Origin of the sequence: Parasphingomonas caseinilytica, from assembly GCF_036663755.1 — a bacterium.
Taxonomy (GTDB): Bacteria; Pseudomonadota; Alphaproteobacteria; order Sphingomonadales; family Sphingomonadaceae; genus Sphingomonas.
This window is the reverse complement of sequence record NZ_JAXOJL010000001.1, coordinates 230,687-287,223: the sequence shown is the minus strand read 5'-3', so window position 1 is coordinate 287,223 and position 56,537 is coordinate 230,687. Positions and strand designations below refer to the sequence as shown.

General features: G+C 64.9%; 55 protein-coding genes (2 of these 55 running past the window's edge). 27 read left to right on the top strand and 28 right to left on the bottom strand.

Translation table 11 applies throughout. The annotated features are described in order from the left end of the window. The 4 genes from purM to U1738_RS01230 all read left to right on the top strand — a co-directional run. Positions 1 to 861: the 3' portion of a phosphoribosylformylglycinamidine cyclo-ligase gene (gene purM / locus U1738_RS01245; protein WP_332787221.1), read on the top strand. Its footprint begins 234 nt before the window's first position; only the last 861 of its 1,095 coding nucleotides appear in the window; its start codon lies off the left edge, out of view; the stop codon is at positions 859 to 861. A gap of 156 nt (positions 862 to 1,017) precedes the next feature. Next, positions 1,018 to 1,539 (top strand): phosphoribosylglycinamide formyltransferase, encoded by a 522-nt coding sequence (gene purN / locus U1738_RS01240; RefSeq protein ID WP_332787220.1) that lies wholly within the window; start codon positions 1,018 to 1,020, stop codon positions 1,537 to 1,539. Then, positions 1,536 to 1,913, top strand: a complete 378-nt coding sequence (locus tag U1738_RS01235) for an MmcQ/YjbR family DNA-binding protein (RefSeq protein WP_332787219.1) — start codon at positions 1,536 to 1,538, stop codon at positions 1,911 to 1,913. The genes purN and U1738_RS01235 overlap by 4 nt, the downstream gene beginning before the upstream one ends. After that, on the top strand, positions 1,910 to 2,599 hold the full coding sequence (locus U1738_RS01230) for a hypothetical protein (RefSeq protein ID WP_332787218.1): 690 nt from the start codon (positions 1,910 to 1,912) through the stop codon (positions 2,597 to 2,599). The genes U1738_RS01235 and U1738_RS01230 overlap by 4 nt, the downstream gene beginning before the upstream one ends. Positions 2,600 to 2,606: 7 nt before the next feature. Here the strand turns inward: U1738_RS01230 and U1738_RS01225 are convergent, their stop codons facing one another. The 4 genes from U1738_RS01225 to U1738_RS01210 form a co-directional block, all read right to left on the bottom strand. Further along, positions 2,607 to 3,125, bottom strand: a complete 519-nt coding sequence (locus U1738_RS01225; RefSeq protein ID WP_332787217.1) for a GNAT family N-acetyltransferase — start codon at positions 3,123 to 3,125, stop codon at positions 2,607 to 2,609. Then, positions 3,125 to 3,547 (bottom strand): nucleoside-diphosphate kinase, encoded by a 423-nt coding sequence (gene ndk, locus U1738_RS01220; RefSeq protein ID WP_332787216.1) that lies wholly within the window; start codon positions 3,545 to 3,547, stop codon positions 3,125 to 3,127. The genes U1738_RS01225 and ndk overlap by 1 nt, the downstream gene beginning before the upstream one ends. Positions 3,548 to 3,636: 89 nt before the next feature. Next, entirely contained in the window at positions 3,637 to 4,077 is a 441-nt protein-coding gene (locus U1738_RS01215; RefSeq protein ID WP_332787215.1) for a DNA polymerase III subunit chi, read from the bottom strand. Beyond that, positions 4,077 to 5,549, bottom strand: coding sequence for a leucyl aminopeptidase (locus U1738_RS01210; RefSeq protein ID WP_332787214.1), 1,473 nt, complete (start codon positions 5,547 to 5,549; stop codon positions 4,077 to 4,079). The genes U1738_RS01215 and U1738_RS01210 overlap by 1 nt, the downstream gene beginning before the upstream one ends. 196 nt (positions 5,550 to 5,745) lie before the next feature. On the opposite strand from U1738_RS01210, the gene U1738_RS01205 reads away from it, so the two are divergent. The 4 genes from U1738_RS01205 (at position 5,746) to rsmA (ending at position 11,390) form a co-directional block, all read left to right on the top strand. Further along, positions 5,746 to 7,995 carry an LPS-assembly protein LptD gene (locus tag U1738_RS01205; RefSeq protein WP_332787213.1) on the top strand — a complete coding sequence of 750 codons (2,250 nt, stop codon included), beginning with the start codon at positions 5,746 to 5,748 and terminating at the stop codon, positions 7,993 to 7,995. Between the two features lie 92 nt (positions 7,996 to 8,087). Then, the gene (locus tag U1738_RS01200; RefSeq protein WP_332787212.1) at positions 8,088 to 9,566 is read left to right on the top strand and encodes a peptidylprolyl isomerase; all 1,479 of its coding nucleotides are present in this window, start codon (positions 8,088 to 8,090) and stop codon (positions 9,564 to 9,566) included. Positions 9,567 to 9,579: 13 nt separating this feature from the next. Then, on the top strand, positions 9,580 to 10,575 hold the full coding sequence (pdxA, locus tag U1738_RS01195) for a 4-hydroxythreonine-4-phosphate dehydrogenase PdxA (protein WP_332787211.1): 996 nt from the start codon (positions 9,580 to 9,582) through the stop codon (positions 10,573 to 10,575). Next, positions 10,572 to 11,390, top strand: a complete 819-nt coding sequence (rsmA, locus tag U1738_RS01190) for a 16S rRNA (adenine(1518)-N(6)/adenine(1519)-N(6))-dimethyltransferase RsmA (RefSeq protein ID WP_332787210.1) — start codon at positions 10,572 to 10,574, stop codon at positions 11,388 to 11,390. Before pdxA ends, rsmA begins: the two co-directional genes overlap by 4 nt. Before the next feature lie 43 nt (positions 11,391 to 11,433). Here the strand turns inward: rsmA and U1738_RS01185 are convergent, their stop codons facing one another. The 4 genes from U1738_RS01185 to guaB all read right to left on the bottom strand — a co-directional run bounded on the left by U1738_RS01185 (position 11,434) and on the right by guaB (position 15,396). Continuing rightward, positions 11,434 to 11,997, bottom strand: coding sequence for a hypothetical protein (locus tag U1738_RS01185; protein ID WP_332787209.1), 564 nt, complete (start codon positions 11,995 to 11,997; stop codon positions 11,434 to 11,436). Positions 11,998 to 12,114: 117 nt separating this feature from the next. Continuing rightward, positions 12,115 to 12,627, bottom strand: coding sequence for a hypothetical protein (locus tag U1738_RS01180; RefSeq protein ID WP_332787208.1), 513 nt, complete (start codon positions 12,625 to 12,627; stop codon positions 12,115 to 12,117). A 33-nt stretch (positions 12,628 to 12,660) separates the two neighbouring features. Then, positions 12,661 to 13,836: an RsmB/NOP family class I SAM-dependent RNA methyltransferase gene (locus U1738_RS01175; RefSeq protein WP_332787207.1), complete on the bottom strand. Its 1,176-nt coding sequence runs from the start codon at positions 13,834 to 13,836 to the stop codon at positions 12,661 to 12,663. A gap of 102 nt (positions 13,837 to 13,938) precedes the next feature. Continuing rightward, entirely contained in the window at positions 13,939 to 15,396 is a 1,458-nt protein-coding gene (guaB, locus tag U1738_RS01170) for an IMP dehydrogenase (RefSeq protein WP_332787206.1), read from the bottom strand. Between the two features lie 379 nt (positions 15,397 to 15,775). Between guaB and U1738_RS01165 the strand changes: the two genes are divergently transcribed. Beyond that, the gene (locus U1738_RS01165; RefSeq protein ID WP_332787205.1) at positions 15,776 to 16,756 is read left to right on the top strand and encodes an SPFH domain-containing protein; all 981 of its coding nucleotides are present in this window, start codon (positions 15,776 to 15,778) and stop codon (positions 16,754 to 16,756) included. Next, entirely contained in the window at positions 16,753 to 17,214 is a 462-nt protein-coding gene (locus U1738_RS01160) for an NfeD family protein (protein WP_332787204.1), read from the top strand. Before U1738_RS01165 ends, U1738_RS01160 begins: the two co-directional genes overlap by 4 nt. A gap of 10 nt (positions 17,215 to 17,224) precedes the next feature. On the opposite strand, the gene U1738_RS01155 is transcribed toward U1738_RS01160, so the two are convergent. The 4 genes from U1738_RS01155 to U1738_RS01140 all read right to left on the bottom strand — a co-directional run bounded on the left by U1738_RS01155 (position 17,225) and on the right by U1738_RS01140 (position 20,402). Next, positions 17,225 to 17,593 (bottom strand): hypothetical protein, encoded by a 369-nt coding sequence (locus U1738_RS01155; protein WP_332787203.1) that lies wholly within the window; start codon positions 17,591 to 17,593, stop codon positions 17,225 to 17,227. A gap of 79 nt (positions 17,594 to 17,672) precedes the next feature. After that, a complete protein-coding gene (locus U1738_RS01150; RefSeq protein ID WP_332787202.1) occupies positions 17,673 to 18,311 on the bottom strand; it encodes a hypothetical protein in 639 nt (212 codons plus the stop codon). Between the two features lie 10 nt (positions 18,312 to 18,321). Beyond that, a complete protein-coding gene (locus U1738_RS01145; protein ID WP_332787201.1) occupies positions 18,322 to 18,756 on the bottom strand; it encodes a hypothetical protein in 435 nt (144 codons plus the stop codon). A 38-nt stretch (positions 18,757 to 18,794) separates the two neighbouring features. Continuing rightward, positions 18,795 to 20,402 (bottom strand): phosphoenolpyruvate carboxykinase, encoded by a 1,608-nt coding sequence (locus U1738_RS01140; RefSeq protein ID WP_332787200.1) that lies wholly within the window; start codon positions 20,400 to 20,402, stop codon positions 18,795 to 18,797. 176 nt (positions 20,403 to 20,578) lie between these two features. On the opposite strand from U1738_RS01140, the gene U1738_RS01135 reads away from it, so the two are divergent. The 8 genes from U1738_RS01135 to U1738_RS01100 all read left to right on the top strand — a co-directional run bounded on the left by U1738_RS01135 (position 20,579) and on the right by U1738_RS01100 (position 26,550). Continuing rightward, the gene (locus tag U1738_RS01135) at positions 20,579 to 21,286 is read left to right on the top strand and encodes a response regulator (protein WP_332787199.1); all 708 of its coding nucleotides are present in this window, start codon (positions 20,579 to 20,581) and stop codon (positions 21,284 to 21,286) included. After that, the gene (locus tag U1738_RS01130; protein WP_332787198.1) at positions 21,283 to 22,842 is read left to right on the top strand and encodes a sensor histidine kinase; all 1,560 of its coding nucleotides are present in this window, start codon (positions 21,283 to 21,285) and stop codon (positions 22,840 to 22,842) included. The genes U1738_RS01135 and U1738_RS01130 overlap by 4 nt, the downstream gene beginning before the upstream one ends. After that, entirely contained in the window at positions 22,839 to 23,273 is a 435-nt protein-coding gene (locus tag U1738_RS01125; RefSeq protein ID WP_332787197.1) for an HPr kinase/phosphorylase, read from the top strand. The genes U1738_RS01130 and U1738_RS01125 overlap by 4 nt, the downstream gene beginning before the upstream one ends. Further along, positions 23,273 to 24,211 (top strand): RNase adapter RapZ, encoded by a 939-nt coding sequence (gene rapZ / locus U1738_RS01120; protein WP_332787196.1) that lies wholly within the window; start codon positions 23,273 to 23,275, stop codon positions 24,209 to 24,211. Before U1738_RS01125 ends, rapZ begins: the two co-directional genes overlap by 1 nt. After that, a complete protein-coding gene (locus U1738_RS01115) occupies positions 24,208 to 24,615 on the top strand; it encodes a PTS sugar transporter subunit IIA (protein WP_055779476.1) in 408 nt (135 codons plus the stop codon). Before rapZ ends, U1738_RS01115 begins: the two co-directional genes overlap by 4 nt. Further along, positions 24,615 to 24,887, top strand: a complete 273-nt coding sequence (locus U1738_RS01110) for an HPr family phosphocarrier protein (RefSeq protein WP_332787195.1) — start codon at positions 24,615 to 24,617, stop codon at positions 24,885 to 24,887. Before U1738_RS01115 ends, U1738_RS01110 begins: the two co-directional genes overlap by 1 nt. Before the next feature lie 109 nt (positions 24,888 to 24,996). Next, entirely contained in the window at positions 24,997 to 25,800 is an 804-nt protein-coding gene (locus U1738_RS01105) for a TrmH family RNA methyltransferase (RefSeq protein WP_332787194.1), read from the top strand. A gap of 222 nt (positions 25,801 to 26,022) precedes the next feature. Continuing rightward, positions 26,023 to 26,550 (top strand): hypothetical protein, encoded by a 528-nt coding sequence (locus tag U1738_RS01100; RefSeq protein WP_332787193.1) that lies wholly within the window; start codon positions 26,023 to 26,025, stop codon positions 26,548 to 26,550. Between the two features lie 51 nt (positions 26,551 to 26,601). Here U1738_RS01100 and U1738_RS01095 read toward each other — a convergent pair whose 3' ends face one another. Beyond that, positions 26,602 to 28,023 (bottom strand): DNA recombination protein RmuC, encoded by a 1,422-nt coding sequence (locus tag U1738_RS01095; protein WP_332787192.1) that lies wholly within the window; start codon positions 28,021 to 28,023, stop codon positions 26,602 to 26,604. A 235-nt stretch (positions 28,024 to 28,258) separates the two neighbouring features. On the opposite strand from U1738_RS01095, the gene U1738_RS01090 reads away from it, so the two are divergent. Next, positions 28,259 to 29,923 (top strand): formate--tetrahydrofolate ligase, encoded by a 1,665-nt coding sequence (locus U1738_RS01090; protein WP_332787191.1) that lies wholly within the window; start codon positions 28,259 to 28,261, stop codon positions 29,921 to 29,923. Continuing rightward, on the top strand, positions 29,923 to 30,351 hold the full coding sequence (locus U1738_RS01085; RefSeq protein ID WP_332787190.1) for an SEL1-like repeat protein: 429 nt from the start codon (positions 29,923 to 29,925) through the stop codon (positions 30,349 to 30,351). Before U1738_RS01090 ends, U1738_RS01085 begins: the two co-directional genes overlap by 1 nt. 69 nt (positions 30,352 to 30,420) lie before the next feature. Here the strand turns inward: U1738_RS01085 and def are convergent, their stop codons facing one another. Both def and recR read right to left on the bottom strand, forming a co-directional pair. Next, on the bottom strand, positions 30,421 to 30,951 hold the full coding sequence (gene def / locus U1738_RS01080) for a peptide deformylase (RefSeq protein WP_332787189.1): 531 nt from the start codon (positions 30,949 to 30,951) through the stop codon (positions 30,421 to 30,423). A gap of 45 nt (positions 30,952 to 30,996) precedes the next feature. Next, entirely contained in the window at positions 30,997 to 31,593 is a 597-nt protein-coding gene (recR, locus tag U1738_RS01075) for a recombination mediator RecR (protein WP_332787188.1), read from the bottom strand. A gap of 54 nt (positions 31,594 to 31,647) precedes the next feature. On the opposite strand from recR, the gene fmt reads away from it, so the two are divergent. Both fmt and truA read left to right on the top strand, forming a co-directional pair. Then, positions 31,648 to 32,622 carry a methionyl-tRNA formyltransferase gene (fmt, locus tag U1738_RS01070; protein ID WP_332787187.1) on the top strand — a complete coding sequence of 325 codons (975 nt, stop codon included), beginning with the start codon at positions 31,648 to 31,650 and terminating at the stop codon, positions 32,620 to 32,622. Continuing rightward, positions 32,619 to 33,365, top strand: coding sequence for a tRNA pseudouridine(38-40) synthase TruA (truA, locus tag U1738_RS01065; protein ID WP_332787186.1), 747 nt, complete (start codon positions 32,619 to 32,621; stop codon positions 33,363 to 33,365). Before fmt ends, truA begins: the two co-directional genes overlap by 4 nt. Positions 33,366 to 33,442: 77 nt before the next feature. Here the strand turns inward: truA and U1738_RS01060 are convergent, their stop codons facing one another. The 6 genes from U1738_RS01060 to U1738_RS01035 form a co-directional block, all read right to left on the bottom strand. Beyond that, positions 33,443 to 34,636, bottom strand: coding sequence for a class I SAM-dependent RNA methyltransferase (locus U1738_RS01060; protein WP_332787185.1), 1,194 nt, complete (start codon positions 34,634 to 34,636; stop codon positions 33,443 to 33,445). Further along, positions 34,633 to 36,009 (bottom strand): NAD(P)H-hydrate dehydratase, encoded by a 1,377-nt coding sequence (locus U1738_RS01055; RefSeq protein ID WP_332787184.1) that lies wholly within the window; start codon positions 36,007 to 36,009, stop codon positions 34,633 to 34,635. The genes U1738_RS01060 and U1738_RS01055 overlap by 4 nt, the downstream gene beginning before the upstream one ends. After that, positions 36,006 to 36,368 (bottom strand): hypothetical protein, encoded by a 363-nt coding sequence (locus U1738_RS01050; protein ID WP_332787183.1) that lies wholly within the window; start codon positions 36,366 to 36,368, stop codon positions 36,006 to 36,008. The genes U1738_RS01055 and U1738_RS01050 overlap by 4 nt, the downstream gene beginning before the upstream one ends. Before the next feature lie 165 nt (positions 36,369 to 36,533). Then, positions 36,534 to 38,255, bottom strand: a complete 1,722-nt coding sequence (ilvD, locus tag U1738_RS01045; protein WP_332787182.1) for a dihydroxy-acid dehydratase — start codon at positions 38,253 to 38,255, stop codon at positions 36,534 to 36,536. A 257-nt stretch (positions 38,256 to 38,512) separates the two neighbouring features. Beyond that, positions 38,513 to 39,337 carry a 4-(cytidine 5'-diphospho)-2-C-methyl-D-erythritol kinase gene (locus U1738_RS01040; protein WP_332787181.1) on the bottom strand — a complete coding sequence of 275 codons (825 nt, stop codon included), beginning with the start codon at positions 39,335 to 39,337 and terminating at the stop codon, positions 38,513 to 38,515. Positions 39,338 to 39,477: 140 nt separating this feature from the next. Continuing rightward, on the bottom strand, positions 39,478 to 41,136 hold the full coding sequence (locus U1738_RS01035) for an electron transfer flavoprotein-ubiquinone oxidoreductase (protein WP_332787180.1): 1,659 nt from the start codon (positions 41,134 to 41,136) through the stop codon (positions 39,478 to 39,480). A gap of 116 nt (positions 41,137 to 41,252) precedes the next feature. Between U1738_RS01035 and U1738_RS01030 the strand changes: the two genes are divergently transcribed. The 5 genes from U1738_RS01030 to U1738_RS01010 all read left to right on the top strand — a co-directional run bounded on the left by U1738_RS01030 (position 41,253) and on the right by U1738_RS01010 (position 46,321). Continuing rightward, entirely contained in the window at positions 41,253 to 41,996 is a 744-nt protein-coding gene (locus U1738_RS01030) for a uracil-DNA glycosylase (protein WP_332787179.1), read from the top strand. Then, positions 41,993 to 43,774, top strand: a complete 1,782-nt coding sequence (locus U1738_RS01025) for a lytic transglycosylase domain-containing protein (protein WP_443026962.1) — start codon at positions 41,993 to 41,995, stop codon at positions 43,772 to 43,774. The genes U1738_RS01030 and U1738_RS01025 overlap by 4 nt, the downstream gene beginning before the upstream one ends. Further along, entirely contained in the window at positions 43,764 to 44,291 is a 528-nt protein-coding gene (gene moaB, locus U1738_RS01020; protein ID WP_332787178.1) for a molybdenum cofactor biosynthesis protein B, read from the top strand. Before U1738_RS01025 ends, moaB begins: the two co-directional genes overlap by 11 nt. 227 nt (positions 44,292 to 44,518) lie before the next feature. Continuing rightward, positions 44,519 to 45,592, top strand: coding sequence for a PA0069 family radical SAM protein (locus U1738_RS01015; protein ID WP_332787177.1), 1,074 nt, complete (start codon positions 44,519 to 44,521; stop codon positions 45,590 to 45,592). A gap of 57 nt (positions 45,593 to 45,649) precedes the next feature. Continuing rightward, positions 45,650 to 46,321, top strand: a complete 672-nt coding sequence (locus U1738_RS01010) for a cyclic nucleotide-binding domain-containing protein (RefSeq protein ID WP_332787176.1) — start codon at positions 45,650 to 45,652, stop codon at positions 46,319 to 46,321. Between the two features lie 291 nt (positions 46,322 to 46,612). On the opposite strand, the gene U1738_RS01005 is transcribed toward U1738_RS01010, so the two are convergent. The 7 genes from U1738_RS01005 to U1738_RS00975 form a co-directional block, all read right to left on the bottom strand. Further along, a complete protein-coding gene (locus tag U1738_RS01005) occupies positions 46,613 to 48,202 on the bottom strand; it encodes a long-chain fatty acid--CoA ligase (RefSeq protein WP_332787175.1) in 1,590 nt (529 codons plus the stop codon). A gap of 115 nt (positions 48,203 to 48,317) precedes the next feature. Next, positions 48,318 to 51,797 (bottom strand): DNA polymerase III subunit alpha, encoded by a 3,480-nt coding sequence (dnaE, locus tag U1738_RS01000; RefSeq protein ID WP_332787174.1) that lies wholly within the window; start codon positions 51,795 to 51,797, stop codon positions 48,318 to 48,320. A gap of 231 nt (positions 51,798 to 52,028) precedes the next feature. After that, positions 52,029 to 52,508 carry a glutathione peroxidase gene (locus U1738_RS00995; protein ID WP_332787173.1) on the bottom strand — a complete coding sequence of 160 codons (480 nt, stop codon included), beginning with the start codon at positions 52,506 to 52,508 and terminating at the stop codon, positions 52,029 to 52,031. After that, a complete protein-coding gene (locus U1738_RS00990; RefSeq protein ID WP_332787172.1) occupies positions 52,505 to 53,110 on the bottom strand; it encodes a GNAT family N-acetyltransferase in 606 nt (201 codons plus the stop codon). The genes U1738_RS00995 and U1738_RS00990 overlap by 4 nt, the downstream gene beginning before the upstream one ends. Continuing rightward, positions 53,107 to 53,778 (bottom strand): ABC transporter ATP-binding protein, encoded by a 672-nt coding sequence (locus tag U1738_RS00985; RefSeq protein WP_332787171.1) that lies wholly within the window; start codon positions 53,776 to 53,778, stop codon positions 53,107 to 53,109. The genes U1738_RS00990 and U1738_RS00985 overlap by 4 nt, the downstream gene beginning before the upstream one ends. A 93-nt stretch (positions 53,779 to 53,871) precedes the next feature. Continuing rightward, complete coding sequence (locus U1738_RS00980) at positions 53,872 to 55,122, bottom strand: lipoprotein-releasing ABC transporter permease subunit (protein ID WP_332787170.1); 1,251 nt, start codon at positions 55,120 to 55,122, stop codon at positions 53,872 to 53,874. Between the two features lie 456 nt (positions 55,123 to 55,578). Then, positions 55,579 to 56,537 carry the 3' portion of a TonB-dependent receptor gene (locus tag U1738_RS00975; protein WP_332787169.1) on the bottom strand. It continues 1,486 nt past the right edge of the window, so 959 of the gene's 2,445 nt are visible here — the last part of the coding sequence; the start codon falls outside the window, past its right edge; it ends in the stop codon at positions 55,579 to 55,581.

The window sequence follows — 56,537 nt, the reverse complement described above, 5'->3', positions numbered from 1 at the left end:
AACGCCCATGATGGCGTTGGGATCGATCTCGTCGCGATGTGCGCCAACGACCTGATCGTGCAGGGTGCCGAACCCCTGTTCTTCCTCGATTACTACGCCACCGCAAAACTCGAACCCGCCGTCGCCGAACGCGTCATCGCCTCGATCGCAGAAGGATGTTTGCAGGCCGGGTGCGGGTTGATCGGCGGCGAGACGGCGGAGATGCCCGGCATGTACGCGCCGGGCGATTACGATCTCGCCGGCTTCTGCGTCGGCGCGGTGGAGCGATCGGACGTGCTGACCGGTCGCGAGATCGCCCCGGGCGACGTGGTGTTGGGCTTGGCCTCGTCGGGCGTGCATTCGAATGGTTTCTCGCTGGTCCGCCGCCTTGCCGCCGACAAGGGCTGGAAACTCGATCGCCCGGCTCTGTTCGATCAGGAGACGCTGCTGATCGACGCGCTGATGGCCCCGACGCGTATCTATGTGAAGAGCCTGCTCCCGCTGCTGAAGGCGGGCCGGATCAAAGGCCTCGCCCACATCACCGGCGGTGGCCTGCTGGAAAATATCCCCCGCGTGCTGCCCAAAGGCGTGCATGCGGCGATCGACGGGGACGCCTGGCCCCAGCCGCGCCTAATGGCCTTCCTGCAAGCGCAGGGCGCGATCGAGCCGGAGGAAATGGCGCGGACGTTCAATTGCGGTGTCGGTATGGCAGTCGTCGTCGCTGCGGATGTGGCGACCGATGTCAAAGCCGCGCTGGAATCGGCCGGCGAAACCGTCTTCGAAATCGGCACGATCGAGGCCGGCGAAACCGGCTGCACCGTCACCGGCAGCCTGGAAACCTGGGGCGCCCGCTCGCCATGGACCGCCACGCACAATGCGTGACCCATTTCTTCTCCCCTCCCGCTTGCCGGAGGGGCTGGGGGAGGGCGTGAACGATAGGGCTGCCGCTAATTGCCTCGCCTTCCCCCAGCCCCTCCGGCAAGCGGGAGGGGAGCAGTGAAGAAAGTCGGCATCCTCATCTCAGGCCGAGGCTCTAACATGATGTCGCTCGTGGAGGCCTCCCGCGCGTCGGGAGCAAGCTACGAGATCGCCCTCGTCGCCTCCGACAAGCCCGAGGCTCCCGGCCTCGCATGGGCCGCCGCACAAAACATCCCGACCTTTGCCCAGTCCCCCAAGGGCATGCCCAAGGCGGACTATGAAGCGACGATCGACGCCGCCCTGCGCGCCGCGAACATCGAGATCGTCGCGCTCGCCGGCTATATGCGTCTGCTCTCCGACGATTTCGTCGCGCGCTGGCGCGGTCGGATCGTCAACATCCACCCCTCGCTGCTGCCCAAATACAAGGGCCTCGACACCCACGCCCGCGCGATCGACGCCGGCGATGCGACCGCCGGCTGTTCGGTCCATATCGTCACCGAGGAACTCGACGGCGGCGAGATCCTCGGTCAGGCCGAAGTCCCGATTCTGCCCGGCGACACGCCCGACACGCTATCGGAACGGGTCCTTGCCGCCGAGCATCGCCTTTACCCGCGGGTTCTGGCAGACTTCGCCGCGTCATGAGTCCCGATCCCGAACCCGTCTTGGCGAAAGTACGCGACGCGGCGCTGTCGCTTCCTTCGACCTACGAGAAATTGTCGCACGGCTCGCCCGGTTTCTTCATCGAACAGGGCAAGGCCTTCGCCTATTTCTGGCACAACCATCACGGCGACAATGAGACGATTGCGATCGTCAAGACGACCGGGCTGGACGAACAGCAGATGCTGATCGAGAGCGATCCCGATTTCTATTATGCGCCACCCTATCTCGGCCCGTCCGGCTGGGTCGCGATGCGGCTCGATGGCGCGGAGGTCGATTGGGATCGTGTGGCGGACCGGATCGCGATCAGTTGGGAACTCGCCGCCCCGCGCCGCCTGCTCGAGGCAGGCGGGCGATGAACGAGGAAACGCCGCCGCCGCCGGTTCCCGAAGTTCCGCAGGGGCCGACCGATGCGATCGTCCCGCCCAACCCTTCAGTCGAGACCGTCGCACAGCAGGCGGTCGACCGTGCGGAGGCCGCCGCGACGCGCCGCCGCTGGGTCAGCCTGGCCGAACTGGTCGGTGTGGCGGGGCTCGTCATCGCCGCTCTGGGCCTGTGGATGACCTGGTCCGACCGCCGCGCCGACGTCAATGCCAAACAGGCCGAACGCGCGACCGAGGCCAAGGTGCGCACGCTGGTGATGCTGAAAGCCAGCGGCAACGGCGACAAGCTGACCCTGTCCGATGCCGCGCACGACGTGCAATCGATCGATGTCACCTTCCCCAAGGCGCTCGGCATCGCGGCGCTAAGCGATGTCGATCCCAAGATCGAGGCCAACTGGTTCTCGCGCGCGCTGCTGGACCTCACCGATGGCGGCCCCGACAAGCGCGAGGGTCGCCTGCCGGTGCTGATCGCCGCGCATTATTGGGACGGCGATGTCGAACGCAAGGATAGCGCGATCTACGACGTGACGTGGAAGACCGAAGGTCGATTCCTGGCCGGTCGGGCGCTGAAGGTTGAGGGTCTCAAACTGCGCGAGCGAACGGGTTCGGCGGCACGGCTCGATGCGATCTGGGCGGCGGAGAAGCCCAAACCTGCCAAGTGACCTATCGTCAGAGGTCCAGCGCGTAGACCGGATCGACATGCACTTCGCTGCCGACCACGAACTCGCGCGAACCGATCACGCGAAAACCCTGCCGTTCGTAGAAGGCCCGCGCCCGCGCATTGTGTTCCCAAACGCCGAGCAACAGGCGCTTGCCGCCCGCCGCCCGAGCATCGTCCTTGGCCCGCGACATCAACGCTGCGCCGATGCCGCTGCCATGAGCTTGCCGCAACGTGTAGATCCGGCGCAACTCGACGTCGCCCGGCTGGAGATCGATCGGGAAATCGGGGGGCGTCAGCACTGCATAGCCGAGCGGAGCAAAGCCCGGCTCGATCTCGGCGACCGTTACCACGCAACCAGTGTCGCCGAGCCAGCGCGCGAACACTTCGGCGGTGTTGTTCTTCAGGCAATGCGCCAGCAGGTCGCCGCCGTCCAGCGATTGCGCATAGGTATCGAGAAACGCGGCATTGGCGACGAGCGACAGAAGGGCCGCGTCATCCGCCCCCGCCTGTCGCACGCGCCATTTCATCAACCGACGATTTCTTCTGGCTTGAAGAAGTAAGCGATCTCGATCTCGGCATTCTCGTCCGAATCCGAACCGTGCACCGTGTTCGCCTCGATCGATTCGGCCAGTTCCTTGCGGATCGTGCCGGCATCGGCATTGGCCGGGTTGGTCGCGCCCATGATGTCGCGGTTGCGCTGCATGGCGTTCTCGCCTTCCAGCACCTGAACCACGACCGGGCCGGAGATCATGAAATCGACCAGTTCGCCGAAGAACGGACGCTCCTTGTGCACCGCGTAGAAGCCCTCGGCCTGTTCGCGGGTCATCTGGATGCGCTTGCTGGCGACGACGCGCAGGCCAGCTTCTTCCAGCATTTTGGTGACGGCACCGGTGATGTTGCGACGCGTCGCGTCGGGCTTGATGATCGAAAACGTGCGGTTCGCGGCCATGACCGTGAAGCTCCTTAAATCTGTGATAGCGGAAAGTGGCGGTTCCCTAGTCGGGCGCGGGCGGTGATGCAAGCGCTGCGGCCAGCAATTCAGGCCGCCTTCTCCCAGCGCCCGCCCTCGTTCTGCTTCCAGTAATTGCGCGTCACCCCGTCGCGATCGGCCAGCGCCTTCCAGGCGACACGCGCCTCGACGATGCGATCCGCGTCGAAGAAATGGAACGCCCGGTCGAAGCCCAGCGCCTCGTCGCGCCATACGCCATCGACCATCGCAATATTGCGCGCGGCATTGGCCGGCTCCGGGCTGGCGCTCAGCAACACCGGCTGCGCGGAATCGCCCTCCCCGCCCGCCTCAGCGTGCGGCAGGAAACTCTCGGCGCTGTAATTCCATAGCAACCGATCGAGGCTCGCACGCTGTTGCGCGCTGTCCGTCACGATCAGCAGCCGCCCGCCGCTCGCCAGCACCTTCTCCGCGATCTGCGGCAAGGCCCGGTCGAGCGGCGTGGCGGTGAGGTGATAGAAATCGACCTGCATCAGCCCTCGAAATTATCCGCCACGAACCGGTCGAGCAACCGCACGCCATAGCCCGTCGCACCCTTGTCGTAGTTCGGCCCGGCCTTGTCCGACCACACCATGCCCGCGATATCGAGATGCGCCCACTTCACGCCCGTATCCACGAACCGCTGGATGAACTGCGCCGCGGTGATCGATCCGGCCCCACGCGGCCCGACATTCTTCATGTCCGCGATCGGAGAGTCGATCAGCTTGTCGTAGGTCGGCGAGAGCGGGAAGCGCCACAATTTGTCGCCGCTGGCGAGGCCAGCCTTCAACAACTGATCCGCCAGCGCATCGTCATTGGCGAAGCAACCGCCATGTTCGTTGCCCAGCGAAATGATGATCGCGCCGGTCAACGTCGCCAGATCGACGATCGTCTTCGGCTTGTGCGTCCGTTGTACCCAGGTAACGCAATCGCACAGCACCAGCCTACCCTCGGCATCGGTGTTCAACACCTCGATCGTCTGGCCGGACATGCTGGTCAGCACGTCGCCGGGCCGGATCGCATTACCGTCGGGCATGTTCTCCACCAGCCCGCACACGCCGATCACATTCGCCTTGGCCTTGCGCCCCGCCAGCGCCTTCATCGCGCCGACCACTGCGCCCGCGCCGCCCATGTCCCATTTCATGTCTTCCATGCCGGGCCCGGGCTTGAGCGAGATGCCGCCGGTATCGAACGTCACGCCTTTTCCGACCAATGCCAGATCGGGATCGCCCGCGCCTTTGCCGCTCCACTTGAGCGCCAGCAATTGCGCATCCTTTGCCGAGCCCTGGCTAACGCCGAGCAGCGATCCCATCCCCAAAGCGAGCATTTCCGCTTCACCGAGCACGGTGACTTCGAGGCCCAGACCCTCGATCTCCTTCAGCACCTTGGCGACGAAGGTTTCCGGATAGATCACGTTTGGCGGCTCGGCCACCAGCGTGCGGGTCAGGTCCATGCCTTCGGTCACCGCCTTCTGGTCGGCCCAGGCGGCATCGGTGCCTTCAGGCACGCCGGTCAGCGTGATCGCGGCCAGCGTCGGCTTCGATTTCTCGGGCAGCTTGGTGCGGTAGATATCGTGCCGCCAGCCGCGCTGCGCCGCTGCGCCTGCGAAGCGCGCCGCTGCTTTGGCGGTCGCACCGGTGCCGGAGAAATCGACCGTCACCCCGTCCACGCCGGAGGTCAGCAGCTTAGCGGTCAGCGCGCCGCCGGCCCGCTCGTAATCCGCTTCGCTCCCGGCCCCCACGCCGAGCAGCAGAACACGCCGCACGGTCTCGCCCGAGCTCACGAACGCCTCGATCACTGCGCCGGCCTCGCCATCGAACCGCCCACCCTTCGCGGCACCTAGCACGACCTGCTTTGCGACCGCATCCAGACCGCCGATCGCGCTGCGCTCCAGCGCATCCTTCTCGATCGGCAGCGCGAGCGCGGCGCCGGCATCTGCGGGCGCGGTGGAGAGAACGATCTGCATGGGAATCCTCGAAAGTTTTGGGGGAGGTGTTTGGAGGGGTCTGGGAAATCAAATACGATTCGCCCGCTCTAGACCCGCCGCACCGTGCTGGCAAAGCGCGGCATGGATGATCCGGCGATTGCGGCGCGGGCCTGCCGGTGCGATAGGGCGAGCATTCGCGCGTCATTCCGGCGCGTCTGGGGGTGTTTTTCCCGACGTGAAGCGTTCCGATCTGCTCTCGACCTGCGCCCCGTTTGTCGCCCTGCTGCTTGGCCTGCTCTTCGCGCAGTCCGCGCTGGCGCAAGACCTCCAGACGCCACCCACGCCGCCGCCCTCCGCGGTCGATCTGCCCACGGCGACGGACGATCAGGTCGCGTTCAGCGCCGGCACGCTGCAATACGATACCGATAGCCAGATCGTCACCGCCACCGGCGACGTCCGCATGGCGCGCAGCGGTGACAAATTGCGCGCCGACAAGGTCGTGTGGAACCGCCAGACCGGCAAGGTCCTCGCCACCGGCAGCGTGGCCGTCACCAACCCCGGCGGCGATATCGCTTATGGCGATTCGATCGATCTGACCGATTCGCTGAAGGACGGCATGGTCGACAACATGCTTGTCGTGCTGGAACGCGGCGGGCGTCTCGCCGCCCGCAAGGGTACGCGCTTTCCGGACGAGAAGGTCGAACTGGAGGACGCCGCCTACACGCCGTGCAACGTCACGACCTCCAAGGGCTGCCCCAAGGAACCGTCGTGGAAGATCACCGCGGTGCGCGTCACGTATCGCCCGGATCGCCAGCGCATCTATTACAAGGGCGCGCAGATCAACGTCTTCGGCCTGCCGACCATTCCCCTGCCCGCCTTCTCCCACCCGGTCGGCGGCGGCAGCGACAGCGGCCTGCTCTCGCCCGATCTCCGCTACAGCCGGACGAACGGCTTCGAATATGCCCAGCCGTATTATTTTCGCCTCGCGCCCAATCGCGGGCTGACGATCACGCCGCGCGTCTTCACCGGCGCGCTGCCGCTGCTCAAGGCGCAGTACACTGCGCTCGATACGAAGGGCGCGTTCAGCATCACGGGGTACGGCACCTACAGCCGGCGCAGCGACGATCTCGACACGTTCGAGCCGACCGACACGTCGGTGGCGTTCCGCGGTTATATCGACGGCATCGCGCGCTACCAGTTCGATCCGAACTGGAGCGCCAGCGCGTCGATCCGCGTGGCCAGCGACCGCACCTTCCTGCGCCGCTACGACATTTCGTACGACGATCGCCTGCGGTCTACCGCGCGGATCGAACATATCGATGCCAACAGCTATTTCGGCATCACCGGCTGGGCCGTGCAGACGGTTCGCGTCAACGACAGCCAGGGCCAGCAGCCGATCGCATTTCCCGAGATCGATTATCGCCGCCGCATGGACGACGGTCTGCTCGGCGGAAAATTCACGTTCCAGGCCAACACGCTGGCGCTGACTCGCACCGATGGACAGGACACGCAGCGCGGCTTCCTCAGTGCGCGCTGGGATTTGCGCAAGCTCACCCGCTGGGGGCAGGAAGTCACCTTCACCGCCTTCGGGCGCGGCGACTTCTACCACACCAGCGATACGCTGGCGACGAGCGTCCTCAATTATCGCGGTGAAGAGGGCGTCCAGAGCCGCGTGATGGGTGCCGTGGCGGTGGACGTGAAATGGCCGCTGATCGGGCAATTCCTCGGCGGCACGCAACGCATTACCCCTCGCGTGCAGATCGTCGCCTCGCCGCACATCAAGAACCTCGAAATCCCGAACGAGGATTCGCGCGCCGTGGATCTGGAGGATTCGAACCTCTTCGCGCTCAACCGCTTCCCGGGCTATGACCGGATCGATGACGGTACGCGCCTGACCTACGGTGCCGATTATGCGCTCGATCTGCCCGGCGTGGCGATCTCAACGAATATCGGCCAGAGCTATCGCCTGGGTACGCGCTCGGACATCTTTCCGCCCGGCACCGGGCTGGACGGCCGCTTCTCCGATTTCGTCGGGCGGACGGAGGTCCGCTATCGTGATTTCGTCTCGCTCACGCATCGCTACCGGCTCGACAAGAATGGTCTGGCGATACGCCGGAACGAACTGGATGCGACGATCGGGTCGCGCGCCACCTACATCCTGCTGGGTTATCTCAAGCTCAATCGCAACATCACCACGACCGAGGATCTGCAGGATCGCGAGGAGGTTCGCATCGCCGGTCGTGTACAGTTCGCGCGCTTCTGGTCCCTGTACGGATCGTCGCTGGTCGATCTCACCAACCGGGATGAGGATCCGCTGTCGGTATCCGACGGGTTCACGCCGGTCCGCCATCGCCTCGGCGTCGCCTATGAAGACGATTGCCTGAAGATCGGGTTCACCTGGAAGCACGATTACCAGAGCACCGGCGATGCGCGCGCCGGCAACGGCTTCCTGTTGTCGCTTTCATTCAAGAATCTTGGACGCTAAGCTGGGGTTCACCTGCCATCATGGATGGGGGAGTACCGCCGGGGCGTCGTCTAGGGATGTGGGCGGCACGATATGGGATTATTGAACACGTGATGATTTCTGTGACGAAGGCGGTGAAGACCGGCCGCGCGGTGGCCTTGCTCGCGGCATTGTCCGTAACCTGCACGCCGATCGGCGGCATGGCTCAGAAGGCTCCCAAGGCCAAGGCGCCTGCGAAGACGCCGGCGACAAAAACCCCTTCGGCCAAGGCACCCGCCGCCCAGGCGGATCCTAGGGCACCGGACGGTGCCGCGCCCGAAAACACCGTGGCGGACAACGGCGTTCCGGATGTCGGCCTGAACATTCCGGACAATCTGCAGCTTTACGGCAAGCTCGATCCGAACGTGCGCAAGCCGACCGCGATCGTCAACGAAACCGTCATCACCGGCACCGACGTCGATCAGCGTCTCGCGCTCGCCGTCGCGATCAACGGCTGGAAGCTGAGCCCCGAGGATACCGCCCGGCTGCGCACGCAGACGTTGAACCAGTTGATCGACGAAACGCTGCAGATCCAGGAAGCCAAGGCGAGCGAAGTCGTCATCACCCCGGCGGAACTGTCGCAGAGCTTCAACGGCGTGGCGAAGAATTTCAGCCGTTCGCCGGAACAGATGCGCACGTATCTGCGTCAGGTGAATTCCTCGGAACGCTCGCTCAAGCGCCAGATCGAGGGCGAACTGGCGTGGCAGCGTTATCTGCGGCGCAAGGTCGAGCCGACGGTCAACGTCAGCGAGGAAGAGGTCAAATCGATCCTCAAGCGCCTGCAGGATTCCAAGGGCACGCAGGAATATCACGTCAACGAAATCTATATCCATGCCGAGCCGGCGCAGGCGGCGCAGATTGCGGCCAGCATCACGCAGATGATCGACAAGATTCAGAAGGGCGAGGCGCCGTTCGGCTATTTCGCGCGCACCTTCTCGGAGGCCACGACGAAGAGCGTGGATGGCGATCTCGGCTGGGTGCGCAGCTCGCAACTGCCCGACGAACTCGCCCGCGCCGCTGAATCGATGCAGGTCGGCCAGATCGCCGGCCCGATCGCCGTCGCTGGTGGTTTCTCGGTCCTCTATCTCGTCGACAAGCGCCAGGTGCTGACCGCCGATCCGCGCGACGCGAAACTCGCGCTCAAGCAGATCACCGTGCGCTTCCCCGCCGGCACCACCCAGACGCAGGCCACCGAGCGCGTCGCGGCGTTTGCCGCCGCCACCAAGGCGATGCAGGGCTGCGGCGATGTGGCCAAGGTCGCCGCCTCGCTCGGCGGTGACGTGGTGGACAGCGATTCGGCCACGATCCGCGATCTTCCCCCTGCACTGCAGGATATCATGCTGAAGCTGGCGGTCGGACAGTCCACCCCGCCCTTCGGTTCTGCGCAGGACGGCGTGCGCGCGCTGGTGCTGTGCGGCCGCGATGAACCGCGCGGTGGCGATCTGCCCAATTCCAGCCGCCTGCAGGAACAGATGGAGCAGCAGCGCGTCAACCTGCGCGCGCAACAGCTGCTGCGCGATCTTCGCCGCGATGCGATCGTCGAATATCGTTGATCGGGCGCCTGCGATGATCGCTCCGCTTGCGGTCTCGATGGGCGATCCGGCCGGTATCGGGCCGGAGATCATCGCCAAGGCCTGGGCCGCGCGCGATGCGCAAGGTGTGCCGCCATTCTTCGCGGTCGGCGATGCGCGCGCGGTTGCCGCCGTGTGGGACGGCCCGGTCGCGTCGATCCTCGATCCCGCCGAGGCCTTGGGAGCCTTTGCGCGTGGCCTGCCGGTGCTCGGCGTGGATGATGGCGGACAGATCTCGCCCGGCCACCCGGATGTCGATGGTGCCCGCTGCGCGCTGCATTCGCTGGAGGTCGCCGCCGGCCTCGCGCGCTCCGATGCCGCCAGCGCACTCGTCACCGGCCCGGTGTCCAAGGCGCAGCTCTACCAGATCGGCTTCAGCTATCCCGGCCAGACCGAATTCGTCGCCGAACGCTGTGGCGTTTCGCGCGAGAATGCGGTGATGATGCTTGCTGGCCCGACATTGCGCGTGGTGCCCGTCACCACCCACGTCCCGCTCGCTGCCGTCTCCGGCCTGCTCTCGATCGACCTGCTCGTCGCCAAAGGCCGTGCCACTGCGCGCGGCCTGCGCAAGAATTTCGGCATCGAGACCCCGCGGCTGGCCTTTGCCGGCTTCAATCCGCACGCCGGCGAAGGCGGTGCGATCGGGCGCGAGGAGATCGATTTCCTGATCCCCGCTATCGCGCAATTGCGTGACGAAGGCATCGACGCGACCGGCCCGTTTGCCGCCGACACGATGTTCCACGCCCGCGCCCGCGCCACTTATGACGCGGCGATCTGCTGCTATCACGATCAGGCTCTGGTCCCGCTCAAGACGCTGCATTTCGACGAAGGCGTGAACATCACGCTTGGCCTGCCAATCGTGCGCACGTCGCCCGATCATGGCACCGCGTTCGGCATCGCGGGCAAGAACGTCGCGCATCCAGGCGCGATGATCGCCGCGATCCGCATGGCCGGGGAAGCGACCGAGCGCCGCGCCGCGCGCTTGTTGTGACCGAACTGCCACCTCTGCGCGAGGTCATCGCGCGCCATGGCCTCAACGCCAGCAAGGCGCTGGGCCAGAATTTCCTGCTCGACGGCCAGTTGCTCGCCCGCATCGCCCGCATCCCCGGCGATCTGAACGGCGCGGAAGTCTTCGAAGTCGGCCCCGGCCCCGGCGGCCTGACCCGCGCGCTGCTGCAGGCCGGTGCCCGCGTCACTGCCGTCGAGCGCGACCGCCGCTGCATCCCCGCCCTCGCCGAACTCAGCGAAGCATTCCCCGGCCAGCTCCGCGTGATCGAGGACGACGCACTGGAAATCGACGCCGCCTCGCTGTTCGAGGGCAAGCCGCACATCGTCTCCAACCTGCCCTATAATATTGGCACGGCCCTGTTCGTCCGCTGGCTCTCCGCCGATTGGACTCCGTGGTGGCAAAGCCTGACGCTGATGTTCCAGAAGGAAGTCGCCGACCGCATCGTCGCCGGCACCGACGACGACGCGTACGGCCGCTTGGCGGTGCTGGCGCAGTGGCGCTCTTCGGCCAAACTGGCGATGCCAGTCCACCGCTCCGCCTTCACCCCACCCCCCAAGGTGATGTCGGCCGTGGTGCACATCCTGCCCGAAGCAGCACCCGAGGGCGTGAATTTCACTACGCTCGAACGCCTGACCGGCGCAGCCTTCGGTCAACGCCGCAAGATGCTACGCCAAAGCGTGAAAGGCGTGCCGGGCGCGCTGGCCGCATTGGAAGCCGTCGGCATCGAGGCTACGCGGCGTGCGGAAACGGTGAGCGTCGGGGAATTCGTCGAAGTTGCGCGGGTAATGAGCGGCTGAACTACACGTTAGCGGCTATGTAAGCTAACACAGGCTTCGATTTCTACCGTGAAGGCGTGATGATCAAATCCGTGAACAAGAATTCACCTGTTGAGCAAATCAATCGTACAACAGGATCAGTGGTTTTCAAGGGAAAACTTTTGGTCTCATTCCCTAGTGTCACCAGAACCTTGTTGCCATCATATGATAAAGTGAAGGGTTGGACAGTACCCGGCACGGTCATGACAGATAAAGGTAATATTTCATCCTTTTTCCCGTTCAAATTCCAACTTAGCATCTGGACTGCTGATGCGCCCGAGGGTGTTTTTTTAGGGTCCGCGGGCAACGCTGTAAGCACAAAGCCGGCATAGAATTCAGGATTCTGTCCTGGCATAGCGGACGATGCGATTTGAATCCGAGCAAGAGGTACGTACTTACTGCTTGCGGCCAATGTCTTCAGTTGGACATTTCCGGACACCGTAAACGAAATACCTTCAGCAGGCAGGCTCAATTCGGAGAAATGATCAGCGGCCGTGTCACAATCGTAGGTTATGCCTTTCGCTTCGGCCATCGCCGGAACTGTCAATAACGCCAATCCAGCGATGTGCAGATAAGAAGCAAGCTTCATTTCCATTCCTTTCCCTGCGACATGCGTAAAGTCGATGAGTTCAACCGCTCCGGTTCGATATGCACCAATAGGGCAACTTGTGCGGTATTCGGGCCTCTGCCACCGCTCACTCCGAAATCACTCCTTAGCAGTCGTCTTCTCCGGCACCTTCGTCGCCACGGCCGCCGTCTGAACCGGGGGCCCCTTCACGATCGCCGCCGCCAGCGCATTGCCCTCGGGGCACGCAGCCTTCGCACACAACGCCCGCAACTTCGCCAGATTGGCCTTGGCCTGGATCACCGCGCCCTTCATTACCAGCGCCTCGCCCTGGCCCTTCAGCGCCAGCCGATCATTCGGCTCCAGCAGCAACGCTTCGCGGTACAGGCGGATCGCCTTGCCCGGCAGGCCGCGCGCCTGCGCCACGTCGCCCAGTGTCACGAACCCGGCGCGGTTGCGTGGATCGACCGCCAGCGCGGTCTCGATCAGATCGGTCGCACCATCCAGATTGCCCGCCGCCTGCGCCGCGCGGCCCTGCGCCAGCAACGCCATCGAACGCGGATCGATCTGCTCTTCCGGGCGCTGGCCGTGCAGCGACGTCGACACCGTCAGCAACGTGAGCGCGACGGCGGCGGCGACGGACGAATAACGCATGATGCTCTCCAGAATGCGCACAATCCCTACCGGCTAGCACGCGCGCCGGAGGCGTGCGACAAAAAAGCCGTCGGTATCGTCATGTGCCGGAGTCAGGCGCACGCCCGGGCCATGCGCGCGCCCGGCCGGCAGATCGGGCGTATCACTGGTCCAGCCGGGATGCCCGGCCAGGAACGCGGCGACCTGCCCCGCCCCTTCCTCGTCCAGCAGCGAACAGACGATATAGACGAGCGTCCCACCCGGCTTCACCAGCCCGGCACCGACTTCCAGCACATGCTCCTGCGTCTTCGCCAGCCGCGCAATCCGCTCCGGCGTCAGCCGCCAGCGTGCCTCGGGGTTGCGCCGCCAGGTGCCGGTGCCGGAACAGGGCGCGTCGATCAGCACGCAGTCCGCACTGTCCGCCCAATCCGACAGCGTCTCGGCCTCGCTCCCCGGATCGAGCAGCCGGGTTTCGATCATCGTCGCGCCCGCCCGCTCTGCGCGAGGCGTGAGGCGGGATAGCCGCGCACGATCGGTGTCGGTCGCCAGCAACGCGCCGTCATTGCCCATCGCCGCCGCCAGCGCGAGCGTCTTGCCGCCCGCCCCGGCGCAAAGATCGACGATCCGTTGCCCGCCCGAGGCCTCCGCCGCCAGCGTGACGATCTGGCTGCCCGCATCCTGCACCTCGATCGCCCCGGCCTTGAAGGCGTCCAGCGTCTCGACATTGGTGCCTGATGGCAGGCGCAACGCGTCGGCCAGCCCCGCGATCGCTTCCGCGCTCTCGATCGGATCGGGCGCGGGCTTCAACCGGTTGATCCGCACGTCGAGCGGTGCGCGATCGATCAGCGCGGGCAATTCGTTCGCGCCGATGCCCGAGGCAAGCAGCTTCGCCACGATCCATTCCGGCGCGACACCCGGTTTGGCTGCGACTTCCTTGGCACCGATCGCGGCGGGCGCATGGGTCGATCCGTCGAACAGGGCGGTCATCTCCGCATCGCCCTCGGCCAGCGCCAGCATCGCCGCCCGCCCGCTCGCCGGCCGCTCGCCCAACATGCGGATCGCGGCATAGACCAGCTCACGCACCGCGCGCCGGTCCTTGCTGCCGGCATAGCGGCGCTGGGCGAAATATTTGGCGATGATCGTATCCGCCGCGGCCCCGCTGTCTCGCGCCGCGGCGACGATCGCGTCGAGCAGGTCGATCGCTGCCTGGATACGGGCTGAGGGGGTCATTCTTCTCCCCTCCCGCAAGCGGGAGGGGTCGGGGGAGGGCTTGTTATGATGGATGGTGTTTTCACAACCCTCCCCTAGCCCCTCCCGCAAGCGGGAGGGGAATTATCTTGTCGGATAATTAGGCGCCTCGCGCGTGATCGTCACGTCGTGCACATGGCTCTCCATAAGCCCCGCCCCGGTGATCTGCACGAACCGCGCACGCTGTTGCAGGTCGGGAATGGTGGCCGCCCCGGTGTAACCCATCGCCGCCTTCACCCCGCCGACCAACTGGTGGATCACGTCCTTGGCCGGGCCCTTGAACGCCACCTGTCCCTCGATCCCCTCGGGCACCAGCTTCAGTTGATCCTTGATATCGCCCTGAAAATAGCGATCCGCCGAACCGCGCCCCATCGCGCCGACCGATCCCATGCCACGATACGATTTGTATGCCCGCCCCTGATACAGGAACGTCTCGCCCGGCGCTTCTTCGGTGCCCGCCAGCAACGACCCGATCATCACGCTGGAGGCACCCCCGGCCAACGCCTTGGCGATGTCGCCCGATGTGCGGATGCCGCCATCGGCGATTACCGGCACGCCGTGCTTGTGGCCTTCCTCGGCGCAGTCCATCACCGCCGTCAACTGCGGCACGCCTACGCCGGCCACGACCCGCGTGGTGCAGATCGATCCCGGCCCGATGCCGACCTTGATCCCGTCCGCGCCGGCATCGATCAGCGCCCGCGCAGCTTCCGCCGTCGCCACGTTGCCGGCGATCACCTGCACCGAATTGCTCAGCTTCTTCACGCGCTCCACCGCCCGCGCGACGTCGCGATTATGGCCATGCGCGGTGTCGATCACCACCAGGTCGAGATCGGCATCGACCAACGCCTCGGTCCGCTCGAAGCCCTTGTCGCCCACCGTCGTCGCCGCCGCCACGCGCAGCCGTCCGGCCGCATCCTTGGTCGCGTTCGGGTAATTGACCGCCTTTTCCATGTCCTTGACGGTGATCAGGCCGACGCAGCGATAGCTTTCGTCCACCACCAGCAATTTCTCGATCCGGCGCTGATGCAGCAACCGCCGCGCCTCGTCCTGCCCGACGCCGGTCGAAACGGTGGCGAGATTCTCGTGCGTCATCAGTTCGGCGACCGGCTGGTGCGGGTTGCCGGCGAAGCGCACGTCGCGATTGGTCAGGATGCCGACCAGCTTGCCGTCCTTTTCCACCACCGGGATGCCGCTGATCCTGTTGCGCGTCATCAGCGCCTGCGCCTCCGCCAGCGTCGCAGTCGGTGCGATCGTGATCGGGTTGACGACCATGCCGCTCTCGAACCGCTTCACCTGGCGCACGGCGGCGACCTGCTCGTCGATCTCCATGTTGCGGTGGAGCACGCCGATGCCGCCCAGTTGCGCCATCACGATCGCCATGTCGGCCTCCGTCACCGTGTCCATCGCCGAGGACAGGATCGGGATATCAAGCTTGATCCCGCGCGTCAGCTGCGTGCGCGTATCCGCCATGCTCGGCACGATATCGGACTCCGCCGGATACAGCAGAACGTCGTCGAAGGTGAGGCCGAGGCGGATGTCCATGGGGTGCCAGTTCCGTTGCATGGGGAGGGAATCGTGGCGTGCCATGTAACCAAAGGGGGCCGGATGCGCTAGGGTGCGCAGTGTCGGTGGCCTGAGTTCACGATCCACCTGATACCGATCCGAATTCGGCCCGGCGCGCTTGCAATGTTGGGAATGCGTTGCTCGTGTGCCCAGCCATGGCCCGATCGCTCTTCCTTTGCACAATCTTCAATGCCCCACCCCTGGCGAACATCATCCCAACCGCGATACCGCGTGACTTTGTGTGAACTTCGGCCGCCAAAATCTGGTCGCGGGCGCAATGGCGAGCGGCACTATTCTGCTATCTCCCACGGCGCGATCTGCTAAATTGTTGCGACATCGCAGCAGGGGAAACGAGATCATGGGTTTGACCGCAGGCGTGCTCGCGCTGGCCCTGGTGCTGTTGTACCTGTTCACCAGCATCAAGATCGTCCGGCAGGGCTATCAATATACGATCGAACATTTCGGCCGCTTCACCACCACGGCGCGGCCCGGCTTCAATTTCTATCCCGCCTTCTTCTACCGTGTCGGCCGCAAGGTGAACATGATGGAGCAGGTGATCGACATTCCGGGTCAGGAGATCATCACCAAGGACAATGCGATGGTCGCGGTCGACGGCGTGGTGTTCTTCCAGGTGCTCGATGCGGCCAAGGCGGCATACGAAGTGTCCGAACTCTATGTCGCGATCCTGCAGTTGACGACCACCAACCTGCGCACCGTGATGGGGTCGATGGATCTGGACGAGACGCTGTCGAAGCGCGACGAGATCAATGCGCGCCTGCTGGTCGTGGTCGATCACGCCACGGCGGCCTGGGGCGTGAAGATCACCCGCGTCGAGGTGAAGGACATTCGCCCGCCCGCCGACATCGTCAACGCGATGGGCCGCCAGATGAAGGCCGAACGCGAGAAGCGCGCCAACATCCTGGAGGCGGAAGGTTCGCGGGCGTCGGAAATCCTGCGTGCGGAGGGTCAGAAACAGTCGAAGATCCTAGAAGCGGAGGGCCGCCGCGAAGCCGCCTTCCGTGACGCCGAGGGCCGCGAGCGTGCCGCGCAGGCCGAGGCCAAGGCGACCGAACTCGTCTCGATCGCGATCGAACAGGGCAGCGCGCAGTCGCTCAACTATTTCATCGCCCAGAAATATGTCGAGGCGGTCGGCAAGTTCGCCACCTCTCCCAACGCCAAGACGATCCTGTTCCCGGTCGAGGCGACGCAGTTGATCGGCACGTTGGGTGGCATCGGTGAACTCGCCCGGACGGCGTTCGGCAACGATCAGCCTGCGCAGCCCAAAGCCGCTACGCCGCCGGTACGCGTCAAGGGGCCGTTCGAACAGGGCGACAAATGACGCTGGACGACGTCGGCGCTGGGACGTTGTGGCTGGTCTTCGCTTTGGTGATGGGCGTGGCCGAACTGATCGTGCCCGGCGTTTTTCTGGTCTTCCTGGCCATCGCCGCCGCGATCACCGGGTTGGCCATGCTGGTGCTGCCCGACCTGCCCGTCGCCGCCCAACTCGCCTCGTTCGCGATCTGGAGCGGGGTGACGGTGCTGATCGGTCGCCGCTGGTATCGCGACTACCCGGTCGCCACGTCGGATCCCCTGCTCAACGATCGTGCCGCCCGTCTGATCGGCGAGATCGTCACCGTTGATCAGGCGATCGAACACGGTCGCGGTCGGGTGAAGGTCGCCGACGGCGTCTGGCCGGCACGTGGCCCCGATGCCGCCATCGGCAAGAAAATGCGCGTAACGGAGGTCGAAAGCGGCATGCTGCTGGTCGAGCCGGTGGAGACGCCCACCACCGGCTGACCGGTCGAACCTACTTCTTGCCGAACAACCCGCTCGCCAACCCACTCAGATCGTTGAGCGGATTCCCGTCGCCATCCTTGTCGAGCATACCCGAAAGCTTGCCCATGATGCCCTCGCCACCCTGCGCCGAAAGCAGGCTGGCGAACTGCCCAAGCGATCCCTCGCCACCGATATGACCGACGATCTGTTGCAGGATGTCCGGCGACAGACCAGTCGAAGCCGCCGCCGTCTCTACCGTATCGCCCGGTTCCGGATGCGCCTGGCCCAAAGCGGCCACCGCCGATTCGGCCTGTTCGGGTGAAATCCCGACCTTGGCCGCAAGATTCTTGATGTCCACGTTTTCAGTGACCTGGCTAAGCAGTCCGTCGAACAAACCCATGACAATATCCTTCAGCGGATCGCGAGCGGGGATGGCTCACCTGACCAATTTAGCGACTTTCGGGCATCACCGCCAATATTCACCGGCCCGCATGCGCTTTTGCCAGTGCCGGACGATCGAACGCCTGATCGGCATAACGCCCGTTGGCATCTATCCAGTGGAGGAAGAGATGCGCTGACCAGCTATTGGGGTTGGGTGCGAGCCGCCCGTGTCGGCGATGGACGCCCTGATACAGCACACCGTCCCCCGGTTCCATCGCGACTGATCCATAGGGCGCGCCCTCGAAATCATCCTTCACTGAACCGGACGGTTCCACCTGATCCGATCCGACCGACAACGCCCATGGCACGCCGTCGCCATAGGCGATGGTCAGCGACAAACTATGTTCGCACGCCAGCCGATCCGAATGCACGCGGCAGATATCCCCCTTATGATACAGGCGGAAATAGGCGTAGGTCGGCAACAAGTCGCATTGCGTCGCCTGGGCGATGCGCGGGGTCAGCCCCCACAGGAACGTCATCATTGGCGGATAGGCGTTGGAATAGACCGCGATCGCGTCCTTGCTGATCAGCGGTCCACGCGTAGTGAATTGCCGCGCCCGCTGGCTGAGGCCCAGATCGACCCGCATCTGTTCGTAAAAGCCGTTAAGCACGATCGGCGGGAACAGGCCGGTCAGTCCGGTATAGCCAAAGGCCCGATAATGTTCTGCTTCGGTCATTTTCGCACCATCATAGATCGGGAGGCAGATACCCTCGACGTGCCTCTACCGAGAAAAGTCGGGCGCGAGAATAGTGGCGAAGCGGCCAGCCCCGCTCTCCCATTGGCGACGCGAGCAGCGCGTTTACCGAATTTGCGAGCGATTCTCCGGCCGGTCGCCCGGCAAGATGCAGCCGGACAGCGCCGATGAAGCAGCGCGTTATCGTGTCGTGATAGCCTTGGGTATCGTCGTTCACCCCGCCGGTACTCTCGTTATAGCGCGAGATGATTCCGGCGATCTCGCCGTCGATATCGATCCCGGGGCGTTCGAGCAGGAGCCACAGGCATGCGGCCAGATGCGCCTCATGCGTCCATTCCGCTTTCGGCAGGGTGCGGCCAAGCAATCCCTCTCCGATGCGACGGATCGCGGCATCGTCAGCAAAGGGTCGGAAGGGCAAGTCGGTCATCGATCGGGTTCCTCGGCCCCGATCGATGACCGGGTATGTCAGGCGGGTTCTTCGGTTTTTGGGGCGGCTTGGCGCACACCTTCGTCCACATGTTCGGCGAATTGGGCGAAGTTCTCGACGAACAGATCGACCAGCTTGGCCGCAGTGGCGTCATATTCCGCCTTGTTCGCCCAGGTCTCGCGCGGGTCGAGGATCGCGCTGTCCACGCCCGGCACGCTGACCGGCACCTTGAAGCCGAAGTTCGGATCGGTGCGGAACTCGGCATCGTTGAGCGACCCGTCGAGCGCGGCGTTGAGCAAGGCGCGTGTCGCCTTGATCGGCATGCGGTTGCCGGTGCCGTATTTGCCGCCGGTCCAGCCGGTGTTGACCAGCCAGCAATCCACCCCGCCCTTGGCGATCCGGCTCTTGAGCAGATTGCCATAGATCGAGGGATGGCGCGGCATGAACGGCGCGCCGAAGCAGGTCGAGAAGGTCGCATCCGGTTCGGTCACGCCGATCTCGGTGCCCGCGACGCGTGCGGTATAGCCCGAGAGGAAGTGGTACATCGCCTGATCCGGTGTCAGCTTCGAGATCGGCGGCAGGATGCCGTAAGCATCCGCCGTCAGCATCACGATGTTGCGCGGCACCGGCCCCATATTCTCTTCCGAGGCATTGGGAATGAAGTCGATCGGATAGGCACCACGGCTGTTCTCGGCCAGGCTGTTGTCCTCCAGATCGAGCGCGCGGGTGACCGGGTCCATCACGACATTCTCCAGCACCGTGCCGAAGCGCTTGGTGGTGGCGAAGATCTCGGGCTCGGCATCGGCCGACAGGCGGATCATCTTGGCGTAGCAACCGCCCTCGAAATTGAACACCGCGGTATCCGACCAGCCATGTTCGTCATCGCCGATCAGCGTGCGGCTGGCGTCGGCGCTAAGCGTCGTCTTGCCGGTTCCGGACAGGCCGAAGAACACCGCCGTGTCGCCGTTCGGGCCGATATTGGCCGAACAGTGCATCGGCATCACGCCGTCGACCGGCAGCAGATAGTTGAGCAGGCCGAACACGCTCTTCTTCATCTCGCCGGCATATTTCGTGCCACCGATCAGGATCAGCTTCTCGGTGAAGTTCACCGCGATGACCGTCTCGGTACGGCAGCCGTGCCGGGCCGGATCGGCGCGGAAGCTCGGCAGGTCGATGATGGTATATTCCGCCTCGAACCCGCGCAGTTCGGATTCCTGCGGGCGCACCAGCATCGTACGGATGAACAGATTGTGCCAGGCCAGTTCCGTCACGACACGAACGCGCACCCGATTTTCAGGCTGCGATCCGCCGAACAGATCCTGGATGTACAGGTCTTCCTTGTCCTTCAGCGCGGCCATGAAATCGGTCTTGAGCGTTGCGAACTGCTCGGGGCTCATGCCCTTGTTGCTCTTGCCCCACCACACGACGGACTCGGTTTCGGCATCGCGGACGATGAACTTGTCCTGCGCCGAGCGACCGGTATGCGCGCCGGTCTCGACGACCAGCGGACCATCGGCGGACAATTTGCCCTCGCCCTTGGCCACGGCCGTCTCGACCAGACGTGCGGTGACGAGGTTCCAGTGCAGGTTGGCGCGGGTTTCGATGCCCTGCGCTTCAAGCCCGGCGGTGGGAATGCGGTCGCTCAAAACGAATCTCTCCTGAAATCACGGCGCGGTTACTACCCGCATACGTATGCATTGTGTGATTCGCGCTTATCGTGCCGGACGGTATCATGTCCAGATGACAACGCTGACCGCGCAATCGGTTGAGCGGACAGACGGTTTAGACTAATTGATCGATCCGCAACGCAGGACGAAACTTGATGACGGCAACGATCGCGCTCGTTGATGATGATCGCAATATTCTGACATCGGTATCGATTGCCTTGCAGACGGAAGGGTTCGTCACGCGGGTCTATTCGGATGGCGAGACGGCGTTGAAGGCGTTGATCGAAAATCCGCCGGATCTCGCCATTTTCGATATCAAGATGCCGCGCATGGACGGCCTCGAACTGCTTCGCCGGCTGCGCGAGAAGCAGTCCACGCCGGTGATCTTCCTGACCTCCAAGGACGATGAGCTGGACGAAGCGCTGGGCCTGGCGATGGGCGCCGACGATTACATCGCCAAGCCGTTCAGCCAGCGCCTGCTGATCGCCCGCATCCGCGCGATCCTGCGGCGTACCGAACTGGCACAATCCGGCCCGGCGGGTGACGAAGAGGTGGCGGCCGGCGAACTGGCACGCGGGCGGCTGGCGATGGATACCGCGCGGCACCGCGTCACCTGGGGCGGCGTCAACGTGACGCTGACGGTGACGGAGTTCCTCATCCTGGAAACGCTGGCGCAGCGACCGGGGATCGTGAAGACGCGGAACCAGTTGATGGATGCCGCCTATCAGGACGACATCTATGTCGATGATCGCACGATCGACAGCCACATCAAGCGCGTACGCCGCAAGTTCAGGCAGATCGATCCCGAATTCGATGCCATCGAAACATTGTATGGCGCGGGATACCGATTTTCCGAGGAATGACGAATTCGGCGTTGAGTGACGACGGCGAACTGAGCCTGCGCTGGTCGGGCCGGGTTTCGCTCACGCCGCGGATCCTTGCGGTCAACATCTTCGCGCTCGCACTTCTGGCGGGCGGGTTTTTCTATCTCGATTCCTATCGCAGCCGGATCGTGGACAGCCGCGTCACGCAGGCCAGCAGCGAGGCGCGACTGATCGCCGAGGCGTTGCGTTCGGCCGAGCCGGATCGGCGCGATGCGCTGATGCTTCGGCTGGCGGGCGACACCGGCGCGCGATTGCGGCTGTATGACGAGCGCGGCAAGCTGCTGGCCGATACGCGCGCGCTGGGCCTGCGCAACATGGTGCTGCAGGATCCGGACAAGCAAGGGCGTGGCCAGGCGGCGGCGCGTTTCCTGGATGCGATGATCGATACCGTGGTCGGTGCGGCCCGCCCGCCCCTCTACCGCGAGCGGGCCGACGGCTTCGCCTGGCCGGACGTGCGGACGGCACGGAGCGGAAACCTCATCGCCGCGACGGTGTGGCGCGCGCCCGATCGCACACCCGTCATCACCGCCGCTGCCGCCGTGGCGGGCCAGGGCGTGGTGATGACCACCGCCAACGCGACCGACATCACGCAGACGGTTCGCGTCGAGCGCTTCCGCCTGAGCGTCGTTCTGCTGATCGTGTCGCTGGTGTCGATCCTGCTGTCGCTATTTCTGGCGCGCACGATCGTGCGTCCGTTGCGGCGCCTCGCCCGCGCGGCCGTACGGGTGCGGTTGGGCCGGGCGCGCGAAGTGGTGGTACCCCGCCTGCCCTCGCGGCGCGACGAGATCGGGATGCTGGCGCGGGCCTTGTCCGACATGAGCCTGGGTCTGCGCGCGCGGATCGACGCGACCGAGGCGTTCGCGGCCGATGTGACGCACGAGATGAAGAACCCCCTCGCTTCCCTGCGCTCCGCGGTCGAGAGCCTGTCGATGGTCAAGGATCCGGAATTGCAGGCGCGGCTGCTGACGATCGTGCGCCACGATGTCCAACGGCTCGATCGCCTGATCACGGACATTTCGGAAGCCTCGCGGCTCGACGCCCAGCTCAGCCGGGCCAAGTTCGAGCCGGTGGATGTCGGCGTGATGATCGCCGGCCTGCTGGCTCAGCGCGAGGCGCGCGGTGTCGAACGTGGCATCCGCCTGCGCTACGATCACCGCGACGGCGAGCGGATGACGGTGATGGCCGAAGGTGCGCGGCTGGAACGGGTGTTCGAAAACCTGCTCGACAATGCGGTGTCCTTCTCGCCCGATGGCGGAATGATCGCGATCTCGGCCGCGCGCGAGCAGGAGATGTTGCGCATCCGGGTCGAGGATGAAGGCCCCGGTGTGCCCGAGGAAGCGCGCGAGCAGGTGTTCAGCCGCTTTCAGTCGCTGCGCCCCGAAAGCGAGGAGTTCGGCAAGCATTCCGGCCTTGGCCTCGCCATTGCGCGAACCATCGTCGAGGGGCATCAGGGCGATATCGCGGTGGAATCGCGGGAGGACCGGGTGAAGGGCGCGCGCTTCGTGGTGAGATTGCCGTTGGCTGACCGGCGATGAGCATTCCGACGCTCAGCAGCGAGACGCTGCATGCGACGGCGGTGGCGATCGGCGGTCACGCGGTGCTGATCGAGGGGCCGTCCGGTGCCGGCAAGTCCGACCTCGCATTGCGCCTGATCGATCGCGGCGCAGTGCTGATCAGCGACGATCGGACGATACTGCATGCCGATCACGGCGCGCTTCGGGCCACGGCGCCCCGGACGATCGCGGGCCGGATCGAGGTGCGCGGAATCGGCATCCTGCCGATGCCGCATGCCGAGGGCATAGAGGTGGCTTTGCTCGTCCGGCTGACCGATACGGTCGAGCGCATGCCGCTTGAGACTATTGAGCGGCGCATCGCCGGCATCATCATCCCCGAAATCGCGCTCGATGCCCGCGAGGCTTCTGCGCCGATCAAGGTCGAACTCGCATTGAAGAGGCAGATCGCCTGATGGCTGATCCGAAGAATATCCTGCTCGTCACCGGGCTGTCCGGCGCGGGCAAATCGACGGTCCTGCGGACGCTGGAGGATCTTGGATGGGAGGTGGTGGACAATCTGCCGCTGCTGCTGCTCGATCGATTGCTCGGTGCGCCTTTGCCGGAAGGATCCGGTGGCAACGATCTGCCACTGGCGATCGGCATCGGGGCACGCACACGCGATTTCGATCCGGATCGCATCGTTCAACGCATCAAGACGCTGCGCGAACAGCACGGCCATGACATCGGCACATTGTTCCTCGACTGTTCGGGCGCGGAACTGGAACGGCGTTATTCCGAGACGCGGCGACGGCATCCGCTGGCGCTCGATCGACCGGCGAGCGACGGCATCGCGCGCGAACGCGAATTGCTCGCGCCGCTTAGGGACTGGGCCAACCGGCTGATCGACACGACCGATCTGACCGCCAACCAGCTCGCGCAGCAGGTGCGCGAGACGTTTTCGGGCGAGCGGCTCGGTGCCCCCACCCTTTCCGTCACCTCGTTCGGGTTCGCGCGGGGGCTGCCGCGCAATGCCGATCTGGTGTTCGACATGCGTTTCCTGCGCAATCCGCACTGGGTGCCCGATTTGCGGCCCGGCACCGGCCTGGATGCCGATGTGAGCGCCTATATCGCCGACGATCCGGCCTATGAACCGGCGCTCGCCCAGATCGAGTCGCTGCTGCTGCTGTTGCTTCCACGCTACAAAGCGGAGGGAAAATCGTACGTGACGATGGCCTTCGGCTGTACCGGAGGGAGACATCGGTCGGTTCACGTCACCGAACGCATCGCAAGGGCGTTGCGCGATGCGGGATTTTCGCCCACGGTCACCCATCGTGATCTGGCCGCCGCGCCCCAGGATAGTCTGGAGGGCGCTCCGGCAGACGGCACTGGCAGTGGAACGCAGTTGGAATGATCGGCCTGGTTCTGGTGACGCATGGACGCCTTGCCGAGGAGTTCGTGACCGCGATGGAGCATGTTGTGGGCAAGCAGGAGCGGATCGCGACGATCGCGATCGGCCCCGAAGACGACATGGAAGCGCGCCGCAAGGATATCGCCGATGCGATTCATGACGTGGATGCCGGGCAAGGCGTGATCCTGCTGACCGATCTGTTCGGTGGCACGCCCTCCAATCTCGCCATTTCGCTGATGGAAAAGGGCCGGTTCGAGGTGATCGCGGGGATCAACCTGCCGATGCTGATCCGCTTGGGGTCTGCCCGTTCCAAGATGAAGGTCGTCGATGCGGTCGCTGCCGCGCGCGAGGCCGGGCGCAAGTATATCACCGTCGCATCCGAAGTGCTCGGCGAGGCGGCGGCCTGATGCCGGTTCAGCGCACCGTCCTCATCACCAACAAGCGCGGCCTGCATGCGCGCGCCAGCGCCAAGTTCGTCACCCTCGCCTCTACCCAGCCGATCGAGGTGACGGTGGAGAAGGACGGGGCAGGTTCCGTCACCGGCACGTCGATCATGGGCCTGATGATGCTCGGCGCGGCGATGGGCGATTCGATCATCATTTCCGCCGATGGCGACGGCGATGAGGCGGCGGTGGGCGCGCTGTGCGAGCTGGTCGAGGCGAAGTTCGGTGAAGACTGAAATGGCGTCGCGGCAAAGCCGCGCCGTCGGCCGCAGCTTGGGCTGCGCCGGCCGGGCGTGGCTCGTTTGCCTTCTGCCAGCCTTCGGCTGACAGGTCGGCCGCCACGCCATGCCACGCGAGATCACCGCCTTTTCGAATCCGCTCATCAAGCGCATCCGCTCGCTTCGCGAGAAGAAGCATCGCCGCGAGGAAGGGCTGTTCCTCGCCGAAGGTCTGCGCATCCTGACCGAAGCGCGCGAGAACGGGCGTATTCCGGAATATCTGTTCTTCTCGCGCGAGGGGGCCAGCCATCCGCTCGTCCGCACCCTGATCTTCGATGTCGAGGATAGTGGCGGGCAGGCGATCGAGACCGTGCCGGACATCCTCAGCAAGCTGTCGGGCAAGGATAATCCGCAGGCGGTGGTTGGCGTGTTCGCCGAGTTTGCTGGGGCGCTGAAGGTGTTGGACCGGACGTCCGCCGATATCTGGCTGGTGGCGGAACGGTTGCGCGATCCGGGCAATCTGGGGACGATCCTGCGCACCGGCGACGCGGTCGGCGCGGGCGGGCTGATCCTGATCGGCGAATGCGTCGACCCCTTCTCGGTCGAGGCGGTGCGGGCCAGCATGGGCGCGCTGTTCACCGTGCCGGTGGTGATGGCGGAATGGGACGAGTTCCTGCCGTGGCTGCGCTCCGGGCCGGGGCAATTGGTCGGCCTCAGCCTCGATACCGAAAACGATTACCGTGCGGCCCGATATGACAGCCCGACCTTCCTGCTCACCGGCAACGAGGCGCAGGGCATGCCGGCGGAGATGGCCGCGGAGTGCGACCTGCTGGTCAAGCTGCCGATGCTGGGCAAGGCCGACAGCCTGAACGCCGCAGTGGCGACGGCGGTGATGGCTTATGAGGTTTTGGCGCAACGCCGGATCGGCTGACCTGCGCGCGGATCGCCCCCGTGGCGGCTGTCACACACTGCAATGAATCGAAATATCGACGAGACGATCGCGCCCTAGACCGGCACGATCGAACGGTGCGACTTGCCTCGACCCGTTCCCGCGAGATCCGGCGCGAAGATGGTAAATCCCGCATAACCATATCTCAACGAATTTGTGAGAGCCTGTGCCACCGGCCTTTGCCGGCGTTCAAAGGAGTGTCTCATGAGCAGTATATCGTCGCTATCAAGCTTCACCCCGCAGTCATCGCCGCGCACGCAGATGAACGAGCGCATCTCCAAGGCGGTGTCCGCGGGATTGATCAGTGCCACCGATCAGACGGCGCTCAGCAGCGCGCTCGACAGCATCGATTCCTCGCTGTCCGCCAGCAGGGATAGCGGCACACAGAAATCCGGGTCGTTCAAGGAAAAGATCGGGTCGATGATCGACGAACAGGTCAGTTCCGGCACTTTGACCGAAGCGCAGGCCACCGAACTGAAGGGCTTCTTCGCCGAAGGCGGCCCAAAGGGCGCGGGCGGGATGAAGGGGCATCGCGGGCCACCGCCGGGTGCGGAAGAGTCGACCGGCTCGACCAGCAGCACCGATACGGCGTCCACCCAGCTCGATGCGCTGATGAAGATGCTCGAAAACCTGCGCAACAGCCAGGATTCCAAGGATTCCTACAGCGCCACCGGTACGAGTTCGACCACCAGCAGCAGCCAGTCCGGCCTTCTGATCAGCACCCTTGCCTGATCGCCTCGCGGACAGCCGGCATTCCGGGGAATGCCGGCTGCTCCATGCGCCTCAGGTCTCCACATCGACCGCGCTTTCCAGTACAACTGGCTCATCCCCATAGCGCGCAAGCGCCTCCACCGGCTGCATCGCCTCGATCTCGCGGGCACCGGGTTCGATATTCAGATCCTTCAGCTTACGCGCCGTGACCAAAGTGCGGCTTTCGAAGCTGGACACGAACGTATTGTAATTGTTGACCGCGCTGGTCAGCCCGCCGCCGACCTTGCGCAGGTCACTGGCTGCTTTGGCTAGGCGATCGAACAATTCCTTGCCGAGTTCGCCGATCTGTCGCGCCTCCTTCGCCAGCCGCTCCTGCCGCCAGACGGCCGACACCGTGCGGGCGATGGCGATGAGGTTGGTGGGGGTCGCCAGCAGAACGCGCTTTTCGAACGCGAAGTCCCACAGGCCCGGTTCCTGTTCGAGCGCGGCGGAGAGGAAATGTTCGCCGGGCACGAACATGATGACGTAATCCGGAGCGTCGGCGAACTGGCTCCAATAGGCCTTGTTGCCCAAGCCGTTGATATGCGCCTTCATCGACGCCGCGTGAAGCGTCAGGCCCCTCGCCCGCTCGACTTCGTCGACCGCACCGAAGGCATCCTGATAGGCGTTGAGCGAAACTTTGGCATCGATCACGAGGCTTCGGCCGCCAGGAACGGTGACGATCGCATCGGGACGGAGCCGCCCGCCCTCATCGCCGCCGGCGACGGAAACCTCGGTCTGGAAATCGGTATGTTCGGATAAGCCACAGGATTCCAGGACATTCTTCAACTGCTGCTCGCCCCAGCGGCCGCGCGATTTGGGAGCGTTGCGCAAGGAGTTGACCAGTTTGGCGGCTTCGCTGGAAACCTTCTCCTGGCCGATGCGCATCTGTTCGATCTGGCCCTTGAGTTCGCTGAAGGCGCCCTTCCGCTCGCTCTCGACCTTGCCAACGGCTTCCTCATATTTCAGCAGGCGATCGCTGACCGGTTGCAGCATCGACTTCAAATTCTGGCCGGCCGTTTCCTCGGATTGCTTGAAGCGTTCGTCAGCGCGCTTGAGGAAGTTCGTCTGCGCCTCGGTCAGCAGCTTGCCGGCGACGTCGCTGAACTGTGCGGCCATGACGTCCTTCGCTTCGCGCAGTTCGAGCATACGGGCGTTGTGAACGTCGCGCTGCTCGATCATACGCGCCTCGAACGCCTCGGCCTGCGCGGTGAGCGTGGCGAGCCGGGTGCGCGCCGAATCGCGATCGTCGCGGATCGTTTCAAGTTCCTCGCGCAGATCGGCGGCAGCGCGTGCGCGTTCCTCGGCCGAGGCGAGATCGACGATCGCGCGCTTGAATTCCTCGGTTCGGGCATCGCGATCGGCGCGGGCCTGCGCGGCGGAACGGTTGCCGACCAGCCAGCCGAGCGCCAGACCGACGATGATCGCAACCATTGCGACGGCGAGGATCTCCATCAGCGTGCGCCTGCGAATGTTGAATGGGTCGAGGTGCCAGCGGGGTTTTGCCGGCTCGTGATGGCGCGATTGGCATCGTCGCGAAGCGTTGGACTGGAGGGCACGACGAACGGCACGGCGGAGAAATCGGACACTAACATGGCCGGAACATAGATTGAACACCACACGGAAGACAGATGGAAAATCTGCCGCTCCCGACTTGCGGCTCAGTTTTCCACCGTTACGACGTGGCACCATGCTGTCAGACATCGAAATCTCACGCGCCGCCACGCTTCGACCCATCGGCGAGATCGCCGCGAAACTCTCGATCCCGCCGGACGCCGTAGAACCCTATGGGCATTTCAAGGCGAAGATCGATCTGTCGCGCGTTCCCGCCACCGGCCGGCAGGGCAAGCTTATCCTGGTGACGGCGATCAACCCCACCCCGGCCGGCGAGGGCAAATCGACCACCTCCGTTGGTCTGGCGGACGCGCTGAACCGAATCGGGCGGCAGACGGTGCTGTGCCTGCGCGAGCCGTCTTTGGGCCCATGCTTCGGCACCAAGGGCGGCGCGGCGGGCGGGGGATATGCGCAGGTCGCCCCGATGGAAGACATCAATCTCCATTTCACCGGTGATTTCCACGCCATCACCAGCGCGCACAATCTGCTGGCGGCGATGATCGACAATCATGTCCATTGGGGCAATGCGCTCGACATCGACGTGCGGCGGATCGTGTGGCGGCGGGTGCTGGACATGAACGACCGAGCGCTGCGCGATATCGCGCAATCGCTGGGCGGGCCGGCGAACGGATATCCGCGCGAGAGCGGATTCGACATCACGGTCGCGTCGGAGGTGATGGCGATCCTGTGCCTGGCCACCGACCTGCACGATCTAGAGGCGCGGCTGGGGCGGATCGTGGTCGCCTATACGCGGGACCGCAGGCCGGTGACGGCGCGCGACCTGAAGGCGGATGGCGCCATGGCGGTGCTGCTGGCGCAGGCGATAAAGCCGAACCTAGTTCAGACGCTAGAGGGCACGCCCGCGTTCGTGCACGGCGGGCCGTTCGCCAATATCGCGCATGGCTGCAACTCGGTGATCGCGACGCGGACGGCACTGGCGCTGGGCGATTATGTCGTGACGGAGGCCGGGTTCGGTGCGGATCTGGGGGCGGAGAAATTCTTCGACATCAAGTGCCGGCAGTCGGGGCTGAAACCGGCCGCCGCGGTGATCGTGGCGACGGTGCGCGCGCTGAAGATGAATGGCGGGGTCGCCAAGGCCGATCTTGGCGGCGAGGACGTGGCGGCGGTGCGGCGCGGTGGCGTCAATCTGGCGCGGCATATCGAGAATGTGCGGATGTTCGGCGTGCCGGTGGTGGTGGCGATCAATCGCTTCGATGGTGACAGTGCGGGCGAACTTGACGTGATCCGCGAGATTGCGGCGGCGCAAGGGTCCGAGGCGGTATTGTGCACGCATTGGTCGGATGGTGGCGCGGGCGCGGAGGCGCTGGCGCAGAAGGTGGCGGACCTGTGCGACCACGGTGCCGCGCAATTCGCGCCGCTTTACGGCGACGAACTGTCGTTATTCGACAAGATCAACACTGTCGCGACGCGCGTGTACCGTGCCGAGGAGGCGATCGCCGATCCGGGGGTGCATGCGCAGTTGAAGCGCTGGGAAGAGGCCGGCTACGGTGCCCTGCCCGTGTGCATGGCAAAGACGCAGTATAGCTTCTCGACCGATCCGGCGAAGCTCGGCGCGCCGACCGGGCATGTGGTGCCGGTCCGCGAGGTGCGCCTCAGCGCGGGTGCGGGGTTCGTGGTGGCGATCTGCGGGGAAATCATGACGATGCCGGGTCTGCCGAGGGTGCCGGCGGCGGAGGCGATCCGCTTCGGGTCGGACGGGGAGATCGAGGGATTGTTTTGATGGACGCGGAGAAGCTCTATCTCCGGGCGCTCGAAATTCGGGAAGGGAAAGGGCGTGGAACATGGGTCGCGAAGCTCCGCCACCTTTCCCTGCGCGGCCATACCGATGCCATGATCGAGCTGGCGAGTTGGTACACTTGCGATAATCAGCCCGATGATCTGCTTGGGATGGGCGAGCCTTACACTGCCGCAAATCTCTATTATCGTGCTTGGCGTAAGGGCGATGCTCGCGCGGCCCAGCACTTGGCGCTGAGCTACTTCAACCGTGGCGATATGCTGCGTTTTCGGCTTTGGCTGCGACGGGCAGCAAAGCTGGGCGAACACGACTGCCAAATATTGGTCAGGTGTTTTGAGACGCGCCTGTATCACCAGACAGCGAAACGGGTTGGCAGGCTGCGACCGATCATGAAACGTGATGGATTTGTTTGAGCATCACGCCTGATAGTCACCCCAGCGCTGGCTGGGGTCTCGTACGGATGGCGTTGATTGAGGCGGGCCTCAACCCGCCTTGCGCGCCTTGGTGAGCTTCTTCATCAGCATGTCGCGCTTCAGCTTCGAAATGTGATCGGTGAAGAGCACGCCGTTGAGGTGATCGATTTCATGCTGGATCGCGGTCGCCATCAGGCCGTCGAATTCGGCTTCGTGGGCGGCGCCCTTGTCGTTGAGCCATTTGATCGTGCAGCGCGCGGGGCGTTCGACCTCGGCATACTGCTCGGGAATCGACAGGCAGCCTTCGTTGTAGCTGGCGAATTCCTCGCTGAGTGCGACGATTTCCGGGTTGATGAAGACGTGCGGTGCGCGGACGGGTTTGGCGTCTTCCTCGTCGCTTTCGGGTTCCTGTAGATCGATCACGACGATGCGCTGTTCGATCGCGACCTGCGTCGCGGCGAGGCCGATGCCCCGCGCGTCGTACATCGTGTCGAACATGTCGGAGACGATGGCACGGACGGCATCGTTCACTTCAGCGACGGGCTTGGCGACGGCGCGCAGGCCGGGGTGCGGGACTTCCAGGATTTCGAGAATTGCCATGGTCGCGCGCTAGGAAAACCGCGCGGTTACGTCAAGCGACCGCCATCACGTCACGGGTCGCCTTGCCCTGAGCGCCTGCGCCAGCGTTCCTTCGTCGAGATAATCGAGTTCGCCGCCGACCGGCAGTCCATGGGCGAGCTGGGTTACGCGGACGGGGAAGCGTTCGATGCGTTCGGCGATATAGTGTGCGGTGGTTTGGCCCTCCAGCGTTGCGTTCATCGCCAGCACGACCTCGTCCACGCCGCCGGATTCGATGCGGCGGACGAGCGAATCGATGCTGAGATCCTCCGGACGAATGCCTTCGAGGGCGGACAGCCGGCCACCGAGCACATGAAAGCGACCGGGAAACAGGCGCGAGCGTTCGAGCGCCCAGAGATCTGCGACCTCCTCGACCACGCACAAGGCACGGGCGTCGCGGCGAAGGTCTGCGCAGATCGCGCACGGGTTGGTCGTATCGATATTGCCACAGGTGGAACAGGTTGCGAGATTGTCTTCCACCGCGCTCAAAGCATTGAGCAATGGCGCAAGTGCGGTCTCGCGCTTCTTCAGCAGATGCAGCACCGCGCGCCGGGCCGATCGGGGGCCGAGGCCGGGGAGCCGCGCGAGCGCCTGGGTCAGCGCTTCGATTTCTGGAGAGGCCATGGGGAACAGATAGGGGGTTGCGCCGGGTAATGCCAAGCGGCCAGAGAATGGATCATGCGCATAATCTTCATGGGAACGCCCGAATTCTCGGTGCCGGTGTTGCAGGCCCTGGTGGACGCCGGGCACGATGTGGTGGCAAGCTATAGCCAGCCGGCGCGACGGAGCGGTCGCGGCAAGGCGGTGACGCCCTCCCCCGTTCAGGCGCGCGCCGAGGCGCTGGGGATCGCGGTACGCACGCCGGTGTCGCTGAAGGACGTGGAGGCTCAGGCGGAATTCGCTGCGTTCGGGGCGGATGTAGCGGTGGTGGCGGCGTACGGGCTGATCCTGCCGCGTGCCGTGCTGGACGCTCCGCGCTTTGGGTGCCTGAACGTGCACGCCTCCTTGTTGCCGCGCTGGCGCGGCGCGGCGCCGATTCAGCGCGCGATTCTGGCGGGTGATGCGGAGACCGGCGTCGGCATCATGCAGATGGAGGCAGGGCTCGACACCGGTCCGGTGCGGCTGGAGGGGCGGACGCCGGTTGGCGGCAAGACGGCGGGTGAGTTGACCGACGAGTTGAGCGCGATGGGGGCGGCGCTGATGGTTCGGGTGCTGGGCGATCTTGCGGCTTACCCTGCCGTCGCTCAGCCGGAGGAAGGCATCACCTATGCGCCGAAGATCGACAAGGCGGAGACGCGGTTGGACTTCTCGAAAAATGCGGTCGAGGTCGAGCGGCAGGTGCGTGGGTTCAATCCTCCGGGCGCGTGGTTCGAGATGGGTGGCGAACGCGTTCGAGTGCTGGTGGCCCAGGTTGACCCCTCCCAAAACCGTCATCCCGGCGAAGGTCGGGATCTCGTGGAAGGACGTGCCGCACCGGCCGCCAGCGGCCCCGGCCTGCGCCGGGGTGACGGAGTGGTGGTGAATGACGACCTTTCGATCCAATGCGGTGATGGTATTCTCCGTCCCACCCTGCTCCAGCGCGCCGGTCGTGGCGTGATGACGGCGGCGGAACTGCTGCGCGGCTTCCCGATCCCGGCGGGTACGCAGCTTTGACGCGGTTCGCGCTGACGGTGGAGTATGACGGGCGGCCGTTCGCCGGATGGCAGCGGCAGACTTCGTCGCCCAGCGTGCAGGCGGCGATCGAGGCGGCGGTGCTGGCGGTGACGGGCGAGGCGGTGGCGGTGCATGCCGCCGGGCGCACCGATGCCGGGGTGCATGCCACAGCGATGCGCGCGCATGTCGATGTCGAGAAGCCGCTCGCGCCGTTCCGATTGATGGAGGCGATCAACGCGAAACTGCGGCCGACGCCGGTGGCTATCCTCGATTGCCTAACGGTACCGGACGATTGGCATGCGCGCTTTTCGTGCATCGGGCGGCGGTACGAATATCGCATCGTCCTGCGTCGCGCACCGCTGACGTGGGAGCGCGGGCTGGCGTGGCGCGTGCCCAAGGGGCTGGATGCGGAGGCGATGGCCGAGGGTGCCGCGCGGCTGATCGGGCGGCACGACTTCACCACGTTCCGCTCGGCGCACTGCCAGGCGGACAGCCCGATCAGGACGCTGGACCGGCTGGATGTGGTGCAGGACGGCGAGCGGATCAGCGTGTTCGCCGAGGCGCGGTCGTTCCTGCATCATCAGGTGCGATCGATGGTCGGGTGCCTGTCGCTGGTGGGGCAAGGGAAATGGTCGGCGGACGATCTGGCGGCGGCGCTCGCCGCGCGGGATCGTACGCGGCTGGGGTTGAATGCGCCGCCGGATGGGTTGTTCTTCGTGGGGGCGGATTATCCCGTTTCATAGTCATGCCAGCGCAGGCTGGCATCTCGTGGCAATCGGCGTGCGCTTGCCGCTTGAGACCCCAGCCTTCGCCGGGGTGACTAAGGAAGGATGCGGCTGAACCTAGCCGCCAGTTCGACATGGGTAGACCAGCGGAATTGCCCTACCGGCTGGATCCAGTCGAGCGTGTAACCACCTTCGCATATAATCTGCGCATCACGGGCAAAACTGCTGGGGTTGCACGAAACATAAACCAGTGCCGGCACCTTTGACGGTGCGAGGAGCAACGCCTGTTCCCGCGCGCCAGCCCGTGGTGGATCGAGGACGATCGCGCCGAACCGGTCCAGTTCAGCGGTGGTCAATGCACGACGGTAGAGGTCGCGGTGGTCTGCAAAGATCGGGCGGCCAGTCCGGGCGGCGGCCGATTTGAGCGACAGGATCGCTTCGCGCGCGGCCTCTCCGGCATAGACCTTGCCGGAGAGAGCGAAGGTGAAGGTGCCCAAACCCGCGAAGAGATCGGCGACGGTTGAGGCATCGCCGACCCCTTCGCGCACGGCGGCAATCAATGCCGCCTCACCCTCGCGCGTCGCTTGCAGGAAGGATGCGGTCGGCAGCGGTACGGCCACGCCGCTGAGCGTGATCGTGACCGGTTCGGGTTCCCAGCGCACTTCGGGGCCGAGCCCGCTGTCGATCGCGAAGCGCGCTACGCCGTGTTTCTGACAGAAATCGCTGATCGCCTCGGCGCCATCGAGCCCCTCGGCTTCGATGCTCTCGACTAAGAGATCGATGCCCTGATCGGCTTGGGTGAGGTGCAGGCGCGCGCGGCGATTCTTCTTAAGAAATTTTGCGAGCAAACTGCGCAACGGCGCAATGACGGCGAACAATTCCGGCGTCAGGACCCAGCATTCCTGGATATCGACAAGAACGTGGCTGGCATTCTCGCTGAAGCCGATCTGCACCTTGCCGTTCTTCATCTCCGCCTGCAGCGCGGCACGGCGCCGGCTTTTCGGGGGCGAGAGTTTCGGCGCGCGGATATCGGCGACCAGATCGTGCGCGGCGAGCGCGCCGGCAATGCGGTCGGTGATGAACAGCGCATAGCTCTCGTCGTCGAGATGCTGGAGCTGGCACCCGCCGCAGGTGGGGAAATGGCGGCATGGCGGGCTCTGATGATGCGGGCCGGGGATCACCTCGAATGCCTGGGTCAGCGTGTCGCCCGGTGCGGCGAGCGGGGCGCTGCGGCCATCGGCGGTAAGGCCCTCGCCGCGCGCGGCGACGCGGATGATAGTATCGGTCATAGCGACGCCCTAGCGGCGGTTAGCGCATGCGCCAAATCGTCGGCGATAAAGGCGGGGCCGAGACGTCGCGCGGCTTCGCCGTGCAGCCATACGCCGGCGGCGGCTGCTTCGAGCGGATGGGGACCGGCGGCGAGGATCGCGGCGATCGTGCCGGCCAGCACGTCGCCGGTGCCGGCGGTGGAGAGCCAGACGCTGGCGGCCTGCGAAACGCGGACGCGCCCGTCGGGTGCGGCGATGACGGTGTCGGCACCCTTGAACACGACAACGGCGTTCGATCGGGCAGCGGCGTTGCGGGCGCGGTCGATCTTACCGGTCTCAGACTTGCCGAACAGAGCGTCGAATTCTCCCCCGTGTGGCGTGAGGATCACCGGGGCTTCGCGACCGGCGATATCCGCGAGATCGAGCAGGTGGAGCGCATCGCCGTCGATCACCAGCGGATGCGGCGTAGCGAGCGCCGCTCTGAGTTTGGCCTTGGCGGCATCGTCGCGGCCGAGGCCGGGGCCGACCAAGAGCGCACCGATGCGGGGATCGGCGATGGCGTGATCGGAAAAGGGCTTGTGGACCAAGGCATCGGGCGGGCTGTGCGTGTCGGCGAGCAGCAGGACATAGCCAGCACCGGCACGCATCGCGGCGATGCTAGCCAGACGGCTGGCACCAAGCATCGCGCCGCCAATGATCGCGACAATACCGCGCGTGTATTTGTGCGCGTCCGGGCCGGGTTCCGGAAGGTCTGGTCGAGCCACTACGTGCGCGTCGGACGACGCCACGACGCCGATATCAAGCAGGCGGATGTCACCGCAATGATGCGCGGCGGGCTGAAGCAGATGCGAGGGCTTGGGCGCACCCAGTGCGAGGGTGACATTGAAGATCGGGATATCGCCCAGCACTTTGCCGTCGTCGGTGGCGACGCCGCTAGGGAGGTCGATCGCTATTGATAGTTGCGCGGCAACCACCAGTTCGCGGAGTTTTGCGCCGATGTTTGGGGCCAGCGCGCGCGTCAAGCCAGTCCCGAACAGGGCATCAACCAGAATGGGCGCGGGTTCGGCTTCGGCGAACGGTTCGACCGGGCCATGCCACCCTGCCCTTGCTGCCCTTGCCGCATCGGTCTTCGGTTCGGCCAGTGCCGCCACACGCACATCCAGCCCCGCCTCTCGCAACAGCCGCGCAGCGACATAGCCATCGCCACCATTGTTGCCGGGGCCGCACAGGATCAGGATCGGGGACGTGCCAGCGAGGCGGCGGACGGCGGTGGCGATCTCCTGCCCGGCCCGCGCCATCAGGCTTTCGACCGTGGCGCCCGCGGCGATGGCCGCGCACTCCGCCGCACGCATCTGGGTGGCGGTAAGGATGGGTTGGCCGGCGATTGGCGTCATGGCGTCTTCGGTTTGATGGTTGCAGGCAGGCGGTAGTGATCGCCGCCCAAGGCAATTTCGATCCGGCCGTCGCCGATGACGCTGACAATGGCTTGCTCGGCCCCGTCCGCGGCGACCACGCCACGACCGTCCTTCGTCACGAGCAGCCGATGGAAGGCGCCGTCGGGATGGCGGACGGTCAGGATCAAACCGTCATCGCCAGTCTGGCGATCAACGGTGCAGGCGCGGATGAATGTCGCGCCACGCTGGGCGCAGTCGATAAGATCATCGGCGGGTTCGCGCTTGCCGGCTTCATACTTCGCCAGATTCGCGTGATCGGTTTTCTCTTCGCCGCACCCGGCGAGGACCAAGGCCAACACCAATGCGATAAGGCGGCGAGCGCTAACCCCGATCCGTCTGCCCTGAGCTTGTCGAAGGGCTGTCCTTCTTCGTGCCACTAAACATTGCCGAACGAAGAAAAAGGCAGTGCTTCGAATGGCTCAGCACGGACGGTCGAGAGTGATGCGATTACAACACTTGATGCACTAGATATCCGCATAGACATGGGTTTCGGCGCTCGCTCCCGGATGGGTGACGGCACCCTGATATGCGGGGCCGACATTCTGCGCATAGCGCCACAGCGCGCCCGACTGATAGTCGTTCGTGCGTGGCCGCCAGTTCGCGCGGCGGACCGCCAGCACGTCCTCCGGCACATCGAGGTCGATCGTGCCGGCCTCGGCGTCGATGCGGATGATGTCGCCATCCTCGACCAAGGCGATCGGGCCGCACTCCGCCGCTTCCGGGCCGACATGGCCGATGCAGAAGCCGCGCGTCGCGCCGGAGAAGCGCCCGTCAGTGATCAGTGCGATCTTCTCGCCCAGGCCCAGACCGTAGAGCGCGGCGGTGGTGGACAGCATCTCGCGCATGCCGGGGCCGCCCTTCGGCCCTTCGTAGCGGATGACGATGACTTGGCCTTCGACGATCTCGCGCCGCTCGACCGCTGCGAAGGTATCTTCCTCGCATTCGAACACGCGCGCCGGGCCTTCGAACTGGAGGCGGTGCATGCCGGCCACCTTCACGATCGCACCATCGGGCGCGAGCGTGCCGCGCAGGCCGACGACGCCGCCGGTCGGGGTGATCGGCGACTTCACGTCGTAGATCACCTTCTGATCGGGGTTCCACGTTACCTTGTCGATATTCTCGCCCAGCGTCTTGCCGGTGACGGTGAGGCAATTGCCGTCGAGCAGATCGTTCGCCAGCATCGTCTTCATCAGCATGTAGACGCCGCCGGCCTCGTACATATCCTTGGCCACATATTGGCCACCGGGTTTCAGATCGGCGATGTAAGGCGTTGATTTAAAGGCTTCCGCGACATCGAACAGGTCGAACGAGATGCCCGCTTCGTGTGCCATGGCCGGCAGATGCAGCGCGCCGTTGGTGGAGCCTCCGGTCGCCGCGACGACGCGGGCGGCGTTCACGAATGCTTCGCGTGTGCAGATGTCGCGCGGGCGGATGTTGGCGGCGAGCAATTCCATCACCTGCGCCCCTGCGGCCACCGCGATCTGCTCCCGCGTGCTATATGGTGCCGGAATCATGTTGCTGTTTGGCAGTGACAGGCCGATCGCCTCGGCGACGCAGGCCATGGTGTTCGCGGTATACTGACCGCCGCACGCGCCGTGGCCCGGGCATGCGGCCTTTTCCAGCGCATGAACTTCCTCGATCGGACAGGTGCCGGCGGCGTAGCGGCCGACGATTTCGAACACATCCACGACCGTTACGTCCTTGTCGTGGAAGCGGCCGGGCAGAATCGATCCGCCATAGACGAAGATCGACGGCACGTTGAGGCGCAACATCGCCATCATCATCCCGGGCAGCGATTTGTCGCAGCCGGCGAAGGTGACGAGCGCATCGTAGCAATGGCCGCGCACGCTGAGTTCGACCGAGTCGGCGATGACCTCGCGGCTGACCAGCGAGGATTTCATTCCCTGATGGCCCATGGCGATGCCGTCGGTGACGGTGATGGTGTTGAAACGGCGGGGCATGCCGCCGCCCTGGATCACGCCTTCGCGTGCCGCGTCGGCCTGCGCGTCGAGGCGGGTGTTGCACGGCGCGCTGTCGTTGCCGGCGCTGGCCAGGCCGACGAACGGACGCGCGATATCGTCTTCGGTCAGCCCCATGGCGTAATAATAGCTGCGGTGGGGCGCGCGCTCGGGGCCGACGGAGACGTGGCGGCTCGGGAGCCTCGATTTATCGAAACGGTTGCTCATAGGGTGCGCCTATGTCGCCAGAAGGCCCGTTTGCGCAAGTGTGTTGCGGGAAGTGCATGAAAAAGGGCGGCGAACTTGCGTGCACCGCCCCCTTTGCTGAATGACGTGCGGGATCCGCAGATCATCGGCGGACGCGGCGCTCCCCGGCGGCGGATCCGTTCTGGCTCCCACTCAGCAAGAGCGGGGCCAGTTCAGCATTGGTGCGGGTCTGAAAGGTTAACGATTTTGGACACGTCCCGTTGCGGCACGGAAAAGCGTTACGCGAGTGTCGATTCGAGACACCACCAGACGGGATCGTGGGCGCGGATCGCGACGGCTGCGTGCGTGCGATCGGCTGCGCTGGCGTAAAGCGCGAAGCAGGTCGCGCCGGAACCGGACATGCGGGCGAGGACCGGCGCCGTCTTTGCGAGCTGATCCAGCACGTCGCCGATCACGGGCGCAAGCGCCCGGGCGGCTGGTTCGAGATCGTTGCGGCCGGCTTGCGCGAGATCGAGCAGCGGGCCGTTGCCGATCGGGCCGTGATCCCTGCCGTCCCAGTTCTTGAACACGGCGGCGGTAGAAACGGCGACGCCGGGGTTCACGAGCAGGACCGGAATGCCAGTGAGGCCGTCCAGCGGTTCGAGCTTCTCCCCCCTGCCCATTCCGATCGCGCTGCGGCCGAGCAGGCAGGCGGGAACGTCCGAGCCGAGCGCGTCGGCGCAGGCGAACAGGCGGGGGTCGTCGAGCGCGATTTCGTTCAGGCGGGCGAGTGCGCGGAGGGTGGCGGCAGCGTCGGCCGAGCCTCCACCGATGCCGGAGGCAATGGGGAGGTTCTTGGTCAGAATGATTTTATATTCTGCCGTTATCTCAAAAGCTTTGGAGAATAATCCAACCGCTCGTATGACGAGATTGTCGCCTTCGGTGGCGAGGCCGGCGGCGAAGGGACCGTCGATCGTGAAGCTGGCCGAACCGGGCGAGACGCGGATTTCGTCGCCGTCGCGGAGGAATGCGAAGAGGGTTTCGAGTTCGTGATAGCCGTCGGCCCGGCGCGCGCGGACGTGGAGCGCGAGGTTGATCTTGGCTGGGGCGGGTTCGAGGATCATCGGATTAACGGCTCACGAATATTAGACCTTCCCCGGCGAAGGCCGGGGTCCAGTCTGGAGACGGTCATAACTGTGCGCCGTCCTCCATAACCATGGCCATTCCGACTGGGCCCCGGCCTTCGCCGGGGAAGCACATACAGTCACATGTTGGGATAATTCGGCCCCCCGCCGCCCTCCGGCACCACCCAATTGATGTTCTGCGTCGGGTCCTTGATGTCGCAGGTCTTGCAGTGGACGCAGTTCTGCGCGTTGATCACGAACTTCGGGTCGCCGACATCCTCGCCGACGATCTCGTAGACGCCGGCCGGGCAATAACGCTGCGCCGGTTCGTCGTACATCGGCAGGTCGTATGCGACCGGGATCGACGGGTCCTTGAGCGTAAGATGGACCGGCTGGTCCTCTTCGTGATTGGTGTTCGACTGGAATACCGAGGACAGGCGATCGAAGGTCAGCACGCCATCGGGCTTCGGATAGTCGATCTTCTGGACCAGATCCTTGCGCCACAGGCTCTTGTGATCGGGATGATGCTTCATGGTGAAGGGCATCTTCAGGCCGAAGCTTTCCAGCCACATGTTGATGCCGGCCAGGCCCGTGCCGATCAGGTCGCCGAATTTTTCGACAAGCGGCAGCACGTTGCGGACGATCGACAGTTCCTTCTTCACCCAGCTCGCGTCGAATGCCTCAGGGTACGCGGCAAGTTCGTCATGCTCGCGGCCTGCCGTCACGGCATCGAACGCGGCTTCGGCGGCCATCATGCCGCTCTTCATCGCGGTATGCGTGCCCTTGATGCGCGGCACGTTGAGGAAGCCTGCGCTGTCGCCGATCAGCGCGCCGCCGGGGAAGACGAGCTTGGGGATCGCCTGCAATCCGCCATCGCTGATCGCACGCGCGCCATAGGACACACGCTTGGCGCCCTTCAGGATTTCCGAAATGGCCGGATGCGTCTTCCAGCGCTGCATTTCCTGGAACGGCGAGAGATAGGGGTTCGAATAATTGAGCCACGTCACGAAGCCCAGGGCGACCTGCCCGTTCGCCTGGTGATAGAGAAAACCGCCGCCGTTGGAGCCGGTTTCGCTCAGCGGCCAGCCCTGCGTGTGGATCACGCGACCTGGCGCATGGAGTTCGGGGTCGATGTCCCACAATTCCTTGATGCCGAGGCCGTAGACCTGCGGCTCGCTGTCCTTGGCGAGATCGAAATTGCGGATCAGCTCCTTGGACAGATGCCCGCGCACGCCTTCGCTGAAGAAGGTGTATTTGGCGTGGAGTTCGAGGCCCGGCGTGTAATCCGGCTTGTGGGTGCCGTCCCGCGCCACGCCCATGTCGCCGGTCGCGACGCCCTTGACCGAACCGTCCTCGTTGAACAGCACTTCAGCCGCGGCGAAGCCGGGGAAAATCTCGACGCCGAGTTCTTCCGCCTGGCCCGCCAGCCAGCGGCAGAGATTGCCCAGGCTGCCGGTGTATGTGCCCTTGTTGTGCATGAAGCCGGGCGTGACGAAGTGCGGCATGCCGAAGCGCTTCTTCTTCGTCAGGATCCAGTGCTGGTTGTCGTTGACCGGAACCTCGGCCATCGGACAGCCCTGTTCCCGCCAGTCGGGGATCAGCTCGTCGAGCGAGCGGGGATCGATCACCGCGCCGGACAGGATGTGTGCGCCGACTTCCGAACCCTTTTCGAGCACGCAGACGGAAAGCTCGCTGCCCTTTTCATTGGCCAGCTGTTTCAGCCGGATCGCTGCCGAAAGGCCGGAAGGGCCTGCGCCGACGATCACGACGTCATAGGGCATGGATTCGCGTTCGCTCACTCTTCGTCTCCATCGGGGGCCGTGCGATGCTATCTCGTCGCGCCGCTGCAACGTCCTGTCCAAGATGCGGTGCCAGCAAGTTGACCTTCGCGTCAATAACACACTCTAAGGGCGACATGGGGGCTGATCAAAATTTCGACTGGAATCAAGCGGCTGCGAGCGCGCTCGAATGGTGGCGCGATGCGGGTGTCGATGCCAATATCGACGAGACGCCGCGCAACTGGCTGGCCCTCCCCGCCCCGACGCCTGCCGCCGATCCCGGCGTAACGATCGCCGATGCCGTAGCGGCGGGTGCGATGCCCGAAACGCTGGCGGCGTTCGAAGCGTGGCGCACGGGTGCGGATACCCCCGAAGCGGCATGGCACGGCAAGGCGATCGCGGCACAGGGCGATGCCTCCGCCGATATCATGATCGTGATAGATATGCCCGAGCGCGAGGATGCGGCCAGCGGCGTGCTGATGAGCGGATCTGCGGGCAGATTGTTCGATCGAATGCTGTCGGCGATCGGACTGAGTCGCGAGACGGTGTATCTGGTGTCGATGTGCAATGCGCGCCCCGCCGCTGGCCGGATCGCGCCGGAAATCGAGGCGCGGTTGAGCGAGATCCTGGCGCATCATGTTGCGCTCGCCGCGCCGAAACGAGTGTTGTTGATGGGCAATGCGCCGAGCCGTGCGCTGCTCGGGATGGATTTTCTCAAGGCGCGCGGGGGTTTACGTGCGGTTAACCATCAGGCAGGCACGGTCGCCGATGAAGTTCAGGCCGTCGCGACGTTCCATCCGCGCTTCCTGATCGAACAACCGGCGAAGAAGGCCGAGGCCTGGAAAGATTTGCAGATGCTGATCGGGGGATTGGAATCGTGAAGGCAGTTCTGGCTTTGGCCTGTATCGCGGCGGTGGCCCCGGCGACCGCATATGCCGCGGAGCCGGCGGACGTTTCGACCACTGCCACTGCCACCGCCACCGCGCCCCGCGCCAAGGCCGGCATCCCGGACCAGCTCGATGCGGGCCAGCGCGAGGAATATCGCACGCTGTTCGCGCTGATCCGCGACCAGAAATGGCAGGACGCGCAATTGCTGCTCGCCTCGATGAAGCCCGGCCCGCTGCATGCCATCGCCCGCGCCGAACTGCTCACGGCCAAGGGGTCGCCCAAGGCCGATCTCGATCCGCTGATGAAATTGCTCGCCGAGGCACCGGAACTGCCCCAGGCACAACAGCTCTACACGATGGCCCGGTCGCGCGGCGCGGTGGACCTTCCGCCGCTGCCGGAGGGCAATCGCCTGACTTGGCTGGGCAGCGCCCCGGTTCGCGCGCGCGCCAAGAGCATCAAGACCGATATGTCGACCGCCGAACTAGCGATCCGCATGCAGCCCTTCATCAAGGCCGATGACGGCGTATCGGCACAGGCCTTGCTGGATTCGACGCAGGGGCTGACGCCCGAGGCGCTGACCGAATGGCAGCAGAAGGTCGCCTGGATCTATTATCTGCAGGGCGACGACAACAACGCCCGCACGATGGCGGCCAAGGCGGCGATGGGCATTGGCGACTGGTCGATCCAGGGCGAATGGGTCGGCGCGCTGGCGGCGTGGCGTCAGAAGGATTGTGCCGTCGCAGGCAGCGGTTTCGAACGCGTCGCCGGCCGGGCGGGCGATATCGAACTCCGCGCCGCGGCACTATATTGGGCCGCGCGCGCCGACATGGTCTGTGCCCGCCCCGACCGGATCGAAGGCCGACTGAAGAGCGCGGCGCAATATAAAGAGACTTTCTATGGCCTGCTCGCGCGTCAGGCGCTGGGCATCCGCGAGGTGATGCCGAAGCCCGACGCATATGTCGCCGCCGACTGGCAGGTACTGGGCCGCCGCCCCAACGTCCGCGTCGCCGCTGCCCTGGTCGAGATCGGTGAGACAAGCCTGGCCGACGAAGTGATCCGGCAGGAGGCCAAGCTTGGCGACCCGTCCGAATTCGGCGCGCTGGTCCGGCTGGCCGCCAGCTTCGATCTGCCCGGCACGCAGGTGTGGTTGTCGCAGAACGGCCCGGTCGGCGCACAGCCGTCGCTCGCGGCGCGTTACCCTGCGCCGAACTGGACGCCGGATGGCGGCTGGCGCGTCGACAAGGCGCTGGTCTACGCCCACACCTTGCAGGAATCGCGCTTCCGCACCAACGTCATCAGCAAGGCCGGCGCATACGGCCTGATGCAGGTGATGCCCGCCGCCGCGACCGATATCGCGCGCAAGCATGGCCGGGTCTATGATCGCTCGGCGCTGAGCAAGCCCTCGGTCAATATGGAGGTGGGGCAATCCTATCTCGAGCAATTGCGCGATCTGCCGCTGACCGGCGGTCTGCTGCTTAAGGTGATCGCGGCGTACAATGCCGGGCCGGCACCGGTGCAATTGTGGAACGCGATGTCGCGCGACGGTGGCGACCCCCTGCTCTACATCGAATCGATCCCCTATTGGGAGACGCGGGGCTATGTCGCGACGGTGCTGCGCAATTACTGGATGTACGAATCGCAGGGCGGCAAGGCCGTCTCGCCGAGCCGCATGGCGCTGACCCAGGGCATGTGGCCGCGCTTCCCAGGCATGGCGGGCGCGAGCGCGGTGCGATTGACGGCGGTGAAGAGCACGATCCTCAGTGCCAATTGAAGAAAGCGCGACGCTGCGCCCCGTTCGGATTGCGGTCCTCACCATTTCCGACAGCCGCCGCCTGGCCGACGACAAGTCCGGCCAGTTCCTGGTCGATCGGCTGAACGCGGCGGGCCATGTGCTGGCCGATCGCAGCATTGTGACCGACGACGTGCCGGCGATCGTCGCCAAGCTGGAACGCTGGATCGCCGACGATCAGGTCGATTGCGTCATCACCACCGGCGGCACCGGCGTGACGGGCCGCGACGTGACGCCCGAGGCGATCGAGCAGGTCGCGGACAAGATGATCCCGGGCTTCGGCGAACTGTTCCGCTGGCTGAGCTTCCAGACGATCGGCACCTCCACGATCCAGTCCCGCGCCTGCGCCTGCGTGACGCGCGGCACCTATATCTTCGCGCTGCCGGGATCGACGGGGGCGGTGAAGGACGGTTGGGACGGGATCTTGGTCCACCAGCTGGATAGCCGGTTCAAGCCCTGCAACTTCGTGGAACTGATGCCGCGGCTGATGGAGCGGTAGGGTCTCGCTCCTGCCGGGCAGACGACCGATGACTTGGCACCCCCAGCCCGTCATCCCCGCGAAGGCGGGGATCCCGCTGCCTTGCCCCGCAGCCCGAAGAAGAAGCGGGATCCCCCGCCTGCGCGAGGTTGACGGGGTACTTTCGCCAGATGTCAGATCGCGCTGATTGCCACGGACGGCACCGTTGCGTTCTTGCTATGTTCCATTAATCCAGTTACCCCATGGAAATGGCAAACCCCCGGCCAGTACGCGGCGCGACGCTCAATCGGGAGAGCAGTCGCTTCAACCTGCCGCAGACCGAGGCGGACGGGGATTGGCTCGATGCGCGCGAGGATCTGGACGGCGCTCCGCCCCGGTTGCGCACGACGGTGACGGTGGAGACGCCGCGCACGATCATCTCGAAGAACCAGTCGCCGGACATCGGCTTCGATCGCTCGATCAATCCGTATCGCGGCTGCGAGCATGGCTGCATCTATTGCTTCGCACGGCCGACGCATGCGTTTCACGATCTATCGCCGGGGCTGGATTTCGAGAGCAAGCTGTTCGCCAAGCCGAATGCCGCGGTGCTGCTGCGCGCGGAATTGTCCAGGCCGGGCTACGAGCCGCTACCAATCGCGTTCGGGACGAACACCGATCCGTATCAGCCGATCGAGAACGACTGGCACATCACCCGCGCGTGCATCGAGGTGCTGGCGGAAACCGATCATCCGCTGACCATCACCACCAAATCGGACCGGGTGACGCGGGATATCGACCTTCTCGGCGCCATGGCGTCGAAAGGACTGGTGGCGGTGGCGATCTCGATCACCACGCTCGACCCCAGGATCGCCATGACGGTCGAGCCACGGGCCCCTGCCCCCATTCGGCGACTGGCGGCGGTGCGGCGGCTGAGCGAGGCCGGCATCCCCACCTATGTGTCGATCGCGCCAGTGATCCCGGCGATCACCGATCACGAGATGGAGCATATCCTCGAGCGTGCGGCGGAGGCCGGTGCGCGGGCGGCGTTCTTCCTGCCGGTGCGTTTGCCGCATGAGGTTGCGCCGTTGTTCCGGGCCTGGCTCGACGAGCATTTCCCGGATCGCGCGGCCAAGGTGATGGCGACGATCCGGTCGCTGCGCGGCGGGCGCGACAACGACCCGAATTTCCACAGCCGGTTTCGCGGGCAAGGCGCATTCGGCGATCTGCTGCGCACGCGCTTTCACATTGCATGCCGGAAATACGGGCTGAACAGAGAGAAGATATCGGTGCGGCGCGATCTGTTCAGGCCGCCGCAAGGTCCGCAGGGTGAATTGTTCTTCTAGGGTAACGAATGCGCGACCCGGCACCTATATTTGGGCAAGTGTTTCGAAAGGACGGACGTGTTCGCGATCCCAGCGCTGAGCCTGCATATCGGCTATGCTTTGCTGTTGGCGGCGATGATCGTCGGCAATGCGCGGGCACGATGGCTGATCGGGCTGGCAGCGGCGATCCTGGGCGTGCACGCTTTCTATTGGCACAGCGGGTGGGTGGCGATCGGCTGGACGGCGGGGATCGTGCTGTGCGGTGCGTTTTTGGGGCTGGCGGCGCTGACCCGCAACGGCGCGGCGCGCTTCTCGGTCGAGGATGCGGCGATGCGCGACAGTCTGCTGACTGGGGTCTCCCCTTCGGCGGCGCGGCATTTCATCGATCGCGGATATTGGATCTCGGGCGAAGCGGGCGAGGCGCTGACCCGCGAAGGCGAGGATACCGCGCATCTCGTCTATCTGTTCAGCGGCGATGCCACGGTGACAGTCTCCGGCCGCAAGGTCGCGACCTGCCATGCCGGGGACCTGATCGGCGAAGCGAGCGCGCTGACCGGGGAGCCGGCGACCGCAACGGTGGTGCTGGAAACCCCGGCGCGCTTCTGGTGCGCGGAGGCCGGGGCGCTGCGGGCGTACATCACCGCCAATCAGGAGGTGCGCAATGCGATCGGGCGAAACTTCTCGCATACGCTGCGGATGAAGTTGCTGGAGACGAGCCGGGCCTTGGCGTTGGCGACCGCGGAGGTTTGAGGTTGGCTTTGGCTTAGCCTCACGTTTCAGCCACAACCCTTTACGCTTCCCCGGCGAAGGCCGGGGCCCAGTCGGGAGACTGACGTAATCGGGCACCGCGCATCATAACATAGACCTTCGCGACTGGGCTCCGGCCTCCGCCGGGGAAGGAAGTAAAAGGGGGCCCCCTACCCGCCTTTCGTGCTGAGTCAGTCGAAGCACGTGCCTGAATGCACCATTGCGCTTGGAACACGCCCTTCGACAGGCTCAGGACGAACGGATCGTTTTAAACTAGCGGAATGAAGCCCCCACTCAAGCCGCCAGCTGATAATCCTTGAACCGAGCGCGCAGCTCGGTCTTCAGCAGCTTGCCGGTCGCGGTATGCGGCAGGTCGTCGACGAACAGGATCTCGTCCGGCAGCCACCATTTGGCGACATGCTTTTCGAGATGCGCGTTGATCTCGGCCGGCGTTACCTCGCTGCCCGGTTTCTTGACCACCAGCAGGATCGGGCGCTCATCCCATTTCGGGTGATAGATGCCGATCGCGGCGGCCTCGGCGACGCCGGTGCAGCCGACCGCGGCGTTTTCGAGATCGACCGAGCTGATCCATTCGCCGCCGGATTTGATCACGTCCTTGGCGCGATCGGTGATCTGCATCGTACCGTCGGCATGCAGCACCGCGACGTCGCCGGTGTCGAACCAGTCGTCCTCGTCCACCGCATCCTCGGCCGCACCAAAATAGCGTTGCACGACCCACGGCCCGCGCACCTGCAAGCGGCCCGACGAAACGCCGTCGCGCGGTTGCTCGGCATCATCGTCGTCCAGCACGCGCAGTTCGATGCCGAACGGGATGCTGCCCTGTTTCTGGAGCATATCGAGCTGCTCGTCGCGCGACATATCCTGCCATCCGGGCGGCGGGCAGGCGGCGGTGGCAACGGGCGAGGTTTCCGTCATGCCCCACAGGTGGATCACCTGAATGCCCATATCGAGGAAGCGGGCGATCATCGCACGCGGCGCGGCCGATCCGCCGACGGTGATCTGCTCGACCGTCGCGGGAAGCTCGCCGGTCGCATCGATATGCTGGAACAGCGCCAGCCAGACGGTCGGCACGCCGCTCGCCAATGTCACCTTCTCGCGATTCATCAGGCCGCACAGCACATCGGCATTGTTGACCTGACTGAACACCATCTTCGATCCGGCCAGTGGCGCGGCGAAGCACAGGCCCCAGGCGGCGGCATGGAACAGCGGTACGATCGGCAGGATCGCGGTGCGCGCGCTGAGCGTCATCACCGAGGCCGATCCGGCGTGCATCGCATGCAGCAGCGTCGAGCGGTGGGTGTAGAGCACGCCCTTGGGGTTGCCGGTCGTGCCGCTGGTGTAGCAGAGCATGCACGGCTCGCGCTCGCCGCCCTCGAACCAGGCGTAATCGCCGTTCTCGGCGTCCAGTAACGCATCGAAGCTGTCGGCGCCCTCGCTATCGAAACAAATGTAGTGATCGATGCTGGTCCAGAGCGGTTTCAAACGATCGACCAAGGGCTGGAACAGCTTGTCGTAGATCAACACGCGATCCTCGGCGTGATTGGCGATGTACACCAATTGCTCGTCGAACAGGCGCGGGTTGATCGTATGGATCACGCCGCCCATCCCGATTGTGCCGTACCAAGCGACGAGATGGCTGCCATGGTTCATCGCCAGCGTCGCGACACGATCGCCGGGTTTCAGCCCCAGCCGTTCGAGCGCCTGCGCCAGGCGGCGGGAATCATGCGCGATGCCGGCCCAGTCGCTGCGGGTTTCGCGGCCATCGGCCCAGCGCGTGATGACGTCACGTTTGCCGTGCTCCCGCGCAGCATGATCCAGCAGACGCGGCACGCGCAATTCGAAATCCTGCATTCCACCAAGCATCGTCGTTCCTCTCCCGCTTGCGGTCTCATGTCCCGCGCGGCTGGTTTACGCGCAGCATAATGATGCTGACCCGGGGGGCAATGCTTACAATGTAACGAAACGTTCCCGACAGGCTTCAGCCCACCAAAGCGAGCCGGGTTTCGGACGTCTTCAGTTCGACGTTGGCGATGTCCTGAAGCAGCTCGATCCGTCCCGCCAGTTCGCCGTCGAGCAGGAAATCACGCCCCAGCAGGATGCGCGCCGATCCACCATCGGGCAACGCCGCATTGATCCACACTTCGCCCCGCGCACCGCGATGTTCGGAGAGGATTTCGCCCAATTGCCGGATCGCGGCACACGAGGCGACGTCCGCCACGAGGTTGAAACGCGCGGTGGCGGCGAGCTGTTCGAACGGCTGGATGCGCTTGATCGAAACGCGCGGCGTATCCTCGCCCGGACGGCGATCCAACTCAACCGTGATAATGCCGCACCCGCCGACCCGTGCGGCTTCCTCAAGGTCGGCGGCGACATTGTCATCGAAACAGGTCGCGACGAACTGGCCGGACGGATCGGAGAGCGTCGCCATCATGTAGCGCTTGCCCCGCGCCGAGGTGCGCCAGCGCGCGTCCTCGACCAGAGCGGCCATCGTCGCACCGGCGCGGCTGCCGTCGTCGGGGATCTGGAGTTCGGCCAGCGCGGCATAGCGGCGAACGCCGTGCGCTTTGGCGAGATGGGCATGGCGATCGACCGGGTGGGCGGAGAAATAAAAGCCGAACGCCTCCTTCTCCTGCTCCATACGCTGCGCCAGCGTCCAGCGCGCGGCGAGCGGCAGTTTGATCGCGGGTTCGGACGCTTGCCCCTCTCCGAACAGGCCGCCCTGCCCGCTGACCTTCGCCTCCTGCGTACGCGCGGCGGTGGCGAGCAGGGTTTCGGCGATGGCGAAGATGCCGGCGCGGTTCTTGTTCATGCCGTCGAACGCGCCGGCCCCGGCCAACCCTTCCAGCTGGCGCTTGTTGAGCAGGCGCGGATCGACGCGGTGGGCGAAATCGTCGATGCTGTCGAACGCGCCGTTCTGGCCGCGCTCTATGACGAGTTTCTCCATCGCACCCTCGCCCACACCCTTCAGCGCCGCGAGCGCATAGCGGACGACCAGGCCGTCCTCGCTCTCCTCGACGCCGAATTCCGCCTCGCTCGCGTTCACGCACGGCGGCAGGCACGTCACGCCCATGCGGCGCATATCGTCCGCGAAGATCGCCAGTTTATCAGTCAGATGCAGATCGTAGCACATGGAGGCTGCGAAGAATTCGTGCGGGTGGTGCGCCTTCAGATAGGCCGTCTGATAGGTCAGCAATGCATAAGCCGCGGAATGGCTCTTGTTGAAGCCGTAGCCGGCAAACTTGTCGATCAAGTCGAACAGTTCATTGGCCTTTGGCGCGCCGATGCCGTGCGCGGTCGCGCAACCCTCGACGAAGGTGGCGCGCTGGTCGTCCATCTCCTTCTTGATCTTCTTGCCCATCGCGCGGCGCAGCAGATCGGCGCCGCCGAGCGAATAGCCGGCGAGGATCTGCGCCGCCTGCATCACCTGTTCCTGATAGACGAAGATCCCATAGGTCTCCTTCAGGATGCCTTCGAGCAGCGGATGCGGATATTCGATCGGCTCGTCACCGTTCTTGCGGCGGCCGAACATCGGGATATTGTCCATCGGGCCGGGGCGGTACAGTGCGTTGAGCGCGATGATGTCTTCGAACACGGTCGGGCGCACGGCGGTCAGCGTGCGGCGCATGCCTTCGGATTCGATCTGGAACACGCCGACGGTGTTGCCGCTCTGGATCAGCTTGAACGTCGCCTCGTCGGTCCATTCCAGGCTGTCGAGATCGAGCACGATGCCGCGCTGGGCAAGCAGCTGGATCGCCTTTTTCAAGACGGACAGCGTCTTCAGCCCGAGGAAATCGAACTTCACCAGCCCCGCACCCTCGACATATTTCATGTCGAACTGCGTGACGGGCATGTCCGAACGCGGATCGCGATACAGCGGCACGAGCTGCGCCAGCGGACGATCGCCGATCACTACGCCGGCGGCATGGGTCGAGGAATGGCGCGGCAGACCCTCCAGCTTCATCGCCAGGTCGATCAGGTGGCGGACGTTGCTGTCGGCCTTGTATTCGTTGTGGAATTCACCGACGCCGTTCAGCGTGCGATCCAGCGTCCAGGGATCGGTCGGGTGGTTGGGGATCAGCTTGGCAAGGCGATCGATCTGGCCGTAGCTCATCTGCAGCACGCGCCCGGTATCCTTCAGCACCGCGCGCGCCTTCAGGCGACCGAAGGTGATGATCTGCGCGACGTGATCCGTCCCGTATTTGCGCTGGACGTAGCGGATCACCTCCTCGCGCCGGGTTTCGCAGAAATCGATGTCGAAATCCGGCATCGACACGCGTTCCGGGTTGAGGAAGCGTTCGAACAGCAGCCCCAGCTTCATCGGGTCGAGATCGGTGATGGTCAGCGCCCAGGCGACGACCGAGCCCGCGCCCGAACCGCGACCCGGGCCGACCGGAATATCGTGGTCCTTGGCCCATTTGATGAAGTCCGCGACGATCAGGAAGTAGCCGGGGAACCCCATCGACACGATGACGTCGAGCTCGAAATCGAGCCGCGCGCGGTAATCCGCCTCGGTCGTGTTCGGCGCGAGGCCCTTCTTCAGGCGTTCCGTCAGGCCGGCATGCGCGTCGCTGCGCAGGGCGGCGGATTCCGCCTCGGGATCGCCGGCGAGGCTGGGCAGGATCGGCTTGCGATAGGGCGCGGACACGGCACAGCGTTGCGCGACGACCAAAGTGTTGGCGATCGCCTCGGGCAAATCGGCGAACAGCAGGCGCATGTCCTTGGCCGGCTTCATCCACGCATCGGGCGACGAGCGCGGGCGATCCTCGCTGGCGATATAGGTCGAATGGGCGATGCACAGCATGGCGTCGTGCGCCTCGCTGAAATCCTCGTCGGCATAGCAGCACGGGTTGGTCGCGACGAGCGGCAGGCCGCGGGCATAGGCCATGTCGAGCAGCGGCGCCTCCGCCCTGCCCTCCACTTCGTCCAGCCGGCGGGTGAGTTCGATATAGAGGCGGTCGGGGAACAGCGCCTCGAGCCTGTCGGCATACAGTTCGGCGCGGTCGGCTTGGCCATCGGCGAGCAGGCGCGTCAGCCCGCCCTCGCGCCCGGCGGTGAGCGCGATCAGGCCGTCCGTGTGCCTGGCCAGCATCTCGAAATCGACATGCGGCGATTGCTCGACCGGGCGGCCGAGATGCGCATGGCTGACGAGCGCGCAGAGATTGTCGTATCCGGCCTCGTCCTGCGCATAGAGCGCGATCCAGTCGAGTGGAGCCTCCATCCCCTCGGGCATGTCAGGCCGGGCCAGGCCCAGCATCGTGCCGATGATCGGCTGCACGCCCGCGCCCTTGCACCCGTCCGAATAAGCCATCGCGGCATAAAGGCCGTTGCGATCGGTCAGCGCGGCGGCGGGAAAGCCCAGTTCCTGCGCACGTTTTGCGATCGCCTTCGGTTCGATCGCGCCATCGAGCATGGTGTAGGACGAGAAGATACGGAGAGGCACGAAGGCGGAATGCGGCATCGCGGGACTATGGGGGCTGAGGTGCGATTCGGGAAGCGGGGTTCGACGCGTTTCGCCCTACCCTCGTCAGCCTGATCTACGCAGCCTCATCTCGTCATCCCAGCGCAGGCTGGGATCTCATGCGGTTCCTGTCGCGCCCTTGCCGCTCGAGATCCCAGCCTGCGCTGGGATGACGGTTATGGCACGGAGAATGACGGTTTGTAGCGAGGTAGATGACGGTTTGGCGCGCGATTAGAGCAACTTCTCGATATCCGCTTTGATGTCGGCGGGCTTGGTCGTTGGGGCATAACGCTCCACCACCTGCCCGTCCTTGCCGATCAGGAATTTGGTGAAGTTCCACTTGATTCCCTCGGTGCCGAGGAAGCCGGGTGCCTGTTTCTTCAGTTCGACGAACAGCGGATCGGCGTTCGATCCGTTGACGTCCACTTTGGCGAAGACCGGGAAGGTCACGTCGTAGGTGAGCGAACAGAAATTGGCGATCTCCGCCGCGTCGCCCGGTTCCTGCGCGCCGAATTGGTTGCAGGGGAAACCCAGCACTTCGAAGTCCTTGTCGGCATAATCGCGGTGCAATGCCTCCAGCCCCTCATATTGCGGAGTGAAGCCGCATTTGGAGGCGGTGTTGACGACCAGCAGCACCTTACCGGCATAGGCGGAGAGATTGGCGGGCGTGCCGTCGGCGGCCTTGACGGTGAGGTCGGTGATCGCGGTCATGCGGATTTCCCTTCGTTGCGGGCGAGCAGGAATGCGAGGTTCTGGCGCACGCCGGGCCATTCGTGCGCGAGGATGCTGTAGACCACGCTGTCGCGCAAGCGGCCGTCGGGTAGAACCTGATGCCCGCGCAGGATGCCGTCGCGCTTCGCCCCGAGGCGTTCGATCGCGACCTGCGAGCGTTTGTTGAGGTAATCGGTGCGGATCTGGACGCACTGGCAGCCCAACACTTCGAATGCGTGGGTGAGCAGCAGCAATTTGGCCTCGGTATTCACGCCGGTGCGCTGGACCGACTTGGCGTAGAACGTCCCGCCGAGTTCGAGCCGTCGATTGGCCTCGTTCATGCGCATGAAGCGGGTGGCGCCGACGACGATGCCAGCCGGATCGAGCACCGCAAAAGGCAATGCGCGGCCATAATCCCGCTCGCGAAGGGTTGCCGCCATGAAGCGGTCTGCGTCCTTCAACTGCGAGACGCTGGCGTAGAACAGGTCCCACAGATCGTCCGCCGAAGCGACGGCGACCAGCGCCTCCTTGTCGTCTTCACGTAAGGGCCGGAGCGTGACGTGACGGCCGACGAGCGTCGGCGTTTCGCGCCAGAGGCTCATGCCAATCGGCCTTCGTGCAACCTCACGACCCGGTCCATCTTGGCGGCCAGGCGCTCGTTATGCGTGGCGACCAATGCTGCCGAACCTTCGCCGCGTACCAGACGGAGGAATTCGGTCAGCACGATGTCGGCGGTGGCTTCGTCGAGATTGCCGGTCGGTTCGTCCGCCAGCACCAGCGCCGGCCGATTGGCGAGCGCGCGGGCGACGGCGACACGCTGTTGCTCGCCGCCCGATAGCTGGCTGGGGCGGTGCGTCAGGCGGTGGCCGAGGCCCAGAGCGGTGAGCAGGCTGGCGGCGCGCTCGTCGGCCACGGCGCGGGTGGCACCGCGCACGAGTTGCGGCAGCACGACATTCTCGGTCGCGTTGAAATCGGGCAGCAGGTGATGGAATTGATAGACGAAGCCGAGCTGGTCGCGGCGCACGAGCGTACGGCCATGCGCATCGAGCTTCGCCGCTTCCTCGCCAGCGATCATGATCGATCCGGCGAACCCGCCTTCGAGCAATCCGACCGCCTGCAACATAGTCGACTTGCCCGAGCCGGATGGTCCAAGCAACGCGACGATCTCGCCCTGGCCGACGGTGAGATCGACGCCGCGCAGCACTTCGATCGTGACACCGCCCTGCGAAAAGCTGCGCGTCAGGCCGGTGACGTGGAGGATATCAGTCATGCAAACACCCGTTCGGGCTGAGCCTGTCGAAGCCCACACGCTGCGCCATGCCCTTCGACAGGCTCAGGGCGAACGGTGGTGGTCAGGTGACACTTATTCATAGCGCAAAACCTGAACCGGATCGGTGCTCGCCGCCTTGTACGCGGGGTAAAGCGTCGCGAGAAAGCTGAACACCAATGCCATCAGCGCGATCACCACGATCTCGACCGGATCGGTCTTGGACGGCAGCTCGGTGAGGTAGCGGATCGAAGGATCCCACAAATTCTGCCCGGTCACGAACTGCACGAAATTCACCACGCCCTGGCGATAGAACAGGAAGACGAAGCCGAGCAGCAAACCTGCCAGCACGCCCAGTGCGCCGATCGTCGTGCCCACGACCATGAAGATGCGCATCAACCCGCCCCGCGTCGCGCCCATCGTGCGCAGGATCGCGATGTCGCGCGTCTTGGCGCGGACCAGCATGATCAGCGACGACAGGATGTTGAACACCGCGACCAGGATGATGATCGACAGCACGGTGAACATCGCCACACGCTCGACCGCCAGCGCCTCGAACAATTGCGCATTCATCTGCCGCCAGTCGGCGATCACCGCGCGACGGCCGACCTTTTCCTGAAGCGGCGCCAGGATCGTGCCGACCCGGTCGGCATCCTCCGTCTGCACCTCGACCATGCCGACGCTGTCGCCCATCAGCAGCAAGGTCTGCGCGTCCTCCATCGGCATGATGATGTACGCCTTGTCGTAATCGTACACCCCGATCTCGAAGATCGCGCCGACCGTGTAGGACACGATGCGCGGCACGGTGCCGAACGGCGTCGTCTGCCCCTGCGGGCTGATCAGCGAAATTTCGCTACCGACGGTCGCGCCGAGCGCATCGGCGAGGCGCGATCCGATCGCGATCTTGTTGCTGCCGGCGGTCAGGACGTTGAGCGAGCCCAGTACGACCTTGCCGTTGATCGTCTTGTTGGCGCGGATATCGGCCACGCGCATGCCGCGCACCAGCACCGCCTCGACCCGGCCGTTATAGCTCGTCATCAGCGGCTGCTCGATCAGCGGCGTGGCGGATGTGACCCCGGGCGTGGCGCGCGCCGTCTTCACGATATCTCGCCAGTCGGGCAGTTGCCCGCCGATTCCCTGCACCACCGCATGGCCGTTGAGCCCGACGATCTTGTCGAACAGTTCCGCGCGGAAGCCGTTCATCACGCTCATGACGATGACGAGAGCGGCGACGCCCAGCATCACGGCGACTAGGCTGATCGAGGCGACGAGGAAGATGAACGCCTCGCCCTTGCCGGGCAGCAGATAGCGCCGGGCGATCATGCGTTCGTAACGGGAGAGGATCATGGCGTTTGCTCTAGGGGGCCGGCTCCGCGCTGGCAACAGAAACACCCTGTTGCGGAATCGCCACAGGGTAGCCGCAATCCAACCGCACCGGCCACATTGCCGGTGACAAATCGCGCCATCTTACCTAGCAACACAATCACTGAGACACAGGCAACGGCCGTGGTTCGGGGAATGCTTTCAACGCCGCCTTCGGGTGTGGCGAGGGGAGCGGGACAAAGGGGGCTGACGAGCGATCGTCACGCAGGACGCCCGGGTCGGAAACGGCCCGGGCGTTTGCTTTTTGGGCGAAGGCGCGACTGCGTCGCTCCGGTCCGCGCAAAAGCGCGGATCGCCCAAAACGGCCGGCGGGCGCTGCAAGCCGCCCGTCCGACGACGGCTTTGCCGGCGTCCTGTCTGCAACCCCGCCCCTCGCCACCGCCACCCCGGCGCAAACCGGGATGACGGGCGAGAAGCTCCTCAGAAAGAAGCGCTCAGCGTCAGGCCATAGGTCCGCGGATCGCCGACATTGCCCGAGACCAGACCGGTATTGCCCGGCGTCGTTGCCAGAAGTTCGAAATATTCCCGATCGAACGCGTTGCGCACCCAGCCGAAGATGTTGAACGTATCGGTGCGATAACCGGCACGGAAGTTCGCCAGAGTGTATCCCTTGATGTCGGTGTAGATCGAACGCGAGGCGTTGGACGAGAAGGTCGAGCGCGAATTCGCATCCGCCGCCAGATACGCTTGCCCGTCCAGCCCGAACAGCTTGGCCGGCACATTGTATTCGCCGCCATAGGAGAAGGCGAATTTCGAAATGCCGGGCAACAGCTGACCGGAAATGTTGCACACTAGCGGGCTGAGCTGGCCCGGCACACCGGGCGTGCCGCCCGCGCTGCCGGCCGGGGCCGACGTGCCGCCCGAAAGCTCGGGCGGGCACGGCGCATTGGCGAAATCCACGTATTTGGGGTCGGTATAGGCACCGTTGACGTACAGGTTGAAGCGTTGCGACGGGCGCACCGAGAAATCCGCCTCGATCCCGCGCACGCGGACCTTGCCGGCATTGGCGAGATACCCGCGCAACGTCGCGTTGGCACCGTCGTTGACCAGCGCCTGATAATCCTTGATCGACGTCCAGAAGCCGGTGAGGTTGAACGTCGCCTTGCGATCCCAGAATTGCGACTTCAAGCCGACCTCGAAGTGATCGACCTTCTCCGGATTGACCTGCGCGAATTGCGTCTGCGCGACGCCATTGACGACGGGCACGCCGTTCAGATTGAGCCCCCCCGATTTGAAGGTGTGCGCATAGGTGCCGTAGATCAGGATATCGCGCGACGGCTTGTATGATCCGGTGAAATCGTACGACACGTTCCACTGGCGATAGGCCTCGTCGACGAACGATTGCGGGGTCAGGGCGGTGCGCTGTTCCACCTGCCGGG

Bases quoted from the DNA above. Each gene is read 5' to 3' on its own strand.
- purN (WP_332787220.1), top strand. From the start codon at position 1,018: ATGATGTCGCTCGTGGAGGCCTCCCGCGCGTCGGGAGCAAGCTACGAG.
- U1738_RS01235 (WP_332787219.1), top strand. From the start codon at position 1,536: ATGAGTCCCGATCCCGAACCCGTCTTGGCGAAAGTACGCGACGCGGCG.
- U1738_RS01230 (WP_332787218.1), top strand. From the start codon at position 1,910: ATGAACGAGGAAACGCCGCCGCCGCCGGTTCCCGAAGTTCCGCAGGGG.
- U1738_RS01225 (WP_332787217.1), bottom strand. From the start codon at position 3,125: ATGAAATGGCGCGTGCGACAGGCGGGGGCGGATGACGCGGCCCTTCTG.
- ndk (WP_332787216.1), bottom strand. From the start codon at position 3,547: ATGGCCGCGAACCGCACGTTTTCGATCATCAAGCCCGACGCGACGCGT.
- U1738_RS01215 (WP_332787215.1), bottom strand. From the start codon at position 4,077: ATGCAGGTCGATTTCTATCACCTCACCGCCACGCCGCTCGACCGGGCC.
- U1738_RS01210 (WP_332787214.1), bottom strand. From the start codon at position 5,549: ATGCAGATCGTTCTCTCCACCGCGCCCGCAGATGCCGGCGCCGCGCTC.
- U1738_RS01200 (WP_332787212.1), top strand. From the start codon at position 8,088: ATGATTTCTGTGACGAAGGCGGTGAAGACCGGCCGCGCGGTGGCCTTG.
- pdxA (WP_332787211.1), top strand. From the start codon at position 9,580: ATGATCGCTCCGCTTGCGGTCTCGATGGGCGATCCGGCCGGTATCGGG.
- U1738_RS01185 (WP_332787209.1), bottom strand. From the start codon at position 11,997: ATGAAGCTTGCTTCTTATCTGCACATCGCTGGATTGGCGTTATTGACA.
- U1738_RS01180 (WP_332787208.1), bottom strand. From the start codon at position 12,627: ATGCGTTATTCGTCCGTCGCCGCCGCCGTCGCGCTCACGTTGCTGACG.
- U1738_RS01175 (WP_332787207.1), bottom strand. From the start codon at position 13,836: ATGACCCCCTCAGCCCGTATCCAGGCAGCGATCGACCTGCTCGACGCG.
- guaB (WP_332787206.1), bottom strand. From the start codon at position 15,396: ATGGACATCCGCCTCGGCCTCACCTTCGACGACGTTCTGCTGTATCCG.
- U1738_RS01165 (WP_332787205.1), top strand. From the start codon at position 15,776: ATGGGTTTGACCGCAGGCGTGCTCGCGCTGGCCCTGGTGCTGTTGTAC.
- U1738_RS01160 (WP_332787204.1), top strand. From the start codon at position 16,753: ATGACGCTGGACGACGTCGGCGCTGGGACGTTGTGGCTGGTCTTCGCT.
- U1738_RS01155 (WP_332787203.1), bottom strand. From the start codon at position 17,593: ATGGGTTTGTTCGACGGACTGCTTAGCCAGGTCACTGAAAACGTGGAC.
- U1738_RS01150 (WP_332787202.1), bottom strand. From the start codon at position 18,311: ATGACCGAAGCAGAACATTATCGGGCCTTTGGCTATACCGGACTGACC.
- U1738_RS01145 (WP_332787201.1), bottom strand. From the start codon at position 18,756: ATGACCGACTTGCCCTTCCGACCCTTTGCTGACGATGCCGCGATCCGT.
- U1738_RS01135 (WP_332787199.1), top strand. From the start codon at position 20,579: ATGACGGCAACGATCGCGCTCGTTGATGATGATCGCAATATTCTGACA.
- U1738_RS01130 (WP_332787198.1), top strand. From the start codon at position 21,283: ATGACGAATTCGGCGTTGAGTGACGACGGCGAACTGAGCCTGCGCTGG.
- U1738_RS01125 (WP_332787197.1), top strand. From the start codon at position 22,839: ATGAGCATTCCGACGCTCAGCAGCGAGACGCTGCATGCGACGGCGGTG.
- rapZ (WP_332787196.1), top strand. From the start codon at position 23,273: ATGGCTGATCCGAAGAATATCCTGCTCGTCACCGGGCTGTCCGGCGCG.
- U1738_RS01115 (WP_055779476.1), top strand. From the start codon at position 24,208: ATGATCGGCCTGGTTCTGGTGACGCATGGACGCCTTGCCGAGGAGTTC.
- U1738_RS01110 (WP_332787195.1), top strand. From the start codon at position 24,615: ATGCCGGTTCAGCGCACCGTCCTCATCACCAACAAGCGCGGCCTGCAT.
- U1738_RS01105 (WP_332787194.1), top strand. From the start codon at position 24,997: ATGCCACGCGAGATCACCGCCTTTTCGAATCCGCTCATCAAGCGCATC.
- U1738_RS01100 (WP_332787193.1), top strand. From the start codon at position 26,023: ATGAGCAGTATATCGTCGCTATCAAGCTTCACCCCGCAGTCATCGCCG.
- U1738_RS01095 (WP_332787192.1), bottom strand. From the start codon at position 28,023: ATGGAGATCCTCGCCGTCGCAATGGTTGCGATCATCGTCGGTCTGGCG.
- U1738_RS01090 (WP_332787191.1), top strand. From the start codon at position 28,259: ATGCTGTCAGACATCGAAATCTCACGCGCCGCCACGCTTCGACCCATC.
- U1738_RS01085 (WP_332787190.1), top strand. From the start codon at position 29,923: ATGGACGCGGAGAAGCTCTATCTCCGGGCGCTCGAAATTCGGGAAGGG.
- def (WP_332787189.1), bottom strand. From the start codon at position 30,951: ATGGCAATTCTCGAAATCCTGGAAGTCCCGCACCCCGGCCTGCGCGCC.
- recR (WP_332787188.1), bottom strand. From the start codon at position 31,593: ATGGCCTCTCCAGAAATCGAAGCGCTGACCCAGGCGCTCGCGCGGCTC.
- fmt (WP_332787187.1), top strand. From the start codon at position 31,648: ATGCGCATAATCTTCATGGGAACGCCCGAATTCTCGGTGCCGGTGTTG.
- U1738_RS01060 (WP_332787185.1), bottom strand. From the start codon at position 34,636: ATGACCGATACTATCATCCGCGTCGCCGCGCGCGGCGAGGGCCTTACC.
- U1738_RS01055 (WP_332787184.1), bottom strand. From the start codon at position 36,009: ATGACGCCAATCGCCGGCCAACCCATCCTTACCGCCACCCAGATGCGT.
- ilvD (WP_332787182.1), bottom strand. From the start codon at position 38,255: ATGAGCAACCGTTTCGATAAATCGAGGCTCCCGAGCCGCCACGTCTCC.
- U1738_RS01040 (WP_332787181.1), bottom strand. From the start codon at position 39,337: ATGATCCTCGAACCCGCCCCAGCCAAGATCAACCTCGCGCTCCACGTC.
- U1738_RS01030 (WP_332787179.1), top strand. From the start codon at position 41,253: ATGGGGGCTGATCAAAATTTCGACTGGAATCAAGCGGCTGCGAGCGCG.
- U1738_RS01015 (WP_332787177.1), top strand. From the start codon at position 44,519: ATGGCAAACCCCCGGCCAGTACGCGGCGCGACGCTCAATCGGGAGAGC.
- U1738_RS01005 (WP_332787175.1), bottom strand. From the start codon at position 48,202: ATGCTTGGTGGAATGCAGGATTTCGAATTGCGCGTGCCGCGTCTGCTG.
- dnaE (WP_332787174.1), bottom strand. From the start codon at position 51,797: ATGCCGCATTCCGCCTTCGTGCCTCTCCGTATCTTCTCGTCCTACACC.
- U1738_RS00995 (WP_332787173.1), bottom strand. From the start codon at position 52,508: ATGACCGCGATCACCGACCTCACCGTCAAGGCCGCCGACGGCACGCCC.
- U1738_RS00990 (WP_332787172.1), bottom strand. From the start codon at position 53,110: ATGAGCCTCTGGCGCGAAACGCCGACGCTCGTCGGCCGTCACGTCACG.
- U1738_RS00985 (WP_332787171.1), bottom strand. From the start codon at position 53,778: ATGACTGATATCCTCCACGTCACCGGCCTGACGCGCAGCTTTTCGCAG.
- U1738_RS00980 (WP_332787170.1), bottom strand. From the start codon at position 55,122: ATGATCCTCTCCCGTTACGAACGCATGATCGCCCGGCGCTATCTGCTG.